The sequence below is a fragment of the Pseudomonas sp. RW409 genome (assembly GCF_003184125.1).
In the GTDB taxonomy this organism is placed as follows: domain Bacteria; phylum Pseudomonadota; class Gammaproteobacteria; order Pseudomonadales; family Pseudomonadaceae; genus Aquipseudomonas; species Aquipseudomonas chlororaphis_I.
Genome location: NZ_QHHP01000041.1, coordinates 1,195,734 through 1,253,404 on the forward strand (window position 1 = coordinate 1,195,734; position 57,671 = coordinate 1,253,404).

A 57,671-nucleotide genomic window follows, 5' to 3' on the forward strand; every position below is an offset into this window, starting at 1 on the left:
GACGGATGTAGTCGAGCAGCGAGGTCTTACCGTGGTCAACGTGACCCATTACGGTCACTACCGGCGCACGAGGAACCGCTTCACCTTCGAACTTCAGGGACTCGGCCAGGGAATCTTCCAGGGCGGTGTCGCTGATCAGGGTCACTTTGTGGCCCAGCTCTTCAGCAACCAGCTGGGCAGTTTCCTGGTCCAGTACCTGGTTGATGGTGGCCGGGGTGCCCAGCTTGAACATGAACTTGATGATTTCGGCAGCCTTGACCGACATCTGCTGGGCGAGATCGCCAACAGTGATGGTTTCGCCGATCTTCACTTCACGAATGACAGGGCCAGTCGGGCTCTGGAAGCCGTGAGCGTTACGCTTCTTCAGCTTGGCCTTGCCGCGACCACCACGACGGAAGCCATCGCTTTCTTCGTCGGTAGTACGTGGGGCAACGCGTGGAGCCGGAGCCTTTTCCTTGACGGAAGCACGATGCGGAGCGTTTTTACGCTCGCCATCGCCACCACGACGGTTGTCGTCGTTACGGCTCTTGTCCGGACGACGCTGCTCGTCCTTCTTGCGTACTTCAGCGACCGGCGCTGGAGCGACAACAGGGACGTCTTCAACAATCGGCTCGGCAACCACTGCAGGTGCAGCGACCGCTTCAACGGCAGCAGGTTGCGCAGCAGCAGGCTGGCGACGCGCTTCTTCTTCGGCGCGACGCTTGGCTTCTTCTTCAGCCTTCTGACGTGCAGCATTTTCTACTGCGCGACGTTCTTCCAGTTCACGCTGGCGCTCGGCTTCAATTTCTTCCGGGCTGCGTTGTACGAAGACTTTCTTCTTGCGTACTTCAACGCTGATACTTTTGCTGCCGGCAACACGCAGGGTGCTGGTGGTTTTACGCTGCAAAGTGATCTTGCGCGGTTCTTCCACTTTCGCCTTGTGGCTGCTCTTCAAGTGAGTCAGCAACGATTGCTTCTCACTGTCGGTCACATGTTCCTCGGCGGCGGTGTGCGGCAGACCTGCCTCACGCATCTGCTGCAACAGGCGCTCTACCGGTGTTTTGACCTCATCGGCCAGTTGTTTCACCGTGACTTGCGTCATGCACTTCTCTCCTCAGGCCGCGCCTATTACTCGAACCAATGGGCTCGGGCGGCCATGATCAACTTGCCGGCACGATCATCGTCAATGCCGTCGATGTCGAGCAGGTCGTCAATAGACTGCTCGGCCAGGTCTTCGCGGGTAATTACGCCGCGCACCGCCAGTTCCATCGCCAAATCCTTGTCCATACCCTCAAGCGAGAGCAGGTCTTCGGCCGGATGGGCGTCTGCCAGCTTTTCCTCAGTAGCGATGGCTTTAGTCAACAAGCGATCCTTGGCACGAGCGCGAAGCTCGTTGACGATGTCTTCGTCAAAGCCGTCGATGTTGAGCATTTCTTCCAACGGTACGTAGGCAATCTCTTCCAGGCTGGTGAAGCCTTCATCAACCAGCACCTGTGCCAGCTCTTCATCGACTTCCAACTCTTCGATGAAGTTGCGCAGGATGTCGCCGGTTTCAGCTTGCTGCTTAGCCTGGATGTCCGATTCGGTCATCACGTTCAGGGTCCAGCCAGTCAACTGGCTAGCCAGACGCACGTTCTGACCACCGCGACCGATGGCCTGAGCCAGATTGTCTGCGCCAACGGCGATGTCCATGGCATGGGCATCTTCGTCGACGATAATTGCCGCGACTTCGGCCGGCGACATGGCGTTGATCACGAACTGCGCCGGGTTGTCGTCCCACAGGACGATATCCACACGCTCACCGCCCAACTCACCGGAAACGGCCTGGACGCGCGAACCGCGCATACCAATGCACGCACCCTGAGGGTCAATGCGCTTGTCTTTGGAACGGACCGCGATCTTGGCGCGCGAACCCGGATCACGGGAAGCGGCCATGACTTCGATCAGGCCTTCGGCGATTTCCGGCACTTCGATACGGAACAGCTCGATCAACATTTCCGGCGCGGTACGCGACAGGATCAGCTGCGGGCCGCGGTTCTCGGTGCGGATTTCCTTGAGCAGCGCGCGAAGACGCACGCCAACCCGGAAAGTCTCGCGGGAGATGATGTCTTCACGGGCCAACAGCGCTTCGGCGTTGTTACCCAGGTCGACGATCACGTTGTCGCGGGTCACTTTTTTCACGGTGCCGGAGATGATTTCACCCAGGCGCTCGCGATAAGCGTCAACGACTTGAGCGCGCTCGGCTTCGCGGACTTTCTGCACGATGACCTGTTTGGCGGTCTGCGCAGCAATGCGGCCGAACTCGATCGATTCGATCTTTTCTTCGACGACATCACCGACCTTGGCGCCCGGATGGGTTTCCTGGACCTTGCTCGGCCAGGTTTCCACGGCCGGATCGTCCAGATCGGCTTCCTCGACTACCGTCCAGCGACGGAAAGTCTCGTAAGCACCGGTGTGGCGATTGATTTCCACACGCAGATCGACTTCGTCCTCGAAACGCTTTTTGGTAGCAGTGGCCAGAGCCAGCTCCAGCGCTTCAAAAATTACGCTTGCCGGTACACCCTTTTCATTGGATACCGACTCAACAACCAGCAGTACTTCTTTGCTCATCGTACGCCTCGCCTTTCGCAAGCCATTGGATCCGCGGGATCCGCGTCTCAGTCAAAACTGGGAATTATGTGGGCCTTGTCGATCATGTCGATCGGCAACAGGAACTCATGGTCTTCCACCTGCACCACGACGTCCTGCTCCTCCACCCCGCGGAGAAGGCCCTGAAAATTACGCCGACCTTCAAAAGGCGAGCGCAGCTTGATCTTCACTTGTTCACCGACATACTTGGCAAACTGTTCAAGGGTGAACAGCGGGCGTTCCATGCCAGGAGAGGAAACTTCAAGGGTGTATTCAACGGAGATCGGATCTTCGACATCCAGAACGCCGCTGATCTGACGGCTGACGATGGCACAGTCGTCCACCAGCACACCGCCTTCTTTATCGATATAAACGCGCAACAGTGAGTGGCGACCTTGAGCCGAAAACTCGATACCCCAGCATTCATAGCCAAGGGCCACGACCACCGGGGCCAACAAGGCCTGCAACTGTTCTAGCTTGCTCGACACCTGAACCCCCTCGTGCATGCTTGTGCAAATAAAAAATGGGCGAAGCGCCCATCCCGGAAACGCCGTTGAATAGCGGCGTTATAAAGTGTCCAGCTAACAAAAAGCCCCTGAAAAGGGGCTCCGCTAAAACTGGTTGCGGGGGCCGGATTTGAACCGACGACCTTCGGGTTATGAGCCCGACGAGCTACCAGACTGCTCCACCCCGCGACAAAGCTGGGGCGGAAGTATACGACCGATCCCTTTTTGGGTCAATGTAACCTTCCACCTACAAGAAAGCCCGCAACAGCGGGCTCTCCTGATAATTGGTACCGAGAAGGGGACTCGAACCCCTACACCCTATGGGCACAACCACCTCAAGGTTGCGTGTCTACCAATTCCACCACCTCGGCATAGACTACGTTACTGCGTGAAACTCTTCTTACTTCTGCTCTTGAGCTGGAGGTACGTCAGTCGCATTGGTTGCCGACTTTTGCTCTTGGAGCACCGGGACATCATCAGAAGCCGGTTTTTGCTTTGGCGCTTCAAGCACCGCTGGATCTGGCAAACCTACTTGAGTCAGCTCGTGAGCTTTCTCTTTAGCAAAGTAACCTAACCCCAAGCTGGTTATGAAAAAACCTGCGGCAAGTATAGCAGTAAACTTACTAAGAAAGGTAGAGGAACCTTGGCTTCCGAACACAGTATTTGAAGCACCTGCTCCGAAAGACGCGCCAGCGTCCGCACCTTTACCCTGCTGCAGCAATACCAGAGCTACTACGCCCAGCGCACCCAGCAGATGAAAAACGACTACGACTGTTTCCAGCATTTTTTCAGTTTCCCGCGGCGCGACAGATCGCACCGAACTCATCTGCATTCAGGGAAGCTCCACCAATGAGCCCCCCATCGATATCCGGCATGCCGAACAGTTCGACCGCATTGGCCGCCTTCACGCTGCCGCCGTATAGAAGCCGCACACCTCGTGCCACTTCAGAATTCTCTGCCGCCAACTGCGCCCGAATGGCTGCGTGCACATCCTGAGCCTGTTGCGGCGAAGCAGTCAGCCCGGTACCAATGGCCCAGACCGGCTCGTAAGCGATAACGGCATTGGCAAACGCACCAACACCCAACTCTTCGATGATGCTGCCCAGCTGACGCCCGACAACCTCAAGAGTCTTCCCGGCCTCGCGCTGCTCGAGGGTCTCCCCTACACACAAGACCGGTGTCAAACCACAAGCCTGTGCCGCTGCGAATTTGCGATTCAGCGTACCGTCACGCTCACCCATCATCAGGCGACGCTCGGAGTGCCCAACCAGCACCAGGGAACAACCTGCATCCACCAGCTGACTCGGAGCAATTTCTCCTGTCAGCGCACCTTGCATGGGCTCCACCGCAGAGTTCTGCGCGCCGACCGAAATCGACTTGCCTTTCAAGCCATCAATCACTTGATTGATATACAAGCAAGGCGGGAATACCGCGACATCAACACCGCCAGGCAAGGCCAGATGACGCAGGCCATTGATCAGCTCAGCGACGCTGGCGCGGGTACCGTGCATTTTCCAGTTACCAGCTACCATAGGGCGACGCATGCTGTACCTCGTCGGTCAAAGTGGGCGCAGATGTTACCCAACCGCATCAACACTGGCAAGCCGAAATCAGGCAGAAACTTCCGCAACCAGTTTTGCCAGCTCGTCAGCATAGCCACGGACCTGGGCTTCATCGTCGCCCTCAACCATGACGCGAACCAAAGGCTCGGTGCCCGACTTGCGCAGCAACACCCGGCCACGCCCAGCCATCGCGGTAGTGACGCGCGCGCATGCCTCTTTCACTGCCGGATGCTCGACGGGATTGGTTCCGCCACCAAAACGCACATTGACCAGGATCTGCGGACACTTGCGCAGCGCCTGACGCGACTGCGCCAGCCCTTCATCACGTCGTTTCAGCGCCATCAACACCTGCAGGGCGGCAATGATCGCATCACCGGTGGTGGTGTGCTGGAAGCACACGATATGGCCAGAGTTTTCACCGCCTACCAGCCACTGGCGCTCAAGCAGCTCGGCAATAACATAGCGGTCACCAACGTTGGCACGCACGAATGGGATCCCCAGGTCAGCCAAGGCCAGCTCGAGACCCAGATTGCTCATCAAGGTACCGACCACGCCACCCTGCAGCTTGTTACGCGCGTGCAGGTCCCGGGCGATGATAAACAACAGTTCGTCGCCGTCGACGATGGCACCTGTATGGTCGACCATCAGTACCCGGTCGCCATCACCATCAAAGGCGATACCCAGATCAGCGTGCTCGGCCAATACCGCAGCCTGCAATTGCCCCATATGGGTGGAGCCGCAATTGTCGTTGATGTTCAGGCCGTTAGGCTGCGCAGAGAGCACCACCACCTCGGCACCCAATTCACGGAAGACGCTTGGCGCTACCTTGTAGGTTGCGCCATGGGCACAATCGACCACGATCTTCAGCCCAGCAAAGCTGGTACTGGATGGAACGCTGCTCTTACAAAACTCGATATAACGGCCCGAGGCATCATTGATGCGGGAGACCTTGCCCAGCTTGCTCGACTCCACCACGGTCATCGGCGCATCCAGCAACTCCTCGATCATCAGCTCGACTTCATCCGGAAGCTTGGTACCCTCACCCGAGAAGAACTTGATGCCGTTGTCATCGTGAGGATTATGCGACGCGCTGATCACGATCCCCGCCTCGGCATGGAAAGTGCGGGTCAGGTAGGCGATAGCAGGGGTGGGCATCGGGCCCAGCAGCATTACATCCGCACCGGCAGCGGACAGGCCCGCCTCAAGCGCAGACTCGAACATGTAACCGGAAATGCGTGTGTCTTTGCCCACCAACACGCGGCAGGCGCCCATGCTGCGGAAAGCCATACCCGCGGCCCAGCCCAGCTTGAGCATGAAATCGGGAGTAATAGGGTACACACCCACACGACCGCGAATGCCGTCGGTGCCAAAGTATTTCTTGCTCATAAGTGCTCCATCATTCTTATTCGGCTGATTCCACAGCTGTAATCATCCGCACGACATCCAGCGTCTCGGCCACATCATGGACCCGCAGGATCTTTGCGCCTTTAGACATTGCCAGAGCGGCAAGAGCCAACCCGCCATACAGGCGTTCTCCGACAGGACGGTTCAATGCCTGACCTATCATGCTCTTTCGTGAAACTCCGACCAGCAGAGGTCGACCAAGGGCATGCAGGGCGTCCATATGCTTGAACAGGCTCAAGTTGTGCTGCAGGGTCTTCGCGAAACCAAAACCTGGATCCAGAATGATCCGTTCCGGCCCAATACCCACTGCAGCACACTGAGCCATACGCTCAGCCAGGAACTCACCCACTTCCTTGGTTACATCCCGATACTGCGGATTGTCCTGCATATCGCCTGGCTCACCGAGCATATGCATGAGGCAAACCGGTAAGCCTGTGGCCGCCGCCGCATCCAGTGCGCCATCCCGTCGCAACGAACGGACATCATTGATCAACCCCGCACCTAGGCGCGCAGTTTCGCGCATGACCGCAGGCGTGGAGGTATCGACCGAAATAATGACATCCAGTTCACGATGGATGCGCTCGACGATAGGCGCTACGCGCTCTAGCTCTTCAAGCGGCGATACCGCCCGCGCACCAGGACGAGTGGACTCGCCCCCCACATCGATGAGCGTCGCGCCCGCCTGCATCATGCCCTCGGCATGGCGCAAGGCAGCATCCAGCTGGCTGAAGCGGCCACCATCGGAAAAGGAATCGGGAGTTACATTCAGAATGCCCATGACATGCGTATGGGCCAAATCAAGAACCCGGTTGCCGCAAGGCAACCGGGTCGAGGACGACATAGAAGTCATTTCAAACCTTAGTGGTCAGCAGCCGGGCCGCCGATCGGTGTTTCTGGACGTTCATTCTGCACCACCGGAGGTGTGGTACCCGAACCGCCCTCCCAATCGCGAGGCTCGCGAGGGGTACGACCAGCCATGATGTCGTCGATCTGCTCGGCATCGATGGTTTCATACTTCATCAAGGCATCGGCCATCGCATCCAGCTTGTCGCGGTTATCCGTGAGGATCTGCTTAGCAGTGCCATAGCACTGGTCGATGATGCTACGAACTTCGGAGTCGATCAGCTTGGCGGTTTCCGCAGACAGGCTTGCATGCTGGCTGCCAGCACTGCGCCCCAGAAAGACCTCGCCCTCCTCTTCGGCGTACATCAACGGGCCCAGTTTTTCGGACAACCCCCACTTGGTCACCATGTTCCGCGCAATCTGACTGGCGCGCATGATGTCGTTGGAAGCACCGGTAGTTACACCGTCAAAGCCCAATGTCATTTCTTCAGCGATACGACCGCCGTACAGCGAGCAGATCTGACTGATCAGCGCTCGCTTGGACAGGCTGTAGCGATCCTCTTCCGGCAGGAACATGGTCACGCCCAGAGCCCGACCGCGCGGGATGATCGAAACCTTGTAGACCGGATCGTGCTCAGGCACTACGCGACCGACGATGGCATGGCCAGCTTCGTGATAAGCAGTGTTCTGCTTTTCCTTCTCGGACATGACCATGGACTTGCGCTCCGCGCCCATCATGATCTTGTCTTTTGCCAGCTCGAACTCTTTCATCTCGACGATGCGCTTGCCACTACGGGCAGCGAAGAGCGACGCCTCGTTCACCAGGTTGGCCAGGTCAGCACCAGAGAAGCCAGGTGTACCACGAGCGATCACCGCCGGTGCGACATCCTCACCCATTGGCACTTTACGCATGTGAACTTTCAGGATCTGCTCACGACCACGAATATCCGGCAGACCGACCACGACCTGACGGTCGAAGCGACCAGGGCGCAGCAACGCCGGGTCCAGTACATCAGGACGGTTGGTGGCGGCAATGACAATGATGCCGTCGTTCATTTCAAAGCCATCCATCTCGACCAGCAACTGGTTGAGAGTCTGTTCGCGCTCATCATGACCACCACCCATGCCGGCACCACGATGGCGACCGACAGCATCGATTTCGTCGATGAAGATGATGCACGGAGCATGTTTCTTGGCCTGCTCGAACATATCGCGAACGCGGCTGGCACCTACACCAACGAACATTTCGACGAAGTCGGAACCGGAAATGGTGAAGAACGGAACCTTGGCTTCACCGGCGATAGCCTTGGCCAACAAGGTCTTACCGGTACCCGGCGGGCCAACCATCAGCACCCCACGAGGAATACGGCCACCCAGACGCTGGAACTTGCCTGGATCGCGGAGGAATTCAACCAACTCGCCCACTTCTTCCTTGGCCTCGTCGCAACCTGCGACATCCGCCAGGGTAGTTTTCACCTGGTCTTCGGACAACAGGCGCGCCTTGCTCTTGCCAAAGCTCATCGGCCCGCCCTTGCCACCGGCACCGCCCTGCATCTGCCGCATGAAGAACATGAAGACGGCGATGATCACCAGAATCGGGAAGCTGGCGACCAGCAATTGGGTCCAGATGCTTTGCTGCTCAGGCTGCTTGCCTTCGACGACCACATGGTTATCCACCAGGTCACCGATCAGGCCGTTGTCCTGAATCGCGGGACGAATAGTCTTGAAGCTATCGCCATCGTTGCGCTTGCCGGTAATCACATAACCATCAACGGCTACGCGCTCGACCTTGCCATCCTTAACTTGCTGGATAAAGTCGGAATAGTTGAGGGTCTGCGGCTCGTTAGGGCTGGAGAAGTTGTTCATCACCGTCACCAGGACAGCCGCGATGATCAACCACAGGATCAGATTCTTTGCCATATCGTTCAATTAACTACCCTCTGAAGCAAGCTCCGCTGCTGGCGCGCGCTTCGCATGATATTCACCGACCTAACTTACTACATTACCTACAGCTCTGGCAGGCGCTGTCTGTAACCCTTTGTGAAACCCAGATTACACAATATTCGCTTAAGCCCCCGGGGCGAAATACGAAAAAACTATCAACCCGGTCAAAACCAACCTTTACTCGATACGCCCGCGAAAGCCACGTCCCAGCAGATATTGCTCGCGAGAACGATCACGGGAAGAACTCGGTTTGCGCATCACCACCTTGTCGAACATCTTGCGAACGCTCTTGTGGTATTCGTCGAAACCTTCTCCCTGGAAAATCTTTATCAGGAAGTCACCACCGGGACGAAGAACCCGCCCCGCCAAATCAAGTGCCAACTCGCACAGAAACATCGCCCGCGGCATATCTACGGCAGGCGTACCACTCATATTGGGGGCCATATCGGAAATCACAAGGTCCACCTGGGAATTTCCGACTGCCTCGAGGATTTGAGCCAACACTGTGTCTTCGGTGAAGTCGCCCTGAATAAAGGTGACATCAGGGATGCTGTCCATTTCCAGGATGTCGGAAGCGATCAGCCTCCCCTGTCCACCGATCAGACGACTGGTCACCTGCGACCAGCCTCCTGGCGCCGCGCCCAGGTCGATTACGCTCATGCCCGGCCGAATCAAACGATCCTTTTCCTGGATTTCCAGCAATTTGTAGCTGGCACGCGAACGGTACCCATCTTTTTGCGCCATTTTGACGAATGGGTCGTTGAAGTGCTCTTTCAGCCAGTTATGGCTTGTTTTGGAACGGGCCACGGGCCACCTCAAAAAATAAAACGGGTCGTGATTAACTGGGCGGTCCCGGACGCGCTCGGGTAAACTGGCCGCCGCTTTTTACAAGATCAGACGCAGGGGTCAGATTATGCCGCTCACTCAAGAGCAGAAGAAACAGTACAAATCCATTGGCCACCATCTGAAACCAGTATTGACTGTGGCTGACAACGGTTTGACCGAAGGTGTGTTGGCCGAACTTGAACGCGCCTTGAGCGATCATGAGCTGATCAAGATCAAGCTCAACATCCTCGAACGCGAGTCCCGCCTGGAAGCCATTGCAGAACTGTGCAAGGCCGGCAAAGCGGATCTGGTGCAGGTCATCGGCAAAATGGCGTTGATTTATCGCAAGAACGCCAAGGTAAACAAGCAACTGTCCAACGTCCATCGCTTCCACTGACGTCGACAGGGGTCAAGGGCGTGCTTCGCGCGCCCTGCCACTCCATCCAGGCACCGGTTGCAATACCAGCACCAGGCCGGAAAAACCCAAGACAAGATAGCTGAACAGTTGCCAGCGCTCGACATCCGACAGCCCGAAGCGCACCACGAAATACATCGTGCACGCACATAGCGCCATCAACAGCAACTGCCCTCGCATATCCCGCCACAGGCTCGCCAGCCCTTCAGCACGTACCAATACCAGCATCTGAAGAACGATGCATACCGCTGAAAAACCAACCAGCAGCGCACTCAGCACATTGCCGATCTCTTCGATCAGCAGCGGCGCCAGGCCAATCTGGCCCAGCACCGGCAATAAGCCGACATGCAATAACCACACACCACCAACCCACAACATCTGGGTCAGTTGCCAAAGCATGGCGCCTGCATTCAGCAGGCGCCCTCGTTCAGATGTGGCGGACTTCGACAATCTCGTACTCGATCACGCCGCTAGGCGTTTTAACGGCAACCACATCACCCTCTTCCTTGGCGATCAAGGCACGGGCAATGGGCGAACCTACAGAGATCTTTCCGAGCTTGATATCAGCCTCATCCTCACCAACGATCTGGTAAGTGACGCTTTCATCGGTTTCGACGTTGGCGATTTCGACGGTAGTGCCGAAAATCACCTTGCCTGTATGGGGAATGCTCGTCACATCGATGACAACCGAGTTTTGCAGGCGGCCTTCAATGTCACGGATCCGCGCTTCAACCATTCCCTGCTCCTCACGGGCAGCATGGTATTCAGCGTTTTCCTTGAGATCACCGAGCTCACGGGCCTCACCGATGGCCTGGCTCAAGCGTGGCCGCTCGACCTTGCTGAGGAACGTCAACTCTTCTTCCAGGGCCTTGGAGCCCTGGACGGTCATTGGGTATTTATTCATGCCTTCAATCCTGCATGTAGATCCTGCAAGCGGCGCACAGTCTTTTCCGGGCCGAACTTGAGCGCTTCACAGATGGCCTCGCCCGCAGCAATGGTAGTGGTGCAGTAGATCTTGTGCTGCAAGGCGTTACGACGAATGGAATAAGAGTCGGCGATCGACTGACGACCTTCGGTGGTGTTGATGATCAGCGTGACTTCGTCATTCTTGATCATGTCGACCACGTGCGGACGACCTTCAGTCACCTTGTTCACGCGACGCACCTTCAGGCCTGCCGCCTCGATCAGCTTGGCAGTACCGGCAGTGGCGACCACTTCGAAGCCCAAGTTGATCAGATCGCGAGCCACGCCTGCAACCAGTGGCTTGTCATCGTCGCGCACGCTGATGAATGCGGTACCACCGGTCGGCAGCACTTCGCTGGCGCCCATCTGGGCCTTGGCAAAGGCTTCGCCGAAGGTGTCACCAACGCCCATCACTTCGCCGGTCGACTTCATCTCTGGGCCGAGGATCGGGTCGACACCCGGGAACTTGGCGAACGGGAACACCGCTTCCTTGACGCTGTAGAAGTTAGGAATGATTTCCTTGGTGAAGCCCAGTTCTTTCAGGGTCTTACCCGCCATGACGCGCGCGGCGATCATTGCCAGGGAGACACCGATGCACTTGGAAACGAACGGCACGGTACGGGAAGCACGCGGGTTCACCTCGATGACGTAGATCTGCTCGCCCTGCAGGGCCAGCTGTACGTTCATCAGGCCGACCACGCCCAGCTCCAGCGCCATCTTCTTGACCTGTTCGCGCATCTCGTCCTGAATGTGCGCAGGCAGCGAGTATGGCGGCAGCGAGCAAGCAGAGTCACCGGAGTGCACGCCAGCCTGTTCGATGTGCTGCATGATCGCGCCGATCACCACATCCTTGCCGTCGCAGACCGCATCCACATCCATCTCGATGGCGCAGTTGAGGAAGTGGTCCAGCAGCACCGGACTATCATTGGACACTTGCACCGCTTCACGCAGGTAGCGCTTGAGCTCTTCTTCTTCGTAAACGATTTCCATCGCCCGGCCGCCCAGTACATAGGACGGACGCACCACCAGCGGGTAGCCGATCTTGGCCGCGGCACGAATCGCTTCGTCTTCGCTGCGCACAGTGGCGTTTGGTGGTTGACGCAGGTTCAGGCGCTCGACCATCTGCTGGAAGCGCTCACGGTCTTCGGCACGGTCGATGGCGTCAGGGCTGGTACCGATGATCGGCACGCCGGCCGCTTCCAGGGCACGCGCCAACTTCAACGGAGTCTGGCCACCGTACTGGACGATCACGCCTTTTGGCTTCTCGACGCGGACGATTTCCAGCACGTCTTCCAGGGTCACCGGCTCGAAGTACAGGCGATCGGAAGTGTCGTAGTCGGTGGAAACGGTTTCCGGGTTGCAGTTGACCATGATGGTTTCATAACCATCGTCACGCAGCGCCAGTGCCGCGTGCACGCAGCAGTAGTCGAACTCGATGCCCTGGCCGATGCGGTTCGGACCGCCGCCCAGGATCATGATCTTGTCGCGCCCCGAAGGCGCTGCCTCGCACTCTTCCTCGTAGGTCGAGTACAGGTAGGCGGTATCGGTGGCGAACTCGGCGGCGCAGGTGTCGACGCGCTTGTAGACCGGGAACACTTCCAGCTTGTGGCGGTGGGTACGCAGGTTCTTCTCGGTCACGCCCAGCAGCTTGGCCAGACGCTGGTCGGAGAAGCCTTTGCGCTTGAGGCGGAACATCAGGTCGCGGTCGATGGCCGACAGGCCCAGAGTCTTGACCTTCTCCTCTTCCTTGATCAGATCTTCGATCTGCACCAGGAACCAAGGGTCGATCATGTTCATGCCGAAGATCTGCTCGACGGTCATGCCGGCACGGAAGGCGTCAGCCACGTACCAGATGCGCTCGGCGCCCGGCACGGTCAGTTCGCGCTTGAGCACGTTCATGCTTTCCGGGTTGCTCAGGTCGAGCTTCGGATCCAGACCGCAGACCCCCACTTCCAGGCCGCGCAGTGCTTTCTGCAGGGACTCCTGGAAGGTCCGGCCAATGGCCATTACTTCACCCACCGACTTCATCTGAGTGGTCAGGCGAGCGTCAGCCTTGGCGAACTTCTCGAAGGCGAAGCGTGGCAGCTTGGTCACGACGTAATCGATGGACGGCTCGAAGGACGCCGGGGTCTTGCCGCCGGTGATGTCGTTCGACAGTTCGTCCAGGGTGTAACCCACAGCCAGCTTGGCCGCGACCTTGGCAATCGGGAAGCCGGTGGCTTTCGAAGCCAGGGCCGAAGAACGGGATACCCGTGGGTTCATCTCGATCACCACCATGCGGCCAGTGTTCGGGCAGATGCCGAACTGGACGTTGGAGCCGCCGGTTTCCACGCCGATCTCGCGCAGTACCGCCAGGGAGGCGTTACGCAGGATCTGGTATTCCTTGTCGGTCAGGGTCTGTGCTGGAGCCACGGTGATCGAGTCACCGGTGTGCACGCCCATCGGGTCGAAGTTCTCGATCGAGCAAACGATGATGCAGTTGTCCTTTTTATCGCGGACCACCTCCATCTCGTACTCTTTCCAGCCGATCAGCGATTCGTCGATCAGCAGTTCCTTGGTCGGCGACAGGTCCAGGCCGCGGGCGCAGATCTCTTCGAACTCTTCACGGTTGTAGGCGATACCGCCACCGGTGCCGCCCATGGTGAAGGACGGACGGATGATGCACGGGAAGCCCAGCTTTTCGAGAACCGCATTGGCCTCGTCCATGCTGTGGGCGATACCGGAGCGCGGGCACTCCAGGCCGATCGCCTTCATCGCGGTGTCGAAGCGCGAACGGTCTTCAGCCTTGTCGATGGTGTCGGCATTGGCGCCGATCATTTCCACGCCGAACTTCTCCAGAACGCCTTCGCGCTCCAGGTCCAGGGCGCAGTTCAGCGCAGTCTGGCCACCCATGGTCGGCAGCAGAGCGTCCGGACGCTCTTTCTCGATGATCTTGGCAACGGTCTGCCACTTGATCGGCTCGATGTAGGTGGCGTCGGCCATGGCCGGGTCGGTCATGATGGTCGCCGGGTTGGAGTTCACCAGGATGACCCGGTAACCCTCTTCGCGCAGGGCCTTGCAGGCCTGGGCGCCGGAGTAGTCGAATTCGCAGGCCTGGCCGATCACGATCGGGCCAGCGCCGAGAATCAGGATGCTTTTAATGTCTGTACGTTTTGGCATGGGTTGTCACTCAAATCCGCAGGTCAGTCGGCAAGCCGTCTTGATCAAATCTCTGAAGCGCTGAAGGGGCCGCCGAGGCCGGGGCCACCTTCAGGGGCGAGCACTCAGCGTCGCTTGGCCATCTCGTTGATGAAACGATCGAACAGCGGCGCCACATCGTTCGGGCCCGGGCTCGCTTCAGGGTGGCCCTGGAAGCTGAATGCGCTCTTGTCGGTCAGCTCGATACCTTGCAGGGTGCCGTCGAACAGCGACTTGTGGATCGCCCGCACGTTGCCCGGCAGGGTGGCTTCGTCCACCGCAAAACCGTGGTTCTGGCTGGTGATCATCACCACACCGCTGTCCAGGTCCTGGACCGGGTGGTTGGCGCCGTGGTGGCCGTGGCCCATCTTCACTGTCTTGGCGCCGGCGGCCAGTGCCAGCAGTTGGTGGCCCAGACAGATACCGAAGACCGGAATCTCGGTCTCCAGCACGTCCTTGATCGCCTGGATGGCGTAATCGCAAGGCTCGGGGTCGCCAGGGCCGTTGGACAGGAACACACCGTCAGGCTTGAGCGCCAGAGCTTCGCTGGCCGGGGTTTGCGCAGGCACCACGGTCACGCGGCAACCGCGTTCGACCAGCATGCGCAGGATGTTCAGCTTGACGCCGTAGTCGTAGGCAACCACGTGGTAAGGCAGCTCGGAAGCTTCGATGGTCGGATGACTGTCGGTCTTCAGGTTCCAGACACTGGAGCGCCACTCGTAGCTTTCCTTGGTACTGACGACCTTCGCCAGATCCATGCCTTTCAGGCCCGGGAAGCCGCGTGCAGCGGCAATCGCCGCTTCGTCGGAGATATTGTCGCCGGCCATGATGCAGCCGTTCTGCGCACCTTTCTCGCGCAGGATGCGCGTCAGGCGACGGGTGTCGATACCGGCGATCGCCACAACGTTGTTGGCTTTCAGGTAGTCGGACAGGGACAGGGTGTTACGCCAGTTGCTCGCAACCAGAGGCAGGTCGCGAATCACCAGACCGGCCGACCAGACACGATCGGACTCGGCGTCTTCCGGCGTGGTGCCAGTATTGCCGATATGCGGGTAAGTCAGGGTAACGATCTGTTGGGCGTAGGAAGGATCGGTAAGGATTTCCTGATAGCCGGTCATTGCGGTGTTAAACACCACCTCACCAACGGTCTGACCGTCGGCTCCAATGGCTTCGCCGCGAAAAATGCTGCCATCAGCAAGGGCGAGTATGGCTGGCTTAGTCAAGAAGACCTCCCGTAAATAAAGCCTGAAAGGGCGATCGCAGGTTGTAAAAAAGCGGAGTGACGTATGGACACGTCACCCCGCTTCTTCACCGAATTATTCTGCGCGCTTTTAGTGGACACACTAAAGCTGTAGCTTACAGAAAAAGGCTTTTTTGGTCCACCGCTAAAGAGCCTTAAAGGCAGAGGAATGCGACAGAACATCGCTTAGCGGGTAAAAACAGGGCTCAAGCGCGAAGCCTGGCCCTGTTTTGGATGCATCTCAACGCAGATCCAGCACATCCTGCATGTCATAAAGACCCGCCGGACGACCGTCCAGCCACAACGCAGCACGTACCGCACCCTTGGCGAAAGTCATGCGGCTGGAGGCCTTGTGGGTGATCTCCAGGCGCTCGCCCTCGGCGGCGAACAACACGGTGTGATCACCAACCACATCACCACCACGAACCGTGGCGAAACCAATGGTTTCACGCTCGCGGGCACCGGTATGGCCTTCACGGCCATACATCGCGACCTTCTGCAGGTCACGCCCCAGCGCATCGGCAATCACCTCACCCATGCGCAAGGCAGTACCCGAAGGCGCGTCAATCTTGTGCCGGTGATGCGCCTCGATGATTTCGATGTCCGCATCATCGCCCAGCACACGGGCCGCCATGTCGAGCAGCTTCAGCGACAAGTTGACGCCAACGCTGAAGTTGGCGGCGAACACGATCGGAATATCCTTGCCCGCCTCGGCCAGCACCTGCTTTTCCTTGGCGCCCAGCCCCGTGGTACCGATCACCATGGCTTTGCCCGCCTTGCGGCAGAACGCCAGGTTCTTCAGCATCACTTCCGGAAGCGTGAAATCGATCAACACATCGAATTCATCGGCGACCTTTTCCAGGCTGTCGGACATCGGCACACCGATGCGCCCCAGCGATGCCAGCTCGCCAGCATCGGCACCGACCAACGAACTGCCAGGCCGTACGATGGCTGCGGTAAGCCCGGAGAGCGGCGAGCGTTGCTGCACAGCCTCCACCAGGTTCTTGCCCATGCGCCCTGCGGCGCCCATTACAGCTATACGTCGCATGCCGCGCTCCTTACAGGTCGCCAAAGAAGCGCTTCACGCCTTCGAACCAGCCAGTGGTTTTTGGCGAGTGGGTATTATCGTCCGCCAGGGAACCACGCAGCTCTTCGAGCAGCTCACGCTGACGACGACTCAGGTTCACCGGTGTTTCCACCGCAACGCGGCACATCAAGTCGCCAGCGCCACCGCCACGAACCGGAGCCACGCCCTTGCCACGCACGCGGAACTGCTTGCCGGTCTGAGTCCCCTCAGGGATCTTCAGCTTGACCCGGCCATCCAGCGTCGGGATTTCCAACTCGCCACCCAGCGCCGCATCAACGAAGCTGATAGGCACTTCGCAGAACAGGTGCTTGCCGTCGCGCTGGAAGATCGAGTGCTCACGCACATTGATCACCACATACAGGTCGCCCGTAGGGCCACCCTGGGTACCCGCCTCCCCTTCGCCGGACAGACGAATGCGATCGCCGGTATCGACACCCGCCGGCACCTTCACCGACAGCGTCTTGTACTCTTCGACACGGCCTTCGCCGTGACAGGAATCGCACGGGTCGGAAATGATCTTGCCCTGACCATGGCAGCGCGGGCAGGTCTGCTGCACCGAGAAGAAGCCCTGCTGCATACGCACCTGGCCAATACCGCCACAGGTCGGACAGGTAACGGGCGAGGAGCCTTTCTTGGCACCCGAGCCATCGCAAGGCTTGCAGTTGACCAGCGTCGGAACGCGGATATTCACGGTGGTACCGCGCACCGCCTCTTCCAGGTTCAGCTCCAGGGTGTAGCGCAAGTCGCTGCCACGCTGAGCGCCGCCACGGGAGCCGCCACGACCGCCACCAAAGAAATCACTGAAGACATCGCCAAAGATGTCGGAGAAGTTCTGGCCACCGAAACCGGCGCCACCACCGCCCATGCTCGGATCGACACCGGCATGACCGTACTGGTCATAAGCCGCGCGCTTGCTCGAGTCAGACAATACTTCGTAGGCCTCGTTGGCCTCCTTGAACATATCTTCCGACGCTTTGTCGCCGGGATTACGGTCCGGGTGATGCTTCATCGCCAGACGGCGGTAAGCCTTTTTCAGGTCGGCTTCGCTCGAGCCTCGCTCCACACCCAATACTTCGTAATAGTCACGCTTTGCCATAAGTCTTCGCACTCTTAAGGACGTTCGACAACGCTCTCCTGAGCCTCGTCAAACTCGTTGAGCCCCAATACAGGCCCGGACCCAACTCACGTCAATTCAACGATCCTGGTCTTGGATAGACGACCAACAGACTGGCCGACAATTGCGGTAATCCCGAACGGAAAGCAGGAGCATTTCCGACCGTACCGCCAGCGCGCGAAAAGAGCCGCACGCCGTAAAAAATTCGCTTGCTCCAGACACGCCAACGCGGGAGCAAGCTCCCGCGCGGCGACATCCTACCAGTCACCGCACAAAGGCAGTCAACCGGCCGACCGACAAGCAGTCTTACTTGTGGTCTTTTACTTCTTCGAACTCGGCGTCGACGACGTCATCGGCTTTCTCGGCCGACTCAGCCTGCGAAGCTGCGCCTTCTGCCGGCTGAGCCTGCTCGGCGTACATCTTCTGGGCAACCGGAGCCGACACTTTCGACAGCTCTTCGACCTTGGCGTCGATGGCAGCCTTGTCGTCGCCTTTGATAGCGGCTTCAAGGGCAACCACGGCAGCTTCGATCGCGGTCTTCTCTTCAGCGGTCACTTTGTCGCCCGCATCAGCGATCATCTTGCGAGTCGAGTGAACCAGGGCATCGCCTTGGTTACGCGCGCTGGCCAGCTCTTCGAACTTGCGGTCTTCTTCGGCGTTGACTTCAGCATCACGAACCATCTGCTGAATTTCTTCCTCGGACAGACCGGAGTTGGCCTTGATCACGATCGACTGGGTCTTGCCGGTCGCCTTGTCTTTCGCACCTACGTGCAGGATGCCGTTGGCGTCGATGTCGAAGGTCACTTCGATTTGCGGCACGCCACGTGGAGCTGGCGGGATCTCGGCCAGGTCGAACTTGCCCAGGGACTTGTTCTGCGCGGCTTGCTTACGCTCGCCCTGCAGCACGTGAATGGTCACTGCGCCCTGGTTGTCGTCGGCAGTCGAGAACACTTGCGATTTCTTGGTAGGAATCGTGGTGTTTTTCTCGATCAGCGCGGTCATCACGCCACCCATGGTTTCGATACCCAGGGTCAGCGGGCTGACGTCCAGCAGCAGCACGTCTTTCACGTCACCGGCCAGTACCGCGCCCTGGATGGCAGCACCCATGGCAACAGCTTCGTCCGGGTTCACGTCCTTGCGTGCTTCCTTACCGAAGAAATCGGTCACCAGCTTCTGCACCAGCGGCATACGGGTCTGACCGCCGACCAGGATCACGTCGTCGATCTTGCTGACGTCGATACCAGCGTCTTTCATGGCGATGCGGCAAGGCTCGATGGTGCGCTGAACCAGGTCTTCAACCAGCGATTCCAGCTTGGCGCGGGATATCTTCACGTTCAGGTGCTTAGGACCGGTGGCGTCTGCAGTGATGTACGGCAGGTTGACGTCGGTCTGCTGGCTCGAAGACAGCTCGATCTTGGCCTTTTCAGCAGCTTCTTTCAGGCGCTGCATGGCCAGCGGGTCACCCTTGAGGTTCATGCCGCTTTCTTTCTTGAACTCGTCCACGAGGTAGTCGATCAGACGGATGTCGAAGTCTTCACCACCGAGGAAGGTGTCACCGTTGGTTGCCAGTACTTCGAACTGGTGCTCGCCATCGACTTCAGCGATTTCGATCACGGAAACGTCGAAGGTACCGCCACCCAGGTCATAAACGATCACGGTGTGATCGCCCTTGGCCTTGTCCATGCCGTAAGCCAGAGCGGCCGCGGTTGGTTCGTTGATGATACGTTTTACGTCCAGGCCCGCGATGCGGCCGGCGTCTTTGGTCGCCTGGCGCTGGCTGTCGTTGAAGTAGGCCGGAACGGTGATCACCGCTTCGGTCACAGCTTCGCCGAGATAGTCTTCGGCGGTCTTCTTCATTTTCTTGAGGATTTCAGCCGAGATCTGTGGCGGAGCCATTTTCTGGCCGTTCACTTCAACCCAGGCGTCGTTGTTGTCAGCCTTGACGATCTTGTAAGGGACCATCTGGATGTCTTTCTGCACGACTTCTTCGTCGAAACGACGACCGATCAGACGCTTCACCGCGTACAGGGTGTTATGCGGATTGGTCACTGCCTGACGCTTGGCCGACTGGCCAACCAGAATTTCGCCATCGTTGGCGTAAGCGATGATGGACGGCGTGGTACGCGCGCCTTCAGCGTTTTCGATAACTTTTACGTTGCCGTTTTCAAGAATGGAGACGCAGGAGTTGGTAGTCCCCAGGTCGATACCGATAATTTTGCCCATGTTAACTCTCCCGAAACTTTAGATTTTGTTGCCGCAGCAGTGGTGGCCGACTGCGGTAGCACTTAAACGCTTGGCCTATAAATGGGGGCCCTGTGCGCGATTTCAAGCCTTCTCGTCAATCGAAGGCGAAACCGGTGCAGGCGCCTTGCTGACCACGACCATGGCCGGGCGCAGCAGGCGGCCGTTGAGCTGATAGCCCTTCTGGAACACCTTGAGAACGCTGTTCGGCTCGACGTCGGCACTTTCCTGCATGGCCATCGCCTGGTGCTGTTCAGCGTTGAACGGTTCGCCATGCGGGTCGATCGCTTCCAGTTGATAACGCTTCAGGGTGTCCTGGAACATCTTCAGAGTCAGCTCGATACCTTCACGCATCGGACGAATGCTCTCGTCGTCCGGGCTGGACAACTCAAGACCGCGCTCGAGGCTGTCGATCACCGGCAGCAGGTCGCCAGCAAAACGCTCGAGGGCGAATTTGTGAGCTTTTTCTACATCCTGCTCGGCACGGCGGCGGACGTTCTGCAGATCGGCCGCAACACGCAGTGCCTGATCCTGAGCGCCAGCCAACTGCTCTTCGAGCACTTGCACACGAGCCGCCAGATCTTCGCCCGAAGCCTCAGGGGCATGATTGGCGTCGGGGTTTTGCGTATCCAGCGTCTGTTCGTCAGCCATAAAATTCTCCTTTCAATATCGTCCGTGAGCTCAACTCACGCTTCTGCCCCGGTATATGGGGCCGCATTTTTCAGGTTCAAGGGCTGCGCCCTCGGCAAAAATCATTGCGCGAGGCAAAACGCCGCTCACCAACCATTCCCACACGCGATAAAAAAATCCACCAAACAAGCGAATCGAGCTAAGGCCGGGCATTGTCAGCCGAAAACAAAACACTGTATAAATAACCAGACCTAAAGCTTGGGAGCGGCCTTTATGCTGGTGCACCTGTCCGTACACAACTACGCCATCGTTGAACATCTCGATCTGGAACTGGATCGCGGGATGAGCGTCATCACGGGTGAAACCGGCGCCGGCAAGTCGATCATGCTCGACGCCCTGGGGCTGACCCTGGGTGATCGCGCCGACAGCGGCGTGGTACGCCCAGGCGCCGACAAGGCCGACATTCTCGCCACCTTCGACCTGGAAGACATCCCCGAGGCACGCACCTGGCTCGCCGAACGCGACCTGGACAACGACAGCCCGTGCATACTGCGCCGGGTCATCACCGCCGAAGGCCGTTCCCGCGGCTATATCAACGGTTCTCCCTGCCCGCTAGGCGACCTCAAGGCCCTCGGCGAACTGCTGATCGATATCCACAGCCAGCATGAACACCAGTCGCTGCTGAAAACCGACACCCACCGCCGCCTGCTTGACGAGTACGCCGGCGCCACCGACCTGGCCCGCCAGGTATCGCTGGCCGCCCAGCGCTGGCGCCAGACCCGCCAGGAGCTGGAGCGCCTGTCCAACTCCGGGGACGAGCAGCGGGCTCGCCACCAGCTCCTCAGCTATCAGCTGGAGGAACTGGAGAACCTTGCCCTCGGCGAAAACGAACTTGAGCAACTGGAGCTCGAACATAAAAACCTGACCAATGCCGAAAGCCTGCTGGGCATCTGCCGGCAGGTCGTCGAGCATTGCAGCGAAAGCGATTCGGGTAACGTCCTCAGCGCCCTGACAGTGAGCCTCAATCGCCTGTCGAGCATCGGCAACACCTCCGGCGCCCTGGCGGAAGCCACCAACCTGCTGGCCAGCGCGCAAATCCAGGTCGAAGAGGCCGTCGGCGAACTGAATCGCTTCGTCGACCATTTCGATGCGGACCCGGCGCGCCTGCAACAACTGGAGGAGCGGCTGGACGCCATCTATACCCTGGCTCGCAAGCACCGGATCCAGCCCACCGAGGTGTCGGCCATGCAGCAGAAACTGCTGGAGGAAATCGAGACCCTGGATGCCAACGACGAGTCCATCGAGCGCCTGGGCGACGAACTGAAATCCTTTGCCCGGCATTATCACGAAAAGGCCAGGGAGCTGAGCGAGCTGCGCCAGCAGGCGGCAACCAGCCTGGCCAGCACCGTCGAACAGGAAATCCAGCGCCTGGGCATGCCCGGGGGCCGATTCACCATTGAACTGCACGCCAACAGCAGCGACGAGTTGCAGCCCAATGGCCTCGAACAGGTCGAGCTGCTGGTCAGCGCCAACCCCGGCCAGCCGCTCAAGGCCCTGGCCAAAGTGGCATCCGGGGGCGAGCTGTCGCGGATCAGCCTGGCGATCCAGGTGATTACCGCGCAGACCTCTCGCGTCCCGACCCTGGTATTCGACGAGGTGGACGTCGGCATCGGCGGCCCGACCGCGGAAATCGTCGGTCAGCTGCTACGCCGCCTCGGCGAGCGCGGCCAGGTCTTGACGGTCACCCACTTGCCGCAGGTGGCAGCCCAGGGCCATCAACATCTTTTTGTGCACAAGGTGCGCGGCAGCGATGCGACTCACACCGCGGTGTCCAAACTGGGCAAGACCGAGCGGATCGAAGAGGTAGCGCGCATGCTGGGTGGCATCGACCTGACCAAGGAGTCGCTGGCCCACGCGAAAAAAATGGTGGTGACCGCCAAGGCCTGAGTCACTGCCACTTTAATAAAGAGCAGAAAGCACGAAGGCGACCCTTGGGTCGCCTTCGATCGTTTCGCGGACAACATCCGCGCGACATGCTTATTTCTTCGTGCGTACGTACAGCACCAAGTTGTGATCCACCAACTCGAAGCCATGCTTCTCGACAATCGCCTTCTGAAGCTTCTCGATTTCTTCGTCGAAGAATTCGATCACTTCACCGGAATCCACGTTGACCATGTGGTCGTGGTGACCGCCGTCAGCCAGTTCGAATACAGCATGACCACCATCAAAATTGTGGCGTACCACAAGGCCCGCTGCTTCAAACTGGGTCAGAACACGGTAAACCGTGGCCAGACCGACATCCTCGCCAGCTTCCATCAGCGCCTTGTAAACATCCTCGGCACTCATGTGTCGCTGCTCGGCGGAATCGAGCATTTGTAGAATTTTGACCCGTGGCAGAGTCACTTTAAGGCCGGCTTTACGTAGTTCGCTATTTTCAACCATGGTCAGCTTTCTCGCGGATGCTGCTTCGCAGCTCCTCTTAATGCGGGTATGATCGGGGTTTACGTTGTCCCAGCCAAGATAGTGGAAGTCGCCCACCGATGCAAAACACCAAGCTCTTGCTAACCAGTTTCACCTTCGTGGGACTGCTCGCACTCGCCGGTTGTTCATTCCCCGGGGTTTACAAAATCGACATCCAGCAGGGCAATGTCGTCACGCAGGACATGATAGACCAGTTACGCCCGGGAATGACCCGCCGGCAAGTACGGTTTATCATGGGCAACCCTCTGTTGACCGACACGTTCCACGCCGATCGCTGGGATTATCTGTACAGCCTGCAGCCAGGTGGCGGTGAACGCCAGCAGGAGCGCGTCAGCGTTATCTTCAACGGTAACGACCAACTGGTCAGCCTTTCCGGTGACTTCATGCCTGGCGTAAGCCGTGACGAAGCCATCCTGGGCAAGGACAGCGGCACTACCGTGACCGCCCCGGGCGAAAACGCCGAGCAGCCAAAACCGGAAAAGCCGGCTAAGCCTGGCTCTCTGCTCGATCAGATCCAGAAGGACGTCGACAACGTCGAAACCGTTCCGGTGCCGACACCAGAACCTCTGGACACCTCGCCGCAATAATTTGTGGTGGAATAAAAAAGCCCGGCGAGTCCGGGCTTTTTGTTGTCTGTCGATTCGTTCAGGACTCTGAAGTACGAGCCCGGGCCTGCGCCGCCTTTGCCGCGCGCAGACGTCGAACTTCTTTAGGATCGGCCAGCAACGGACGGTAGATTTCGATGCGATCGTCCGCCCGAACCGGCTGAGTTCCAGGGTCCGCAACCGCTTTGCCAAAGATCCCCAGCGGGCAACTGTCCAGGTCCAGCTCTGGAAATTGCGCACCTATCCCGGAGCTTTTCACTGCCGCACGGACAGTAGTCCCCGTCGGCACCGCAACACTGAGCAATACCTGCCGGTCGACCGCGGCATACACCACCTCGACCTCGATCATTGGCTCAAGCATGCAACTGCTTGGCCCGCTGACAGAACGCATCGACCAGGGTATTGGCCGCCTGGTTGAACAGCGGTCCCAAGGTCGCGCGAACCAGTGGACCGGCGTAGTCGAACGACAAATCCAGGCTGATCTTGCAGGCCTTGTCACCCAACGGCTTGAAAACCCACACGCCGTGCAACTGGTTGAACGGCCCTTCTTCCAGGTTCATCTCGATCGACTGGCCCGGCACCAGGGTATTACGCGTCACGAAATGCTGGCTGAGCCCACCCTTGGCAACCGCCAGGCTGGCGCGCATCTGCACCTCGCTGCTCTCCAGCACCTCGGCCGACGAGCACCAGGGTAGAAACTCCGGGTAGCGCGCCACGTCATTGACCAGGTCGTACAAAAACTGCGCCGGATAAGGCAGCAGGGCCGAGCGTTGAATATGTGTCGTCATGTCAGCGTCATTTCCACAACTGGGCGGCAAACACTATAAGAATGCCGATGGGCGCCACATAGCGCATCAAAAACAGGGTCAGGGCAAAAAGCAGCGGGCTGCGAATCGACAGCTCATCACGAACCGCCTCGCGCCCCATCACCCAACCCGCAAACACCACAAAGCAGAGGCCACCCAAGGGCAACATGATCCGCGAGGTGAAGAAATCGATCACCCCGAAGAAATCCAGACCACCCGCCGCCCCCCATTGGTAGAGGTGGAAAGCCCCGCCTTCGTTCACGAAAAACTTGGCCTGCTGCCAGATATTGAAGGAAAACACCGTTCCCAATCCGACGAACCAGCAGGTAAACGCCAGCCAGAATGTCACCCAGCCGCGGCGGATTCGGGTCCGCTCCACCAGGTAAGCCACCATCGGCTCCAACAGCGAAATCGCCGAGCTCCAGGCGGCAATGGCCACCAGGACAAAAAACACCACGCCCATCAACTGGCCGAACGCCACATTACCAAAGGCAAAAGGCAAACTGACAAACATCAGCCCCGGACCTTCACTCGGGTTCAGCCCGGCGGCAAACACGATCGGGAACAGCGCCAGCCCCGCCAGCAGTGAAACGAAGGTATCCAGCAGCGCCACGCCGACAATAGTGCCGGAAATGGACGAATGCTTCGGCATGTAAGCGCCGTAGATCATGATGGAACCGACACCGACGCTCAGGGAAAAGAACGCATGCCCCATGGCCGGCAACAGGCCGTCGAGCAGCTTGTCGGTGCTGAAGTCGAACATGAAATGCACGCCTTCCATGAAATGCCCAGTGGTCATGCTGTAACCCAGCAGGATCACCAGCATCACGAACAGCAGCGGCATCATGATCCGCAGGCTGCGCTCAAGACCGGCCACCACACCCTTGGCGATGACGGCCGCCGACAACAACATGAACAGCGTGTGCCACAGCGTCAGCCGCCAGGGGTCGGCGATCACATTGCCGAAATAGGCGCCGACCTGATCCGCCGTCACACCCTGGAAATCGCCACGACCCATATCGATGATGTAGCCCAGCGACCAACCACCGACCACGCTGTAAAAGGAAAGAATCAACAAGGCAGTGATCATTCCGGCGAACGCGCCCCAGGACCACTTGGCCGAATGCCCGGCTTCCAGGGCCAGCGCCTTCAAGGCATTGGCCGGGCTTTGCCGGGCGCGACGGCCGATCAGGGTTTCCGCCAGCATCACCGGCACGCCGATCAGTGCGATGCAGGCCAGAAATACCAGGACAAAGGCGCCACCACCGTAGACGCCGACCATGTAAGGGAATTTCCAGATACTGCCCAGGCCCACGGCAGAACCAGTCGCAGCGAGTATGAAAACCCAGCGACTGGCCCAGCCGCCGTGGACAGAAACCTTGTCCGTCGACATCAAAAACGCGCCCAACCGAGAAAAAAGAGCGCGCATTGTCCGGGATTCACTCAACCTGCTCAAGCACGCTGCTTCACCGTAGCCGACACGCGTGCAACTGCCTATAATGCCGCCCCTATGGCTAAACAGAAGAAACACCCAACAGGGACCATCGCGCAAAATAAAAAGGCGCGTCACGATTACTTCATCGAGCATCGGTTCGAGGCTGGCATGGTCCTGGCCGGCTGGGAAGTAAAGAGTCTGCGTGCAGGCAAGGCACAACTGGTCGACAGTTACGTGCTGCTCAAGGACGGCGAGGCCTGGCTGCTGGGCAGCCACTTCACGCCGCTGACCACCGCCAGCACCCATGTGATCGCCGACCCCGTGCGCTCGCGCAAACTGCTGCTCAACAAGCGCGAGCTGGAGAAGCTGTTCGCATCCGTGCAGCAGAAGGGTTATGCCTGCGTGTGCCTGTCGCTCTACTGGAGCAAGCACATGGTCAAGTGCGAGATCGCACTCGGCAAGGGCAAGAAGGAATACGACAAGCGTCACACCGAACGCGAGCGCGACTCCGATCGTGAGTTGCATCGCGCGGTGCGCAACAAGGGCAAGGAAGAGTAACGCCCTTCTGCCTTGATGCCATGATCGCGAGCCAGCTCGTTCCTACCAGGAGCGAGCTGGCCGGCGATGAATCCTTCCAGACTAAATCCCCTTGCGCCGCTCGGCCCGGGCCACGCGCTGCACTTCCTGACGCACCTCCTCCAATACTTCCTGCACATACAGAATGTGCCGGCTGGAGACTTCGCGCGCCTGCTCGGCACGCCCTTCGATAATCGCCTGGTACAGATCGCGGTGCTGGCTGATCAGCATGTCGCGGGTTTCGGTGCGCTGCTTGTACATGCCGCCAATGTTGGTCACCACGTTGCGCTTGAGCAGATCGAACAGCCCCCGAATGGTGTGCAGCAATACGGCGTTGTGGCTGGCCTCGGCAATTGCCAGGTGAAATTGCGCGTCCGCCGCGCCCTCCTCCGCCCGGCTCGCATCACCTGCCCGGGAATAGCAGTCCTGCAATTCCTCGAAGGCCGCCGTGAGCCGTTCACGATCCACGTCGGTGGCACGCAACGCGGCGTAATAGGCGCATGAAGCTTCCAGGGTGTGGCGAAACTCCAGCAAGTCACGCTGGGCTTCAGGGTTGCTTTCCAGCAACTGCAGCAGCGGATCGCTGAAGGTCGAGCCCAGCGACTCCACCACATAGTTGCCGCCGCCCTGGCGACTGACCAGCAAGCCCTTGGCCGTGAGTTTCTGGATCGCCTCGCGCAACGAAGGCCGCGAGACACCGAACTGCTCCGCCAACGCACGCTCTGCCGGCAGGCGCTCACCGGACTTCAGCGTGCCCTCGAGGATCATCCCCTCGAGCCGCTCGACAATGTCGTCAGACAAACGGCGCTGACGAATCTGATCAAACCCCATAACTCACTCTCCACGATCCCGACCGCGCGCCGGGCTCTCTATTCTGGCCTATCGGGGCTGCGCCAGCACCTATCAGAACGCACGTCGGCAAGCGGATCAGAAGTCATCTGCACCGCACCTTCGACAAAAGTTTTAGGGCGGCAAATTGACACACCGCTCACAAGGCTTTTACCCTAGCCAACAGCGATTGTAAATTGGTCTTACCAATTAACCAAATACGCTGACCAGTGCCTGACCAACAACAATTAGGGGCCACCCCATATGCAAACCTGGCAACAGCTCTACAGCCCGCTCGGCAGCCTCGGCCTGTCCGCCCTCGCCGCCGTCATCCCGATCGTCTTCTTCTTCCTGGCTCTGGCCGTGTTCCGTCTCAAAGGACACGTCGCCGGCAGCATTACCCTGGCACTGTCGATTCTGGTGGCGATCTTCGCCTTCCAGATGCCTGCCGATATGGCCCTCGCCGCCGCCGGCTATGGATTTGCCTACGGTCTGTGGCCCATCGCCTGGATCATCGTCGCCGCCGTCTTCCTCTACAAACTGACGGTCAAGAGCGGCCAGTTCGAGGTCATCCGCAGCTCGGTGCTGTCGATCACCGACGACCAGCGCCTGCAGGTGCTGCTGATCGGTTTCTGCTTCGGGGCCTTCCTCGAAGGCGCCGCCGGTTTCGGCGCTCCCGTCGCCATTACCGCCGCGCTGCTGGTCGGCCTGGGGTTCAACCCACTGTACGCCGCCGGCCTGTGCCTGATCGCCAACACCGCGCCGGTGGCCTTTGGCGCTCTGGGCATTCCGATCATCGTGGCGGGCCAGGTGACCGGCATCGACGCGTTCAAAATCGGTGCCATGACCGGTCGCCAGCTGCCGCTGCTGTCGCTGTTCGTACCGTTCTGGCTGGTGTTCATGATGGATGGCCTGCGCGGTGTCAAAGAGACCTGGCCCGCGGCGCTGGTGGCCGGCCTGAGCTTTGCCGTGACCCAGTACTTCACCTCGAACTTCATCGGCCCGGAGCTGCCGGACATCACCTCGGCCCTGGCCAGCCTGATTGCCCTGACCCTGTTCCTCAAGGTCTGGCAACCCAAGCGTTCGTTCGCCGCGGCCACCGCCAGCGTCGGCGCCGCTGCCGTGCGCAACGGCGGTTTCGGCCAGCCGCGCACCACCCAGCCTTCGCCGTACAGCTTCGGTGAAATCTTCAAGGCCTGGTCGCCGTTCCTGATCCTCACCGTGCTGGTCACTATCTGGACCCTCAAGCCGTTCAAGGCGATGTTCGCTGCCGGCGGCTCGATGTACAGCTGGGTATTCAACTTCGCGATTCCGCACCTGGATCAACTGGTGATCAAGAGCGCGCCGATCGTCGCCACCCCGACTGCGATTCCGGCGGTGTTCAAGCTCGACCCGATTTCCGCGACCGGCACGGCGATTTTCTTCTCCGCGCTGATCTCGATGCTGGTGCTGAAGATCAATTTCAAAACTGGTCTGACCACTTTGAAAGAGACCTTCTACGAACTGCGCTGGCCGATCCTCTCCATCGGCATGGTGCTGGCCTTCGCCTTTGTCACCAACTACTCCGGCATGTCCTCGACCATGGCCCTGGTGCTGGCCGGTACCGGTGCGGCGTTCCCGTTCTTCTCGCCATTCCTCGGCTGGCTGGGGGTGTTCCTGACCGGTTCGGATACGTCGTCCAACGCCCTGTTCAGCTCGCTGCAAGCCACCACCGCGCACCAGATCGGCGTCAACGACACCCTGCTGGTGGCGGCCAACACCAGCGGCGGCGTGACCGGCAAGATGATCTCGCCGCAATCGATCGCCGTGGCCTGCGCCGCCACCGGCCTGGTGGGCAAGGAATCGGACCTGTTCCGCTTTACCCTCAAGCACAGCCTATTCTTTGCCACCATCGTCGGCCTGATCACCCTGGCCCAGGCCTACTGGTTCACCGGCATGCTGGTGCACTGATAGCGACACCGAAAGAACCGACGCCGGCCCACACGTGCGGCGCCTGCAACTCACATCCCGGTCTGCAAGGCTGCTGAAAGCTTGGCTCTCTATATTCAGCAGCCGCGGCAGACGGATAACCGGGACCACCCGGAGACACGCCTGATGAGCGAGCTTTTTTACAACGCCGTGCCTAACGTGACCCGTGTCGCACCGCCCTTGGCCGAACCGCGCCAGTACCCCAGCGAGAAACCGTCGCGGGTCTACCTGTTCGGCACCTGTGTGGTCGACCTGTTCTACCCCGAAGCGGGGATGGATGCGATTCACCTGCTCGAGCGCGAAGGCATTCGCGTGGAGTACCCGCAAGGGCAAAGCTGCTGCGGACAACCGGCCTACACCTCGGGTTACACCGAGCAGGCGCGCACCGTGGCCCGCTCGCAACTGGCGCTGTTCGCCGGCGACTATCCGGTGGTGGTGCCGTCGGGTTCCTGTGCGGGGATGATTCGCGAGCACTACGCGGACTTGTTCAAGGATGAGCCGCAGACCTTGAAGCAGGTGCAGGCCCTGGCCGAGCGCACCTACGAGCTGGCGGAGTTCCTGTTGCACGTGTGCAAGGTGCAGCTCAAGGACAGTGGCGAGCCGATCAAGGTGGCTCTGCACACCTCCTGCTCGGCACGGCGCGAGATGAACACCCACCTGCACGGTCGTGAGCTGCTGGCACAACTGGGCAACGTGGAGCGGGTAGAACACGACCACGAAAGCGAATGCTGTGGCTTTGGCGGGACTTTCAGCGTCCGAATGCCGGACATCTCCGGCGCGATGGTCGCGGACAAGACCCGCGCGCTGAAGGAATCCGGCGCCCACCAGGTACTGAGCGCCGACTGCGGCTGCTTGATGAACATCAACGGTTCGCTGGAGAAACAACGGGAAGCGCTGCGCGGCCAACACCTGGCCAGCTTCCTCTGGCAGCGTACCGGAGGTGCCGCATGAGCGCCCCCGAGCTGATTCCGACCCTGACCGTGTCGGACGATTTTCGCACCCGGGCCCACCAGGCCCTCGGTGACCAACAACTGCGGAACAACTTTCGCAGTGCCATGGATTCCCTCATGGCCAAACGTGCGGCCTCGTTCAGCGATGCCCACGAACGCGAACACCTGCGGGCCCTGGGCAATGCGATCAAGGCCCGTGCGTTATCCAAGCTGCCCGACCTGCTCGAGCAGCTTGAACAGAACCTGACCCGCAACGGTGTGACAGTGCACTGGGCGGAAACGGTGGACGAGGCCAATGGCATCGTCCTCTCGATCATCCGGGCTCACGAGGCGCGGCAAGTGATCAAGGGCAAATCGATGGTCAGCGAAGAGATGGAGATGAACCATGTCCTCGCTGAACAAGGCATTGAATGCCTTGAGTCGGACATGGGCGAGTTCATCGTCCAGCTCGACTTTGAGAAGCCTTCACACATAATCATGCCGGCGATCCACAAGAACGCCGGTCAGGTCGCGTCCTTGTTCCACGACAAACTTGGCGTGGAGTACACCAAGGACGTTGACCACCTCATTCAGATCGGTCGCAGGGTCCTGCGGCAGAAGTTCTTCGAAGCAGACATCGGCGTCTCCGGCGTCAACTTCGCCGTGGCCGAGACCGGCACCCTGCTGCTGGTGGAAAACGAAGGCAACGGCCGCATGTCCACCACCGTGCCGCCCGTGCACATCGCCGTCACCGGCATCGAGAAAGTCGTCGAGAACCTGCGCGACGTGGTGCCGCTGCTGTCGCTGCTGACCCGCTCGGCGCTGGGCCAGCCGATCACCACCTACGTCAACATGATCTCCGGCCCGCGCCAGGAGCATGAACTCGACGGCCCGCAGCAAGTGCACCTGGTGCTGCTCGACAACGGCCGCAGCCAGGCCTTCGCCGACAGCGAATTGCGCCAGACCCTGAACTGCATCCGCTGCGGCGCCTGCATGAACCATTGCCCGGTCTACACCCGTATCGGCGGCCACGCCTACGGCGAGGTCTACCCCGGCCCCATCGGCAAGATCATTACCCCGCACATGGTCGGCCTGGCCAAGGTGCCGGACCATCCGAGCGCGTCTTCGCTGTGCGGCGCCTGCGGCGAAGTGTGTCCGGTGAAGATCCCGATCCCGAGCCTGCTGCGCCGCCTGCGCGAAGAGAACGTCAAGGCTCCGGACAGCCCCCACCAGGTGATGCGCGGCCAGGGCAGCAAATACTCGCGCAAGGAACGTTTCATCTGGAACGCCTGGGCCCGGCTCAACAGTTCGCCGACCCTGTATCGCCTGTTCAGCCTGGCGGCCACCCGCCTGCGCGCGCTGACCCCGAGCAACGTCGGCCCCTGGACGCAAAACCATAGTGCACCGAAACCCGCCGCCCGGTCGTTGCACGACCTGGCCCGCGAGCATCTGGCCAAACAGGGAGAACGTCGATGAGCGCCAAACAGAACATCCTCGGCAAGCTGCGCAACAGCCTGACCGGTACCACGCCGATTGTGGATAACTTCGATGAGGCGCTGGTCACCGAGCCTTATACCTACAGCCCGGAACAGCGCATCCCGCAGTTGCGTAAGCAGATGGAAGCGGTGCACACCGAAATCCACCAGACCACCGGCCAGGATTGGCCAGCGCTGCTCGCCCGCCTGCTGGGCGAGCGCCAGTTGCCGAGCCTGCTGATCGCCCCGACCACGCCCCACGGCCAGCGCGTCAGCCAATACTGGGCCGAGCATCCCGGGCTGCCGACGTTGAAGGCCTACGATCGGCCGGTCGAGGAGTGGAAAGCCGAGCTGTTCAACGACACCCCGGCCAGCCTCACCACCACCCTCGGCGCCATCGCCGCCACCGGCAGCCTGATCCTCTGGCCGACCCGCGAAGAACCGCGGCTGATGAGCCTGGTGCCGCCGGTGCATTTCGCCCTGCTCAAGGCCAGCGAGATCCGCGACAACTTCTATCAGGTCCAGCAGGAATACGCCTGGGCCCAGGGCATGCCGACCAACGCGCTGCTGGTGTCCGGCCCGTCGAAGACCGCCGATATCGAGCAGGTCCTGGCGTACGGCGCCCACGGTCCGAAAGACCTGATGGTGCTGATTCTGGAGGACCAATGAGTCTACCGGCGGCTTTTCTGCGTGATGCGCAACAACTGATTCCCCAGGAGCGGCGTTTCGACGATCCGCTCTCCACCCTGGCCTTCGGCACCGACGCGAGTTTTTATCGGCTGATTCCGCAACTGGTGATCCGCGTCGAGTCCGAAGACGAAGTGGTGGCCCTGCTCAAGCTGGCCCAGCGCGACCGGGTGCCGGTGACCTTCCGCGCCGCCGGCACCAGCCTGTCGGGACAGGCCATCAGCGACTCGGTGCTGCTGGTGCTCGGCGACAATTGGAATGCCCGCGAGATCCGCGACCAGGGCCAGCAGATCCGCCTGCAACCGGGGGTAATCGGCGCCCAGGCCAACGCCTGGCTGGCACCGTTCGGGCGCAAGATCGGCCCCGACCCAGCCTCGATCAACGCCTGCAAGATCGGCGGCATCGTCGCTAACAATGCCAGCGGCATGTGCTGCGGCACCGCGCAAAACACCTACCACACCCTGGCCGGCCTGCGCCTGGTGCTGGCCGACGGCACCCGCCTGGACACCGAAAATGCCGCCAGCGTCGCGGCCTTTCGCAGCAGCCACGGCGAGCTGCTGGAGCGCCTGGCCAGCCTGGGCCGCGAGACCCGCGCCAACAGCCAACTGGCGGCGAAGATCCGCCACAAGTACCGCCTGAAAAACACCACCGGCCTGTCCCTCAACGCCCTGGTGGATTTCGATGAGCCGCTGGACATCCTCAGCCACCTGCTGGTGGGCTCCGAGGGCACCCTCGGCTTTATCAGCGCGGTGACCTACGACACGGTGATCGATCACCCGCACAAAGCCTCGGCGCTGATCGTCTTCCCGGATGTGGAAACCTGCTGCAACGCGGTGACCGCGCTGAAAAGCCAGCCGGTGTCCGCCGTGGAACTGCTGGACCGCCGCAGCCTGCGCTCGGTGCAGGACAAACCTGGAATGCCGGCGTTCGTCCAACAGCTGTCCGCCAATGCCTGTGCGCTGCTGATCGAATCCCGTGCTGCTTCATCCGCGCTGCTGCAGGAACAACTGGCGCAGATCATGGCGTCCCTCGCCCCTTTCCCGGTGGAGAAGCAGGTCGACTTCACCGAAGACCCGAAGGAAAACGCCAAGCTCTGGGCGATCCGCAAGGACACCTTCCCCGCCGTCGGCGCGGTGCGCAAGACCGGCACCACGGTGATCATCGAAGACGTGACCTTCCCGGTGGAACAGCTGGCCATCGGCGTCAATCGCCTGATCGCGCTGTTCGACAAGCACAGCTACGACGAAGCGATCCTGTTCGGCCATGCGCTGGAGGGCAATCTGCATTTCGTCTTCACCCAGGGCTTCAACAGCGCCGAGGAAGTGGCGCGCTACCAGGCCTTCATGGATGACGTGGCGCAGCTGGTGGCGGTGGAATTCGGCGGCTCGCTCAAGGCCGAGCACGGCACCGGGCGCAATATGGCGCCCTTCGTCGAGCTGGAATGGGGCAGCGATGCCTACCAGTTGATGTGGCAACTCAAGCGCCTGCTCGACCCCAACGGCATCCTCAACCCGGACGTGGTGCTCAGCGAAGACCCGCAGATCCACCTCAAGCACCTCAAGCCGCTGCCGGCGGCCGACGAGATTGTGGATAAGTGCATCGAGTGCGGTTTCTGCGAGCCAGTGTGCCCGTCCAAGGGGCTGACCCTGAGCCCGCGCCAGCGCATCGTGATCTGGCGCGATATCCAGGCCCGCAAACGCGCCGGCGTCGACACCAGGGAACTGGAAGCGGCCTATCAATACCAGGGCATCGACACCTGCGCCGCCACCGGCCTGTGCGCCCAACGCTGCCCGGTGGGCATCAACACCGGCGAGCTGGTGAAGAAACTGCGCAGCCAGCATGCCAGCCACGTCAAGGCGGCCGATTGGCTTGGCTCGCATTTCGCCGCCACCTTGCAAGGCGCGCGTTTCACCCTGCATGTGGCCAACGGTGCGCGGATGCTGTTGGGGGCGCCACGCCTGGCCAGGGTTTCGGCGGCGCTGAGCAAACTGTCCAAGGGCCAGGTGCCGCAATGGACCAGCGCCATGCCCCAGCCGGAACGCGCCATTCGGTTCAGCCCGGCGATCAGCGACCCGCGGCCACGGGTGGTCTATCTGGCGGCCTGTGTGTCGCGGGTGATGGGCCCGGCGGCCGGGGACAAGGAGCAAAGCTCGCTCTACGACAAGACCCGCGGCCTGCTGGAAAAAGCCGGTTACCAGGTGGTGATCCCGGACAATGTCGACAGCCTGTGCTGCGGCCAGCCGTTCGCCTCCAAGGGCTACGCGGAACAGGCCGAGCACAAGCGCCAGGAACTGATCGGCGCCCTGCTCCACGCCAGCCGCGGCGGCCTCGACCCGATCTACTGCGACACCAGCCCCTGCACCCTGCGCCTGGTGCAGGACCTGGGCGACGTGCGCCTGGACCTGTACGACCCGGTGCGCTTCATCCGCACTCACCTGATGGACAAGCTCGAGTTCACCCCTCAGGAAGCGCCGGTCGCCGTACACGTCACCTGCAGCACCCAGCACCTGGGCGAGAGCCAGGCGCTGATCGATCTGGCGCGGCGTTGCAGCAATAACGTGGTGATCCCGGAAGGCATCCATTGCTGTGGTTTCGCCGGCGACAAGGGCTTCACCACCCCACAGCTCAACGCCCACGCCCTGCGCAGCCTCAAGGACGCGGTGCAGCATTGCAGCGAAGGCATCTCCACCAGCCGCACCTGTGAAATCGGCCTGAGCCAGCATGGCGGGATCGACTACCACGGGCTGGTGTACCTGGTGGATCGGGTGACCCGGGCTAGAACGGTTTGATCGGCATGTACCAACTGTAGGAGCGAGCTTGCTCGCGATGGACTTGAGAGCGCTGCATTTACCCAGTAAATACGCGCTACCGTTAACGACCATCGCGAGCAAGCTTCGCTCCTACACAGGCATTAGGTGTTGCCCGCATGTTCAGTGGTCATGACGCCGGTCAGAAAAATAGAACCCTGCCCCACCACCGCAGTCCACAGATCGAGCTTCCCAAAACGGGAGTTTCCCGAGAACTCGGCAATCCGTGCTGATGGCCAGCAACGCCTGGCCCTTCAGTTCAAGGAGACGCATATGAAACGTTCTGTACTGTCAGGCCTGTTCGTCACCGCTTCGCTCCTGGCCTCCCCCAGCTTCGCCGGGAACCAGGAAGACCTGTGCCAGATGAACCTGCAAACCATCCGCGACGCCCGGACCAGCATCCAGGCCGCGGACCTGCAGGCCAACATCGACGCCACCGTGCAACAAGCCCAGGCGGCCCAGGCGAAAAACACCGAGGAAGGCACCAAGGAATGCATCGCCCTGACCACCCGCGCGATCCAGAGCATCCAGAACAGTGCCAAGGGTGAAGGCGGCGGCTAACCGGTCCCGCCTTCGGGATGGCCTTGCGGGCCATTTTGGCGTAGACTGTACAAACCTGCTGGTAATGCACAGCAGGTTCGGGGCCGTTTAGGATTCGACGCCGGTTGCGAAACTTTAGGTGCATGCCGAGTTGGTAACAGAACTCGTAAATCCACTGTTGCAACTTCCTATAGTTGCCAATGACGAAACCTACGGGGAATACGCTCTCGCTGCGTAAGCGGCGCTAGCCTTCCTTCTGGTACCTTCGGGTCCAGCAATCATCAGGGGATGTCTGTAAACCCGAAATGATTGTCATACAGAACAGAATCGCCGTGCAGTACGTTGTGGACGAAGCGGCTAAAACTTACACAACTCGCCCAAAGCACCCTGCCCGTCGGGTCGCTGAGGGTTAACTCAATAGACACGGCTACGCATGTAGTACCGACAGCGGAGTACTGGCGGACGGGGGTTCAAATCCCCCCGGCTCCACCACTTCATCATCTAAAGACGTCCACGGACGTCTTTTTTTGTGCCTGAAATCCAGTAAATACGGGGGTTTCATGGCTATTGGGGGCTTTCTAGGTTTTTAGAGTTCCAGGCAATTTGGTATTCCCAATGGTATTCCCGGCTACCCGGCGCTAATCTTGGGAATACCAAAAGGTGTCATGGAGTACTTCTCATGTGCGCTCAAACCACCCGCCTCTCCGACCGCCAGCTCAAGGCGGTCAAACCGAAAGAGAAGGATTACGTCCTCACGGATGGCGACGGCCTCCAACTGCGAGTCAGGGTCAATCGCTCGATGCAGTGGAATTTCAACTACCGGCATCCCATCACCAAGAATCGAATCAACATGGCACTCGGCTCTTATCCCGAGGTTTCTCTTGCGCAAGCGAGGAAGAAAACTGTTGAGGCCAGAGAGCTGCTTGCACAGGGCATCGACCCAAAAGCTCAGCGCAATGAGCTGCAGGAAGCCAAACGAGCGGAAACGGAACACACCTTCGAGAACGTGGCCACCGCCTGGTTCGAGCTGAAGAAGGATTCCGTCACGCCGGCGTATGCCGAAGACATTTGGCGCTCCCTCACACTGCATGTTTTTCCGAGCATGAAATCAACGCCTCTCTCCGAAGTCAGCGCCCCAATGGTCATCAAGCTCCTTCGTCCGATTGAGGCCAAAGGCAGCCTCGAGACAGTTAAGCGAGTGAGCCAGCGCCTTAACGAGATCATGACCTACGGGGTCAATTCCGGAATGATCTTTGCCAACCCTCTCAGCGGCATTCGAGCGGTATTCAAGAAACCTAAGAAAGAGAACATGGCTGCGCTACCACCAGATGAGCTTCCGGAGCTCATGATGGAAATCGCGAACGCCAGCATCAAGCGGACGACCCGCTGCCTGATCGAATGGCAGCTACACACTATGACCCGCCCTGCCGAAGCGGCGACTACCCGATGGGCAGACATCGACTTCGAAAAGCGCATCTGGACCATCCCTCCGGAGCGAATGAAAAAGCGTCGTCCGCACACAATTCCGCTGACCGAACATGCACTCTCGTTATTGGAGACGCTTAAGCCCCATAGCGGCCACAGGGAATATGTGTTCCCGTCAGATAGAAATCCGCGCACCCACGCGAATAGCCAGACAGCCAACATGGCATTGAAACGAATGGGCTTTCAGGACCGCTTAGTCAGCCACGGCATGCGCTCCATGGCCAGCACAATTCTGAATGAGCATGGGTGGGATCCGGAGCTAATCGAAGTCGCGCTGGCGCATGTCGATAAAGACGAAGTTCGAAGCGCCTACAACCGGGCGGATTACATCGAACGCCGGCGTCCGATGATGGCCTGGTGGAGTGAACATATCCAGAAGGCAGCCACCGGCAGCCTGTCGGCATCCGCCATCAATCAAACCAGGGACCGTAACGTCGTGCCGATACGCTGAGCAGGCGACAATTCGTGCCGTGCAGCAGGGCGACTGAAGTGGCGACTGTCGCTAAATCAGCCGCATGCCTGCGCTTCTTCGGCCAAGCCCCTAAGTATGGGAAGGCTCCGCATTCCCATACTTAGGGGCTCACGCTTAAAGATCTATCAGACAACCACGAGTTGCGCCTTTCTGCGGCGGATCAGCCCTGCTGTTAACTCATAGTAATAGATGGTCGCTGGTGCTGAGCTACGCAGGTAGTGCTCTAAAAACCATCTGGTGTGCTTTTCCTTCCAGGACCAAGGGGTCGCACAACTCCAGCGTTCACGAATCGCCTCGTGCATCCGTTCTGCCTGCCTGATATGCCGCTGCCGCGTGGCATGCGCACCTTTGAGCACGGGGCTCAGAAACAACGCCATATCGAACTCGGACTTCATCGACGACCTCCGATGTAGGCACTCACCACGTCGATGCGGTTATGCCCCAACTCGTGGCTGATCTGCTGACGTGCACGCTGATCGAGTGCTCGATCCTCTCGCTGACCACGACCGCCATTGATGGGCGCGGAGAAGCCGGTCAGTTGTTCATAGCGCTCACAGGCGTAAGCCGCCCGCAGTTCATGAAAGCCTTTCAATCCATGCTCATGCATGATGTCCCGCGCCGGTCGTACGATTGTCTGTAAGAAATCTTTGTAGCTTTCATCAGGTGTTAACAGATTCCGACTGCCCTTGGGTGAGGCCTCGCTGGCCCTGTCGAGGGCGCCACGAACTTGATCAGTGACCGCAATCCAACGCGGTGCCGATGCGCCTGATCGACCGCCTTTGGTGCCGTCCTGGATATTGATCTTGCCCAGTTGCCGAGCCTCAAGTTGCAGCCGGGGCAAGTCCGCCAAGATCGCTTCACGCAGGCGCATGCCGGTCTCCCGAGCGAGGAGCACGATGGCACTCACCCTCAGTTGCTGTCGCTCTGACAGCGCTTGCGCAATCAGCCTGACCTGCACACGGTCTTGGCCTTGTGGCGCCTCACTACGCACGCTTGAGCGCTGCAAGCCAAGCGCCTTACTTGGACTCGGGATTTTGACGTATTGATCACCGCGCAGCGCAGCCATCGTTCGGTTCACGCTGGACAGTCGGTTCTGCGCGGTAGCGATGCCGACGTTGCCCTGATCAACCTGCTCCCGCACGTGGACGGCGTACCGCATTAGGACTTCGCGGTCGATCTGTCGCGCATCATTGAGCCTCGGCCCTTCCTCGGATAGACACCAACGCACGAAAGCCTGCCAGCGATCACTATGGGCTTTGACGGTAGCAAAATGGCCGTCGCCAAACAGGTCTTTCAGTGCTTGCGCTCCGGCATAGCTGAGCTGGCGACCGAAGCCGAAATTGCGCCCTGCTCGCTTACCGACCCGAGCCATTTTTCTGCTCCTGATCGGCTGCTGCGATCTCATGCAAAAGGGCTCGCCAGTGCGCACTTACGATCGCGAACTGAGCCCAATCAGTCGGGCGAAAACACAGCGTGTTGTCGGTGACGTAAAGATGCGCGCCCTGCTCCTCCAACCATTGGATAATGGAGGTCGTCGAGGTGATAGTTCTATGGGGGGTGGCGACACCGGCGACACCGGCGACAACCCCTGCCTTGCCTACCTTTGAGCGTGGCGACAAAGTGGCGACAGTACCGGCGACAAATCGCACTTTCGGCTCCTTTTCGCGTTGAGCCAGATGGTTGCGCAGCGCTTCATCAAGATTGAACATGGCGCACCTCGAAGGTGTGGCCGTCGGAGATCAACCACTGATGATCAATCAACTCGACCAGCAGCTTTGCGGCATGACGACTGCTCTTGCGAGCAAAGCGGGGACCGTTGCGATTCAGATCTCGAATACTGAAGCGCTTCCAATCCTTGACTTGCAGCCAGCGCAACAGCCGGTCCGCCTCTTCTTTTACCCTGCACACCGGCTCCTGCTCGGTCAGGCGCTGGATCTCGGTGAGGTAGTAGCCAACTAAGGCCGAGGCCCGCTGGATATGGTCGACCTCCACGACACTGCTCTCCTCCACAACGGCCAAAATGCCGGCGACGCGCAAAAGGTTGTCGGCGGCCTTCGAACCGCTGGGCCGCACGCTGGCCAGCTCGCCAAACTCACCCAGTTGAGCTTCGATAGCATCATGCAAATCAATCCAGCGACGACGCGCGAGCGGACTGAGGCTCAGCTTTGACAGTTGCAAGGCTCCGTCAGCGGAAAGTGACCAAGGCTGATAAAACAGAGCCGAAAGGCGGTGATGATATCGCTTGAGGACAGCGTCTTTGGACAAGTCGACAGCCTGATAACTGCGTTGTCCGGCCAGGCTGGTGGGCCAGGTCATGAGGCAGCGACCGAGAATGCCTTGCCCCTGCAGCAACGGGTCACTGAGTAACTGCATGGCTAGATACGGTTGCAGCATCAGGTGCAGGCTCAGGCGTCGATCGTAAGCTCGCAAGCTTTCACCCACCATGGACCGCGCGCGATCTAACGGACTGCCGTCCCAGAGTGACGACAAGGTCGTAACCGCTTTCAAACGGTTATCCCGACTCATGGTGCTGCTACCGAGGAATTGTCCCCCCTCGTCACAGAACAGGCCCATGCTCGGCAAGTCATGGCAGAGTCCCTTGATCAGGGCCTCGATAGTCGGATCCGTGGTGATCAGCCTAGGTGCTGAGGGCTCCGCTTCAAGCGGTACGCCGTTTGTGGGGTTGGGATCGCCAGGGTTGATACGCTGCGCCTGTCGCTGCGCGACACGGTACCGGGCGAGTTGTTCGCGATAGCGCTGCCACTGCTCACGCTCCCATTGCCGTGCGGGCAGCAATGCAAAACGATCTGCCGCCGTTTTGCGATCGCCGGATGCGGCCACGGTGATCAGGTACAGCGACAGCGGATAATTTCTCCCATCGAGCTGTAAGCCCGCATGACCTTGAGTAGCCAGCGCCGAAGCAGCCAGCACCGATTGTGCAGCCAATGCCTGGGGCACCCCGATGACCTCAGCCATGCGTTCGACTGCAGGCCCAAGAATCCCACCCAGTGCCTGCACCGGATAAGGCTGGGCCACGGGATTCGACTCAATCAGCGGTCGAGGTAGTTTTGGTAGTTCAAGCTTCGGATCTAACTGCTGCATGGGCCGTCTCCTCGTTCATTGCTGGTTGTCCTCACGTAGTCCCGCCACGGCTGTTGAGTGTTATCAGGGATCAAGGCCCCTGCGGCCTGTGAGGTGTTCACTGACGTGGAACGAACGGCTCCTTACGACCGGGAGCAAGGGCATGACCCCATGAATCTGGCCTCCTTAGACGCATCCGAAGATGCGGGCGGGTAGAGGCTGTGCCGACTGACGAGTTCGGCACCTGGAGATCCTGAGCGGGAGAAGGCAACAACATCGACACCTGGGGCATGCCTGACTGTCAGTCAGGTGCAGCCTTTCCATAGGCTGCAGCACCAGTGCCTGTGCTGTTGCGGAGGGTGACGAATCTGATTTGTCAGGCCGATTGTCACGAGGAGAATTGCGGCAATGCCCTGTACGACGTGGATTGCAGCAGTGATACGAGCGCCCGTCTCTTTCCAGAAGAAAGAGACGGGCGCCGATTGGCGCAGCTAAGTGTGCCGAGAGATGAAGTTGCTGCAGTGCAGCGAGGAAGGTCCATCGTCTGCCGTAACGGGCAGATAAATCGAGTAGACATCCATCACTCTTGGGGGAGTGACCGTGCGAGCCGCCGGACGCTAATCGCACTTCGGGAGAACCACCACCAAGTGGCGTAGCCTTGAAGGTTCTGACTACCTGGGCAGGTGCTGTCAACGACAGCGATCCGTGCGCCAATATTTATACCCACTCGAAAAAGCGGTCAAGCGTCACAGCCAATGCACTGAGAAAGTGGCGACTGTCGCCACTTCTGTCGCCATGCTCCAGACCACTTTATGCGTGGGTTGTCGCCGGCGTCGCCGCTGTCGCCACACCTACATCCATGCCTAACGAAAAGACTCGGACGCACACTGAATAACGTTGCGCTCGATGGAAGTCGCGGAGAATTACTGATGGTGAAAGCAGGCGTGGTGGGAATTAAATTTGAGCATGGGAGAGTGGAACGCGGCAGCTTCGAGAAAAAGCGAGTGAACCCTCCGATCGGCGCGATCAAAGATCGCTTGATCGGAGGGTTTGGCCCGAAAAGCAAATCTCAAACGTCAACTACAGACTCAGGCATCAAAGCGGGTTGATTGGGAAGTGACGGCCTCACGTCGCATGATCAGCGTCTGCTGCAACCGCAGCAGAAAACCTGCTTCAAATGCCTCTTGTGGATCACCTTGACGATGACGTTTTCGGTTCTGAGACAGCGCCCACCATAACGGTAATGATGAGCCTTCAAGCCAAGCCTCTGCGCAACGAACACCCGCTTTTATTACCGGAGCGAACTCATCGCCCCACGGAGTTTGAATCGCGGGAGCGCCTTCAGCGGATGGGACAGAGACATACTCATGGATCTTTTGATGAACGCTTTGAGCTGGAATACCGGTCAAATTTCGGAATGCCTTGTCGTACAAAACGGCGGCGTCATCCAATAGCTCTACTGCCAGCTCAACGTCTTGCGGAAAATGAAGCAGAATACTCTGGGCTCCATTCAGCCGAAGCGTGGCAGCCTGCCGCAGTTTAATCGCTGCATCTTCAGGGGTGAGCGATGACGTATCGATGCTGTTGGGTTTGGGGAGGCCGATTAGAAGCGAAAGATCAAACATCACGGAATCCTCCGAGATAGTTTGCTGCTTGAACCATTTGGCCGGGGTGGCGCACGAGCTTAAAAGGGGGACAGGTCATTTTCCTTATCTCCTCGGACAGTTAAGGAGCCGTCCACCCAGCCGTTCTGACACGAAATGGGTGGCGGACCGTACGGGGGTCAGAAACCGGCGTCCGAGGGAACCGGCCAGGCCGAAGCCTGCCCCGCACGGACCGCCATAGAAAAGCAGCAGCTAAGCCTATGTAAGCACCTAATAGCTGGCTATGGCGCTATGCGCCTCGAACAATTCAGGTTCTGACACCCGTCCACGGGATTGACCGTGGCGGAACAAAGCGTAAATGTGAAGCAGTGATAAAACAAGCATGCAGTATCAATGAGCTATACATCCGAATGAAGCTGCCGGCCAGACGATGACGCCCGACGGTAACTGGTGGCAATCCACCGCTTCAGGTCTGACCTAGGGACGACTACTGCAGAGTCCGACTACGCTGATAGAATCGGCATGGTTGTACATAACGCCCTTATGAGAAATGTTATGAATACAGAATTGACGGAAGAAGAGATGCGCCGGGCGCTATTCGGTGACTCTCAGTCCCCTGCGCCAGCAATTAACACACACGTGCAAGACACCGTACCGGATGTCGTGACGGTACAACCGGTAAACGCAGCGAAGAAAAAGAAAGTCTCAAAAGGCTTCACGCCTAGGCTGAGAGTCACGCTGCGGGTGGGAAATGAATTTGAAGGCAACATGCACGAGATGATACATGAGGCTGACACCCTGAGCTCCCTTGTAGCAGAGCAAGAGGCTACTAAGGCGGCCAGAAAAAAATTCAGATTCGTGCAAGTGGTATCGGTCAAATCAATGTAAGAGGACACTTTCACTAGACATTAAACCGAGTTCAGCTATCGCGAGTCACAAAAGCGACTAGCTCGCTCACATCATCAGCCACAAGCCTATCCTATTCGCCCGCTTTCACACACACCAAATTGAAACTCATTAGCCAAAAAATATATGATAGCTTACTTCACGCCAGCGTTGAAAACTTACCCTCTCAATGCTGAAACTCGCTTTAAGCCCAAAAACATAATAAGCTGACGCTAGAAATCCCCATACTGAGTTGTTCGATATCGCTGAAAAATTTATCGCTATAAATTTTCACCCGATTTCGAAAACCGAAGAAAAACCATAAACAGTCTAATTAACACATTGGAACGAGTCGAGAATCATGGACAGAAACAAATACCTCCTCCTAGAATTGGCCAATCTTGAAGTAGACTCAAAAATCGGAAAAGATAGACACTTTATCGCTGCAGACCGTAAAAACATCAGAAGAATAGCACTTGGTCTTTTTTCAGTAATAGGGACAGCCATTATTGCATCCAAAGCCATAAAAGACGTATTTCAAGCTATCACACCAATTTCTGGCTATGAAGCCTTATTTATTTCAACCATTTCATTATTAGTAGGCGTATCCACGGCAATACTTGGTTTTTTAGGTCTTGAAAAACAAGTATCACAGCACAGGCTGGTGGGAAACATGTACATTGAAGTGTCTCGAAAAGCAAGACGCCTAATAAATCGGCTTCATGAAGGAGAAGACGCAGACATTATAAAAAGCGAGTTTCAAACTATACTAACCGAATACCTTAGCATAAACAAAGAGGGCGAATCGTGTCCTACCTCCAAGAAAGACTCGATCAAGTCACTTGCCCAAAATAGCTCTTCTAGGGGAAAAATCAAAAGCGAGATAAAAAAACAGGATGATCAAGCGATGCAGTTGACATCACCACCTAAAACACACTCTCTAAAAAAGCTTGTAAGCAACGGTTTGAAAATTCGCGCAGCAGAGTTTTTTTGTTATGTGAAATTAATTAGCATTTCAAACCGTGACGTTTACATAGAAACAATCGCAAAAAAATAAACCAATTAAAAGCAAAAGCTCCCGCAACAGGCATTACGGGAGCTAAACATACATAATGGAACAAATTAATTTTTAATCAAAATCGCATACTCTCGTACAGCTTTCGACTTATGCTTTCCTTGTCCCTTATATGAATGCCCCATGCCAAACACATCTATCTTCCTTCCCTCAGTCGATATACGATCAAGAATATTTTCAACTGACGCGACTCCAACACTTGAGTAGCTCCATAGGCAAGACCAACCTTTACTCAAGGACGTCTCGATAATATCAACAATTAAATCCTCGATCAGCCTAGTATTTCTAGTCGCAAATGATGATGCAAACCTACCGGCATCACCTCTCTTAGGCATTGATGCCTTGTCCTGGACAACAGGATAGTCATATCTTACTAGCGTTTCTAAGATGTGATAATAACGACTATATTCATCACGCGTATAAGGTGGATCTAGGTAGACACAGACTGACTCACCGGCGAGATCATTTTCAGCTTCTTTAACGGCATTCTCCCAAGGACCAGGGACCGACTTTACTCCGTAACGAGTTTTAGAGCTTTCCTCTCCCAAACTTGTAAGCCGCACAAAAAACTCGTGCGAAATCGATAACCCTCTACATACGACTAAATCAGACGCAAGCAAACTCAAGCGGGCCTCGTCAACACCATCAAATTTAGGTTGCGCAAAATGACCGCCATATGAATATGCACACGAACTAGTGGCACACAATAGTGCACCTAAAGCCCATGAACGCTCCTCCTCATCCCCCAGCTGATCAATGGCGTAACGTAAACTATCAATTTCAGCTGACTGCCTGACTCCAAAGAAGAGATTCGCATAATACGTGCTGAACAAAAGGTATGGAGCAGTGTGATTATCAATCTGCCGTTCAGCCACCAAATCAGAAATGGTCTGCGCCGTTTCCATTTTGGAATTATTGATCCTAGCGTATTCAGAAATCCATTTATACAACTGACTTTTAACTGAAGGAGTCAATTCGGAAGCTAAAAAGTCATTCTCAATATCTATATTAGCCTTGACGTAATCAGGAAGGCTCTCATAATGAGAGCGAGCCAATATTAAAACCTCATCGGCTACCTTCAGTGCTCGCTGAGCATCGAAGCCTCCCCCTTGTACTTTTGCAAGTAATCTCGAAAACTCCTGCGCATCGGACGCGAGAGTAACCCATTCACGACTAAAATATCCCGATGCTGCCCCTGACCCACACATTAGATCAATGACTACCGTGTCTGAAGCAAGCAGGGTGTGCATAATTTCGGAAAGATATGGAGCAAAAAAAGCTTTGGATCCCATGTAATGTGCAGAACGAGAAAATTGGGTCGTTCTAGAGTTAAGCAAAGATGATGTTCTTTTCTTAGCGCTGCGCACTCGTTCCAGCAAAGAAGGAAATCGACTATTTATATCATAAGCTCCGAGCAACACCTGCCCCCAAACCTCAACATCCTTATTACCAGTATAGGATTGTTGCTCCGATTGAATCCAGTAAGGTAGAAGTTGGAGTAATATTTCTTCTCCCTCTGTATCTCCATCAGCCTGCGCAAGACCGTCACTAATTACAGTCCCTTCTCCTAACAAGAGCTCCTCCGCGCTAGGAAATAAGGAACTTGGGTGAGGATTAATATAAGGATTAAGCTCAGCCTGTAGCGCTAGCGCCTCTACACGATCAAACTGAGCAGAAGAGCAAATAAAACTATCTCTAGCTTCTATTTTCGCCAATACCGACCTAGAAAACCATGTACTAGATTTTCCAGTGTGCTCGTCAATCACTTTAACAAGTGGCCGTCGCTCGGAGGTATCTTGCTTGCTCATTCCTCACCAACCTTTCGTACGTACATCATATCTCCAAACACCGAAGGAGAAGTTATAATCTCAGCATTCGGATAGACTGATAGTAACTCCGAAAACCATATAACCCCCTGGGATTTATGGAAGTTGGCCGCCCATATACCGCCCACTCGTATACGGTCGAAAACCTTAGCTATTATCTCTGCACTCACTGATCTGTAATGCAGCACATAGCAACACACCACTAAATCAAAGCACTCAAGTTGAAGCGCATCCAATTGCTGTTCATTTAATACCTCCAGACCTATCGCACTTGCATAGTCGCGATTTTCTTGAACAAAATCAAACCCAAAAAGATTATCAAGATTCCGGTATACAGCACTAGCGAGTACTGTCCCCGGTCCGCAGCCGAAATCAAGTACGCTCTTAATAGGAAATGCACATAGTTTACGAGCCTCTTCATAAAGAGATTCGTAACAGCCAACATTTACACTCTTATCAATGGTCGCATTATATGTATCACCAGCAATTTCAAAAAACAACAAATGGATCACTTCTTGGCGATGCGCACTTTGTAAGGGTTGAACTACAAAACAGGATTCAAAAATCCTATTATACCCTCTTACCTCCAACTCTAAAAATTGCTCACGTGTAATATCGCCAAAGCATTTCCATAGCGAAAAATTGGCGCTATGATTAACGACTTTAAAGTCCATTGTGAGTAAGGAAGCATTTGGGGGATCATCATGCTTATAACCAACAATAAACGTCGCCATCAGTCGCTAGCCATATCTACAATTTGTTTTGCGACCCGCGTATGAAACTCGTCGCTCCCGATGTGCAAGCTCAGAGCAACGTAATTCAACTCTCCAAGCTTGACTGTATCTGCCCCTAAACCTGCAGTCTCTGCAACTTTTTGAGTTAACTGTTCAGCCAACTGTATTGAACCATACAAACTGTAGGGCAGCCCAATAAACGCCTCGACTGTACGCCAAACGAATACAAAATCGAGCATAACGGAGTTAGACAAGAATCTGGGAGTTGACCAAATTGATATCAAACCAAGAGGGCGAGGTTCTCCCTTATCGTCTGGAACATGAGGAACCACCAAACATGCTCTACGAGTTGAGCGTGGCGCGTGAACTTGCCGCACATACTTAGCCAAGTACTTACAATAAGCTAAAACCTGAGAATCCTTATCCAGCTCTTTTCTTATCACTCCGCCCTCTAACAAAAGGACAGAACTGGCGTACTCGTTCAAATTTTGCTTTTGACGAACAAGGTAGTCTGGAACCTGATCTTCTGAAGGATTAGTCAACTTTAACTTAAACGCTATTAGTTCTCTTTGCTCCTGCCCAGAATCATCTGTCGCCAACCGGACATCATTAGTCTTACGCAGGGTATCTACAATAAGCGGATACGCGACTCTCGCAGTGGTGCAAACGATTCCCTCGCTCTGTTCTAAAGGTACTGCTTTTACCATAGGGCGCTGTAACGAAGGCTCTTCGCTCCGGGCATCACTAGCGACAGTTACTGTACTTCCAGAGAAAGCCTGATAGGAAGTATAAAGACTTTCAAGAAACTCCTCATCGTTCTTTACCACTAAAACATTTTCGTGAAGACGCGTGGCTAGATCCTGAACCACATTAGTAGTAAGGCCAGTAAGGCTAGCGATTTCGTCATTTGTCCATGACTCGGGATCCGTCAACCGTTTATAAATTTCGGTAGTTTCGACATCTTCACCCCATATAATAATTTTTGAAGGTTTATTAGCTTTATCCAATGCAGAAACGACTTGTGCCAGCGCCGCCTGCCAAAAATCGGGAAGCCCGCCACCCGTTTTAGGCCTAACGTCTACACGAACATGATCGATCAGAAAATCTTCCGGTAGCTTTCTGCCGCCGGGAGTTCTCGGAATCTGATCGAAGCCTATTTGTACTCCTACTGCTATACCTTCGAATTTATTTAATTCACCATTAGAAACTAAATTACCAAAATTCAAACAACCGTCTACCTCTGCTTCAACGCCTCCCCAAATCGGTGTCCCATTGAATATGACCTCGCACAACCCAGAACTATCACTCCAGTTGAGCGCCAGTGTGTCATCTGAGACGTCGGACCAAGAATAGTTAACAGCGGCTTGAGATAAGGCATGCAAAATAGCGACTGTAACTGCGCCTTGCGAAATTTCTGACGCAGGACCGGATCGTGTGAGCAGCGAAAGCTCGTCACATTCTTTAGTAAGATTTGCACCAAACCATGTCAAAACCGCCGAAACAGCATCGTTAACTTTAGCCGGATCAGGTGGATTATCTGAGAGACGGCTAACCTCTTTGACTATTAGATTTAGGCGCTCGTCTGCGAAGCAGTTTTCAATCTTATTTCGACTTTTCGAAAGACACAACCCTAACTTCAGATAGTTACTCAACTTTGCTTGATAACTGTATTCATCATCAATGGCCGGCTGTCTTCTTTCAAAATTTATTGTACCGCGTCGCTTTTTCTTCTGAACCGTTCCATCTTTAGTAAGTTCTTCGCAGATGTCTTTTATTGAAGAAAGGTCCCGAGTTATTTCATCCAAGCTTCTAGTAACAACTCCTGCGGTCATACCTATGCGAAAATCCTTAGCTCCGAAACTAAACTCTGCAACACGATTCTTAAGCTCCCAAAGCCGGGAACTTACATCCATTGCCTGATCGCAAGGTAAAACCAACAAAAACTCATCACCACCATCAATTAATGCTAGCCCACCTAAGTCTTTACACAGCTTATGCATCTCTCCATAAACGAGCCTGATCGCTTTATTGCCTTCGCTATGGCTTGATTGATCATTCACATTTTTAAAATTATCTAAATCTATGTAAATTACGGAAAACTCAACAACTCCATGAAGAATAGACATCGGCAAAAGCGATTCCAATAGCATTTCTTCTGCATCGGATGCTTGCATGTTGAGTGCACCATGCTTCCGATATTCCCGCCCCCATACATCAACAAGCGCCGTTATGAGGTGATGAAGCTGTTGTTGAACACTGAGTTCGGTAGCCTGTGCAGAATCACCGACGTAAAGGGCGAGATCCGTTCCGACTCCATCTAGGCTATGTCTGATGGCAGGACTACCAGTACATAGTCCCCACTCATATTCGACATCTAGGACTTTAACCTGCAAACCGATTTTATCTATTCCCAAATGACTTCCTAACGCTTCCAGCCGTTTCTCTAAATCATAAGGCGATATAAAAAAAGACTGAGCATCACTTCTCAATTTGAGTATCGGATCCTTTGCTGCGCGCATTTTACTAATCATGCCTTCCGTGTCCTTCCGAATAATCGTTGGGCGCGCCGAACAATTTCGAGCACCTCAATTGCGGCGTTACCTGCACCTTGATTAGAGTAAAACTTACTTGATGCCCTTGCTGCATCAGATGAGTTTTTCACACTTACACTTATTCCTGCCCATGATAACAGCTCAACATCATTGTCGTTATCGCCAACCGCGAGTACATTTTCGGGCTGAATGCGATATCTATCGCAGAGAACTTTTAATCCAATTGCCTTGGAAGATTTTTCCGGCCGAATTTCTACATATGTAGATCCACTTGCAGTGACCGAAATTCCTGACACGCTGGACAACGCGTTGACTAGAGCTATTTTCTGCTCGCTCAACGTGGCGCTCATCAATGCCGCAACCACTTTGTCACTAGCAAGATTCATCTCCGAAAAAAGCTTTACCGGCATGCCATTGAAGTCCCTTTCTGGCTTGCTCTGAGGCGCCCCTACATAAAAAACACTTTCAATAGATGAAAGATCATTTATCAGCTTTGCTTCAGGGTCTACCGTATATATAAATAACGAAACGCTAGACAGGCCTTGTACTATCTTCAATATTTGAACAATAGAACACTCTGATATCTTTGTATGAGTGACCAAACTTTCGCTTTCCGGCTCAATAACAACGCTACCATTATATAAAATTAACGGAACTCGATTAAACCCGCCTAGCTGCTTAACTGTTGGAGACACGCCGGTGAGAGTTCTGCCTGTAGCGAGAGTCAATCGAACATTTCTACTAGGACCGCTCAGCAACCCAAACAAATGGATGAGGCGTTCGCCCAAGACTTCGCGCGGGCTAGATATAAGCGTTCCATCCAGATCAAAGGCTATGAGTTTTACCCGAGCAAACGGAAGTAGCTCCTGAGGGTTACAAAGAGCGTCGGGTAGGCAGCGAGGATCACTTGTTAATGATAAAGACATGATGCATTTGCTGCCTTGTGCCATTAGTCGACTGATATCCTAAAGCAGGAATTTCATGTACCTTGAGAGTACCCTGCGTGACCAGAGCTCGCTCTAACTCATTTAGGCAAATGTGAGCTCCATCTGCGTATTGCACCACCAACCGTTCCCAACTAACGGAGTTAATAAGATCCAAGAGATAAGGCAACCTCATTGCATTTCTTATTTGGCCGCCCATTGTCGAACGTACAACAGGCTGCCCACATTTACTATTTGAATCAACTGAAACCTCTTTGAACTTAGCAAGAGTTTCAGGAAGATGATAATATCTAGAATAATCTCGTCCATTATAAGGAGGATCAAGATAAAGGACCTCGAATGTCTTATCACTTAGATAACTAAGGGCATCACCTCTTACCGCTACCCCTCTAGGCCCTTCGACAAATCCTAGATACCATTCAAAACTGAATGTTTTCAATGCCTTTCTGTCCCACTTTTTCAAGTATGCATAATAGGTGCCCGCCGTATTCGCAACAGCATCCATACTATTCAACAAGGAAGCGATCAGAAACTTTTCTTCATCAACATCAATAAGCTCAAGAGTTTTCCAAGACTTAATCTCTAACCAAACAGCGCTTATTTTTGCTGCGTTCTCGGCCGTAAAAAAACCACGTACTTCTGCGTACTCTTTTACAAACCAACCCTCATCAGAACAAAGAGAATTTAGATGAATTAACAAACCCTCTTGCGAACTCACGCTTAGAAACTTCCTAACTCTGCTGAAGTTCGGCAGACCATCACAGACTAATCTTACGTGCTGAAATGCATTAGGGAAATGCAGCAAATCGCAGGCTGTGACTAAACACCCTCTTTTTTTGAATTCAGCGCCGATATTACCGAGCCCCCCGAATGCATCCGCAACGGTGGCATTTTTATAGCCATCTAAAGCTATATCAGCAACAACCGGCGCCGTTGAGGCCTTAGACCCGAAATATCTAAACATTCAATAACTCGTTTTTTATAGCCTAATCGCTATAGCACAAAAATTCTGCCATCGTACCATATTCGACGGAAGGCCTACCTGACCCAGACAGGATTCCATCAAGGCTCCCGAGGTAAGTCGGCGGACATTGGTGATCACCGTGGTCCCCTGACCTCCACCTCGCAACCTATCGAGACTCCCTCTAGGTATGGCCTGAAAAAGCCAGCCCTTGAAAAATTCACCCCAGCAATCCTGCGGGTTACAGAGCGACTGCTTTGCAAATTCAGGGCTTTTTCAGATGATCCGTAGGGACGTTGAGTAGCATTTCCGCATCCAGGGACTCTATTTATTCAAACCGTAATGCGGGATGGTAGCTCATGCCCCGATCGAAACTGAATTTTCAGGTCAGCACATCGCGCTTCGATTTGGCTGTCCTAGGCTGAGGGGGGAGGAATTCAGGCGGACAGCACATCCATGCACTCGGAGCGTTGGGCAAGTCTCTCAGCGGGAAACTGAAACTCTCTGCTGACCTCCGCTCCATTTCTATGAGACATCGTCGCTCCGCCCTAACGAAAGAAAATAAATGCCCGCACAACGCTTAGGTACATTTGAGTTCAGCAGATACAAAGCAACCTGTTACCCCATCTCAGCATCGTTTGCCGCCTAGGAATGCTTTAAAATTCCATCTGCTTGTACAGCCACCTCAATCAGCTCTTAACAGAAAAAACTTAGAAACACACAGAATGACGGGATCCTTAAATATGAATCCAGCGATGGTGAAAATATTTAGAGCGGTATTCCTATCGGTATTCCCACAGGAATTCATATCTGATCAACCTATTTTAAATCAACAACATACTAAGTTGATTCAGATTACCCCGGCCCACCAAATAAGCTAGACAGATCAGGCACTTAGCGATTATCGCAAGTGCCTTTTTTGTGCCTGAATGGATGGTTTGGCTTGGTTGTGCCAGCTTAATGACAGCTTTCATATCTACTCAGGAAATCGCTCACATCCTCACATCCTCACATCCTCACATCCTCAGGATGTGTTTCAAATCGCGTACCAGCAACCTAGAGAGCAGCGGTATCGTCTAATTAATGGCACCTATAGATCCAACTGCGTGCAGAAGCTATAAACTCCCTCCGTCAAGCTAACGGATCGCTAGACGTCACATCTACGATCAAGATCAAATACCGAAAATTCGTTAAGGGAGGCTATATGTCTATAGATTACGAAGGTTGGTGCAGACGAATAGATCTTGATTTTCGCTCAAGGTACCCTTACCTCACCACAAACATATACAAAATAGAAAAAAACAAGTTCGCAATCAAGATAAATCAGAACACCGAAAACAAAGAAGAAATAGTCAAAACATTCAACGATAGCATTCGTTACTTGACAGCCCCCGTACATCTAACATGGGAGACACCAAATAAATACGAATCCAAAATCGAAAGTATCAGCGACAACAAAATACCTTCAAACTTTGAAGGTCTACCTTTTACTATTGCACAATTCTACAACCATCTAGCCTGCGCATTCCCCGACCTATCGGTTAGCTCCATAAGAGAGGATTTTGACCGTAACGTTTCTGTTGTAACGCTCAAAGGAATGCCATCACCAGATAAGGTAAAAGTTTTTTCAGAAAAACTAAAGCTCCTCAAGTCTATGATGGAGTTTGAAATCACAACAGGGGGCACGAGTGAGTCGAAAGGCGGACCTATAGGAGAGGTATTTATAATAGGCCCCGCATCAGCAGCAAAAGCAATGAACTGTGAATTTTTAGAGAGAGATGAAAAACTTTGGTTTGAAAAACTTGAAAGCATTTACGAGGGAAACTATAAAAAAACAGACCTATACTTCATAGATGATAAAAAAACAGCCTGCCTTGTCAATTTTTCAAAATTCAAAAACTGCAACTTGAGAAGTCTGATCCTCCTTTATGACATCGTATACTGTGTTCTACCATTGAAAGAGAACATGACCTCTTTTCTAAAAGAGCAGAACATCTCAAAAAACGACTTACTTCACCTAGTATCACAAAACCGACTAAAAATACTAAATTTACAACCTGAGCCACGCCTCGACTATGGTTTTATAAGCGAAGCTTTTCAAGAGAACAATAACGCGATTGTGAGCAGACGGGCTCTGGCAGCACTTTGTGCAATTGACCTAGTTTCCATAAACAACTCTTACATTTTAAACGACCCAGAAATAGGCGACCTGATATATCCACTCATTACAGAGATCTCGAAAAAAACCGGGCAGAGCATTAGTGATATAGCAGATCACCTACTTTGGCCAAAGCGCGCTTTACGCTCTAGCTTTATTACATTAAACGAATCTGGACCGATGGGAGTAGCGAGATACGGCACAAACAAACTACTTGCAAATAAATTTCCAGATAATTTTCCAGATGATCTTAAGAAAAAACTAGAATTCGAACTCATCGTAAATAGTGATCAAATCCATTTAGCACATGCGCTCGACGCAACATATTTCCCATTCTATACCGAAGAAGGTAATTACTCAGACTATCCTTTTGCACTGGCTATGGGAAACGCCCTAAACCTATACAAAAGCAGCACTTACAGAACACTAAACGAGTTCAGCACACTAAACACAACAAAAGAGCAAGGCAACCCCACACTTAATTTAATATCGATATTCCAAGTAAATGACTTCATTTCAATTCAAGAATATGAAAAAGAAATATCAAGCACAGTTATCCGACAAGGTATGGGATCTCTTTTCTCTGAGCTTTCACTACTAAACACAGAGGAAAGAGCCATACGAGTTGCGCTATACAACAAAGAGCTAGCAGATGTACTTTCCACAAAAAACAAAACCAAACATGCTTTAGACCTAGGCATAGATGTAGCAGGTTGTGCAATCCCATTTTTGTCAACAATAATAAAGTACAGCACTATAACCAAAGATATAATCATAGAAAAAATGCCAATAATGAAAAAAATTTCCGAACACATACACTCTAAATCGCTCCCCGAAAGCAGAAAGAAGAAACACATCTCAATTCTTTCACAAATCAATAGAGTCGCAAAACTCAGAGTGCAAAATTAAACCTTACCCTAGAGAAAATTTCCCTCTCCTAAACTTTGAGTTGGAGAGAACCGATCAACATCTGGTGACTGGATCGCTTATATCAGATTCATGGAGCACTTACTTTATTTCTAGTTAGAGATGCTATTTCTTTCTACACATCCCAACGTCGTTCTGAGTTTTCAGAACATTTCGTACACACAAAGCAGACTCTTCTTACAGCCTTAAAGCCCTTGATGAACTGACGCAATTAAAAACGCTGAGATAACCTTCAATAGTCGCGAATACCAGCGACCGGCTTTGACAGGCCAAAAAAGTGTAACCTTCCGCACCGCCCCAAAAGACGGCATGCTTTCGCACGCGCAGTTCTCTATGGCGGCTGTGCGTGGGGCATCCCTGGATGCGCCGGGTTCCTACACTTCCGGTCTGTCAACCCGCGTACAGCTGCCACCCAATCCTGTTTGACAGCAGGGAGTGGCCGCTTCTTTCGACAGTGTAGGAGCTTGACCATGAAGAAAATCACGCCCAATCCGCCCCGCCCCAGCGCCTCCGATTTTTTCGCAAGCCTCGTGTTTTCAGAACCTTCAAAACTGGACGCCATCAGCAAGCCAATGCTCGACGTTAAGCCCGCGATGCAGGAGGGAGGCCAGCATTCACTCTTTGTCCTGACACCCAACATCGATACGGAAACGCTGTTGGTGCATACCCGCGAGAACCTTGCCTCGCTCAATGCGCTGAGCGACGACCTGATCGCCGGACTCGGAGGCCAGCAGCGCAGCAAAGCTCTGGCAATCCAACAGGTCGTCATGCTGAGCGAGTTGTTGATAAACAGGGCTCTCGAACAGGTTGCCCCGCCTCATTCAATGTCTGCTTATGCAGCCTGAATGGAGAAGACGCCATGGTCCGCTACATGCCCATCACCGGCCTGGACTGTACGATCCCAGCCTTGCTTATCGACACGGAAGCGCCTCTGGACGTGTTGCATGAAAACGCGGCCTATCGCATCCGTTGCGCCACCCAACTGCTAGAGCAACTGGCGACAGACAACACTTTGCAAAGCAATGCCGTCACCGTGAGCGAACTGGCGCAGTTGTTAGTGATCCCCCTGCGCGACGGTTGTGATTTGCTGGATATCATCGGACGACGCTTACAAGCCGAGGCTCTCTCGACGTAAGTAAATAGGGCGGCTTCCGAGCCGCCCGCTTTCATCAAGACAGCCCCCATTTTCTCCCCCCAAACACCTATCGCCCTCAAAAAAGCACCTGCAAATCCACCCCCTCCGCCATCGCCCTGTTCCCCGCATCCCCCGGATGCAAGTGATCGCCCGAATCCATAAGCGGCAACAACCGAATTGGATGCTGTGGATCACGGGTCATCTGGTCGAAGTCGATCACCGCGTCGAATGCCTGGCTGGTGCGTATCCACTGGTTGAGCGCCTGGCGCAGTTGTTCCTTCGGGGTGCTGTGATAGTGCTCGATGATGCTGCCCTGCAGGGCGCCTTCGAAGGGCAGCAGTGTGGTGCCGATGATGCGGAGGTTGTGGCGATGGGCTTGGTCGATCAGTTGCCGGTAGCCGGCGATCAGCTTGTCCAGCGACGGCAGGGGCGCGTTCGGCGCAAAGGCGGTGCCGGGCCAGCTGATGTCGTTGATCCCCAGCATCAGCACCACGCTTTTCACTCCGGGTTTGCTCAGCACGTCGCGCTCGAAACGCGCTGCTGCACTGACGCCCATGCCATCTTCAAGCAGGCGCGCGCCGGAGATGCCGCCGTTGAGCACCGCGACGTTCTCGCTGGCCAGGCGCTGGGCGAGGAAGTCGGGCCAGCGTCGGTTGCTGTCCAGGGTCGAGCCGTTGCCGTCGGTGATGGAGTCGCCGAGTACCACCAGGGCACGACTGTCGAGCGGGGCGTCCACCAGGATGTCGCTGAGGAACAACCGCGCCTCCACCTGTTCCTTGCCTTCCAGCCGCTGCGCATCGACCTGGTTGCCCGGGGCGATAAACGCGGTTTGCTTGCCGTCCCAATGGAAGGTCGCCAAGGGCGTGCGCTGTGGCAGATACAGCGAGACCACTAGATCGCCAAGGGCCGGCACCACCAGTGCTGCCGGGTCACTGGTCCGGGTTTCACCCGGCGCGATGCTGACCTGTTCTTCGCCGCCGAACTTCAGGACCTGCCTGGCGCCCTCCGAGGCAGCGACCCGCGCCGCGCCAATCAGCAACGGTTGCTTGCCGTATTCGTTGGAAATCACCACCCGTACCTGGCTACCACCAACACTGACACGCAGTTTCTGGTGAAGGGTGCTGTCGGCCAGGGCCTCGGGAATCCGCGTGGGCAGTGGCAACTCGTTGCCCCAGGTCGGTTGCGGGCTGGCCATCCAGGTGGTGAGCCAGTTGTCCTGGGCCAGGGCAGGACCTGCGGCCAGCAGGGCCGTGACGATCAGCGGTAGGGAAAATCTTGAGTGCAGGGCTTTCATCCGGGTAGCTCCTTGAGGCAGTAAGGCTGAGGCGAGCCAGATTGCTCCATTCGAAATAACCATGGTAGAAGGCATAACTTCATACAGCCCATTCCGGTATCGAATACTCATGGACAGCCTCAAAGCGATGCACTGCTTCGTCCGCGCCGTCGAACTGGGCAGCCTGTCATCGGCCGCCCGCGAGCTGGGCAGCACGCAACCCACCGTCAGCAAGCTGGTGGCCGCCCTGGAACAGCAGTTGGGCACCCGCCTGCTCACTCGCGGCACCAGCGGGCTGACGCCCACCGAACAAGGCAAGCGTTTCTACGAGCGGGCCAAAGCCGTGCTGGAGGAATACAGCGAAGCGGTGGCCGAAGTACGCGGCCTGACCGAGCGCCCCGAGGGCGTGCTGCGGGTCAATGTGCCGGTGAGCCTGGGGGTGTTGCACCTGAATGCGTTGCTGCTGGCGTTCATGGCGCAATACCCGGACATTGAGGTGGAGCTGATCCTCAATGATCGCTTCGTCGACCTCACCGAGGAAAACGTCGACCTGGCCCTGCGTCTCGGTGGTGACCTGCCGCCAAACGCCATCGCCCGGCGCGTCGCGACGTCGCCGCGCTACCTGGTGGCGGCACCGGAGTACCTGCGCCAGCATGCGCCCTTGAACAGCCCGGCCGACCTGGGCGCGCACAACTTCCTGCGCTTCGCCTGGTTGAGTTCGGGCGACCGCCTGGAGCTGAGCGGCCCTAGCGGTGAGAAGGTCAGCATCACCACCCAAGGGCGCTACCGGACCAACAGTTCATTGGCCATTCGCGACGGCGTACTGCAAGGCGCCGGACTGTGTATCACCCCGGCCTGGCTGGT

The 57,671-nt window shown here is 56.3% G+C and carries 50 protein-coding genes, 2 tRNA genes and 1 other RNA gene (2 of these 53 cut by a window edge); 18 read left to right on the forward strand and 35 right to left on the reverse strand.

What is annotated here, in order from left to right; genetic code table 11:
* The 11 genes from infB to rlmE form a co-directional block, all read right to left on the reverse strand.
* Positions 1 to 1,081: the beginning of a translation initiation factor IF-2 gene (infB, locus tag DK261_RS25900; RefSeq protein WP_009046935.1), read on the reverse strand. Its footprint begins 1,433 nt before the window's first position; only the first 1,081 of its 2,514 coding nucleotides appear in the window; it begins with the start codon at positions 1,079 to 1,081; the stop codon falls past the left edge of the window.
* Positions 1,082 to 1,107: 26 nt separating this feature from the next.
* Complete coding sequence (gene nusA / locus DK261_RS25905; protein ID WP_009046934.1) at positions 1,108 to 2,589, reverse strand: transcription termination factor NusA; 1,482 nt, start codon at positions 2,587 to 2,589, stop codon at positions 1,108 to 1,110.
* A gap of 47 nt (positions 2,590 to 2,636) precedes the next feature.
* Complete coding sequence (gene rimP / locus DK261_RS25910) at positions 2,637 to 3,095, reverse strand: ribosome maturation factor RimP (RefSeq protein WP_007920877.1); 459 nt, start codon at positions 3,093 to 3,095, stop codon at positions 2,637 to 2,639.
* 130 nt (positions 3,096 to 3,225) lie between these two features.
* Positions 3,226 to 3,302: transfer RNA gene (locus DK261_RS25915), tRNA-Met, on the reverse strand.
* A 96-nt stretch (positions 3,303 to 3,398) separates the two neighbouring features.
* Positions 3,399 to 3,484: transfer RNA gene (locus DK261_RS25920), tRNA-Leu, on the reverse strand.
* Positions 3,485 to 3,513: 29 nt separating this feature from the next.
* Positions 3,514 to 3,897 carry a preprotein translocase subunit SecG gene (gene secG / locus DK261_RS25925; RefSeq protein WP_009042126.1) on the reverse strand — a complete coding sequence of 128 codons (384 nt, stop codon included), beginning with the start codon at positions 3,895 to 3,897 and terminating at the stop codon, positions 3,514 to 3,516.
* A 4-nt stretch (positions 3,898 to 3,901) separates the two neighbouring features.
* Entirely contained in the window at positions 3,902 to 4,657 is a 756-nt protein-coding gene (gene tpiA, locus DK261_RS25930) for a triose-phosphate isomerase (RefSeq protein ID WP_009046933.1), read from the reverse strand.
* A 66-nt stretch (positions 4,658 to 4,723) separates the two neighbouring features.
* On the reverse strand, positions 4,724 to 6,061 hold the full coding sequence (glmM, locus tag DK261_RS25935; RefSeq protein WP_038630584.1) for a phosphoglucosamine mutase: 1,338 nt from the start codon (positions 6,059 to 6,061) through the stop codon (positions 4,724 to 4,726).
* Positions 6,062 to 6,077: 16 nt separating this feature from the next.
* Positions 6,078 to 6,929, reverse strand: a complete 852-nt coding sequence (gene folP / locus DK261_RS25940; RefSeq protein ID WP_009046931.1) for a dihydropteroate synthase — start codon at positions 6,927 to 6,929, stop codon at positions 6,078 to 6,080.
* A gap of 8 nt (positions 6,930 to 6,937) precedes the next feature.
* A complete protein-coding gene (ftsH, locus tag DK261_RS25945) occupies positions 6,938 to 8,842 on the reverse strand; it encodes an ATP-dependent zinc metalloprotease FtsH (protein WP_009046930.1) in 1,905 nt (634 codons plus the stop codon).
* A 201-nt stretch (positions 8,843 to 9,043) separates the two neighbouring features.
* Positions 9,044 to 9,673, reverse strand: a complete 630-nt coding sequence (gene rlmE, locus DK261_RS25950) for a 23S rRNA (uridine(2552)-2'-O)-methyltransferase RlmE (protein WP_110176767.1) — start codon at positions 9,671 to 9,673, stop codon at positions 9,044 to 9,046.
* A 106-nt stretch (positions 9,674 to 9,779) separates the two neighbouring features.
* Between rlmE and DK261_RS25955 the strand changes: the two genes are divergently transcribed.
* A complete protein-coding gene (locus DK261_RS25955) occupies positions 9,780 to 10,088 on the forward strand; it encodes a YhbY family RNA-binding protein (protein WP_007920867.1) in 309 nt (102 codons plus the stop codon).
* Positions 10,089 to 10,100: 12 nt separating this feature from the next.
* Here the strand turns inward: DK261_RS25955 and DK261_RS25960 are convergent, their stop codons facing one another.
* The 8 genes from DK261_RS25960 to grpE form a co-directional block, all read right to left on the reverse strand.
* The gene (locus tag DK261_RS25960) at positions 10,101 to 10,505 is read right to left on the reverse strand and encodes a hypothetical protein (RefSeq protein ID WP_016701662.1); all 405 of its coding nucleotides are present in this window, start codon (positions 10,503 to 10,505) and stop codon (positions 10,101 to 10,103) included.
* A 28-nt stretch (positions 10,506 to 10,533) separates the two neighbouring features.
* On the reverse strand, positions 10,534 to 11,010 hold the full coding sequence (gene greA / locus DK261_RS25965) for a transcription elongation factor GreA (protein WP_009042122.1): 477 nt from the start codon (positions 11,008 to 11,010) through the stop codon (positions 10,534 to 10,536).
* A complete protein-coding gene (gene carB / locus DK261_RS25970) occupies positions 11,007 to 14,228 on the reverse strand; it encodes a carbamoyl-phosphate synthase large subunit (RefSeq protein ID WP_007920860.1) in 3,222 nt (1,073 codons plus the stop codon). The genes greA and carB overlap by 4 nt, the downstream gene beginning before the upstream one ends.
* A 104-nt stretch (positions 14,229 to 14,332) precedes the next feature.
* A complete protein-coding gene (gene carA, locus DK261_RS25975) occupies positions 14,333 to 15,469 on the reverse strand; it encodes a glutamine-hydrolyzing carbamoyl-phosphate synthase small subunit (RefSeq protein WP_009046927.1) in 1,137 nt (378 codons plus the stop codon).
* A 258-nt stretch (positions 15,470 to 15,727) separates the two neighbouring features.
* Positions 15,728 to 16,534: a 4-hydroxy-tetrahydrodipicolinate reductase gene (dapB, locus tag DK261_RS25980; protein ID WP_110176769.1), complete on the reverse strand. Its 807-nt coding sequence runs from the start codon at positions 16,532 to 16,534 to the stop codon at positions 15,728 to 15,730.
* Between the two features lie 10 nt (positions 16,535 to 16,544).
* Positions 16,545 to 17,669 (reverse strand): molecular chaperone DnaJ, encoded by a 1,125-nt coding sequence (gene dnaJ, locus DK261_RS25985; protein WP_007920853.1) that lies wholly within the window; start codon positions 17,667 to 17,669, stop codon positions 16,545 to 16,547.
* 324 nt (positions 17,670 to 17,993) lie between these two features.
* Positions 17,994 to 19,910, reverse strand: a complete 1,917-nt coding sequence (gene dnaK, locus DK261_RS25990) for a molecular chaperone DnaK (protein WP_025810034.1) — start codon at positions 19,908 to 19,910, stop codon at positions 17,994 to 17,996.
* 102 nt (positions 19,911 to 20,012) lie between these two features.
* Complete coding sequence (gene grpE / locus DK261_RS25995; RefSeq protein WP_110176771.1) at positions 20,013 to 20,579, reverse strand: nucleotide exchange factor GrpE; 567 nt, start codon at positions 20,577 to 20,579, stop codon at positions 20,013 to 20,015.
* Between the two features lie 252 nt (positions 20,580 to 20,831).
* On the opposite strand from grpE, the gene recN reads away from it, so the two are divergent.
* On the forward strand, positions 20,832 to 22,505 hold the full coding sequence (gene recN, locus DK261_RS26000; RefSeq protein WP_110176774.1) for a DNA repair protein RecN: 1,674 nt from the start codon (positions 20,832 to 20,834) through the stop codon (positions 22,503 to 22,505).
* A 90-nt stretch (positions 22,506 to 22,595) separates the two neighbouring features.
* Here the strand turns inward: recN and fur are convergent, their stop codons facing one another.
* Positions 22,596 to 23,000 carry a ferric iron uptake transcriptional regulator gene (gene fur / locus DK261_RS26005; protein WP_007920840.1) on the reverse strand — a complete coding sequence of 135 codons (405 nt, stop codon included), beginning with the start codon at positions 22,998 to 23,000 and terminating at the stop codon, positions 22,596 to 22,598.
* 98 nt (positions 23,001 to 23,098) lie between these two features.
* Between fur and DK261_RS26010 the strand changes: the two genes are divergently transcribed.
* On the forward strand, positions 23,099 to 23,626 hold the full coding sequence (locus DK261_RS26010; protein WP_009046923.1) for an outer membrane protein assembly factor BamE: 528 nt from the start codon (positions 23,099 to 23,101) through the stop codon (positions 23,624 to 23,626).
* Between the two features lie 58 nt (positions 23,627 to 23,684).
* On the opposite strand, the gene DK261_RS26015 is transcribed toward DK261_RS26010, so the two are convergent.
* From DK261_RS26015 to DK261_RS26025, 3 genes are read right to left on the reverse strand one after another with little or no spacing between them, the layout of a single operon-like run.
* Positions 23,685 to 24,005 carry an RnfH family protein gene (locus DK261_RS26015; protein ID WP_172833384.1) on the reverse strand — a complete coding sequence of 107 codons (321 nt, stop codon included), beginning with the start codon at positions 24,003 to 24,005 and terminating at the stop codon, positions 23,685 to 23,687.
* Positions 23,998 to 24,432, reverse strand: a complete 435-nt coding sequence (locus DK261_RS26020) for a type II toxin-antitoxin system RatA family toxin (RefSeq protein WP_009046921.1) — start codon at positions 24,430 to 24,432, stop codon at positions 23,998 to 24,000. Before DK261_RS26020 ends, DK261_RS26015 begins: the two co-directional genes overlap by 8 nt.
* 7 nt (positions 24,433 to 24,439) lie before the next feature.
* A complete protein-coding gene (locus DK261_RS26025; protein WP_110176776.1) occupies positions 24,440 to 25,843 on the reverse strand; it encodes a sodium-dependent transporter in 1,404 nt (467 codons plus the stop codon).
* A gap of 117 nt (positions 25,844 to 25,960) precedes the next feature.
* Between DK261_RS26025 and smpB the strand changes: the two genes are divergently transcribed.
* The gene (smpB, locus tag DK261_RS26030; RefSeq protein ID WP_009046919.1) at positions 25,961 to 26,443 is read left to right on the forward strand and encodes an SsrA-binding protein SmpB; all 483 of its coding nucleotides are present in this window, start codon (positions 25,961 to 25,963) and stop codon (positions 26,441 to 26,443) included.
* Positions 26,444 to 26,524: 81 nt separating this feature from the next.
* Here the strand turns inward: smpB and DK261_RS26035 are convergent, their stop codons facing one another.
* Positions 26,525 to 27,292 carry an FCD domain-containing protein gene (locus tag DK261_RS26035; protein WP_009046918.1) on the reverse strand — a complete coding sequence of 256 codons (768 nt, stop codon included), beginning with the start codon at positions 27,290 to 27,292 and terminating at the stop codon, positions 26,525 to 26,527.
* A 261-nt stretch (positions 27,293 to 27,553) separates the two neighbouring features.
* Here DK261_RS26035 and DK261_RS26040 point away from each other — a divergent pair, with 261 nt between their 5' ends.
* From DK261_RS26040 to DK261_RS26075, 8 genes are all read left to right on the forward strand, one after another.
* Positions 27,554 to 29,239, forward strand: a complete 1,686-nt coding sequence (locus DK261_RS26040) for a lactate permease LctP family transporter (protein ID WP_028681632.1) — start codon at positions 27,554 to 27,556, stop codon at positions 29,237 to 29,239.
* A gap of 144 nt (positions 29,240 to 29,383) precedes the next feature.
* Positions 29,384 to 30,208 carry a (Fe-S)-binding protein gene (locus tag DK261_RS26045; protein WP_110176778.1) on the forward strand — a complete coding sequence of 275 codons (825 nt, stop codon included), beginning with the start codon at positions 29,384 to 29,386 and terminating at the stop codon, positions 30,206 to 30,208.
* Positions 30,205 to 31,662 (forward strand): LutB/LldF family L-lactate oxidation iron-sulfur protein, encoded by a 1,458-nt coding sequence (locus DK261_RS26050; RefSeq protein ID WP_028681630.1) that lies wholly within the window; start codon positions 30,205 to 30,207, stop codon positions 31,660 to 31,662. The genes DK261_RS26045 and DK261_RS26050 overlap by 4 nt, the downstream gene beginning before the upstream one ends.
* Positions 31,659 to 32,330: a lactate utilization protein gene (locus DK261_RS26055; protein WP_110176780.1), complete on the forward strand. Its 672-nt coding sequence runs from the start codon at positions 31,659 to 31,661 to the stop codon at positions 32,328 to 32,330. Before DK261_RS26050 ends, DK261_RS26055 begins: the two co-directional genes overlap by 4 nt.
* A complete protein-coding gene (locus DK261_RS26060; RefSeq protein ID WP_110176782.1) occupies positions 32,327 to 35,137 on the forward strand; it encodes an FAD-binding and (Fe-S)-binding domain-containing protein in 2,811 nt (936 codons plus the stop codon). Before DK261_RS26055 ends, DK261_RS26060 begins: the two co-directional genes overlap by 4 nt.
* Positions 35,138 to 35,428: 291 nt before the next feature.
* Positions 35,429 to 35,716: a hypothetical protein gene (locus DK261_RS26065; protein ID WP_053268187.1), complete on the forward strand. Its 288-nt coding sequence runs from the start codon at positions 35,429 to 35,431 to the stop codon at positions 35,714 to 35,716.
* Positions 35,717 to 35,795: 79 nt separating this feature from the next.
* Positions 35,796 to 36,187: a transfer-messenger RNA gene (gene ssrA / locus DK261_RS26070) on the forward strand.
* 187 nt (positions 36,188 to 36,374) lie between these two features.
* Positions 36,375 to 37,631, forward strand: coding sequence for an integrase domain-containing protein (locus tag DK261_RS26075; RefSeq protein WP_110176784.1), 1,257 nt, complete (start codon positions 36,375 to 36,377; stop codon positions 37,629 to 37,631).
* Between the two features lie 146 nt (positions 37,632 to 37,777).
* On the opposite strand, the gene DK261_RS26080 is transcribed toward DK261_RS26075, so the two are convergent.
* The 5 genes from DK261_RS26080 to DK261_RS26100 form a co-directional block, all read right to left on the reverse strand.
* Positions 37,778 to 38,047 (reverse strand): hypothetical protein, encoded by a 270-nt coding sequence (locus DK261_RS26080; RefSeq protein ID WP_110176786.1) that lies wholly within the window; start codon positions 38,045 to 38,047, stop codon positions 37,778 to 37,780.
* Positions 38,044 to 39,024, reverse strand: coding sequence for an integrase domain-containing protein (locus DK261_RS26085; RefSeq protein ID WP_110176788.1), 981 nt, complete (start codon positions 39,022 to 39,024; stop codon positions 38,044 to 38,046). The genes DK261_RS26080 and DK261_RS26085 overlap by 4 nt, the downstream gene beginning before the upstream one ends.
* Positions 39,008 to 39,361: a hypothetical protein gene (locus DK261_RS26090; RefSeq protein ID WP_110176790.1), complete on the reverse strand. Its 354-nt coding sequence runs from the start codon at positions 39,359 to 39,361 to the stop codon at positions 39,008 to 39,010. The genes DK261_RS26085 and DK261_RS26090 overlap by 17 nt, the downstream gene beginning before the upstream one ends.
* Positions 39,348 to 40,754 (reverse strand): YfjI family protein, encoded by a 1,407-nt coding sequence (locus DK261_RS26095; RefSeq protein ID WP_110176792.1) that lies wholly within the window; start codon positions 40,752 to 40,754, stop codon positions 39,348 to 39,350. Before DK261_RS26095 ends, DK261_RS26090 begins: the two co-directional genes overlap by 14 nt.
* Positions 40,755 to 41,821: 1,067 nt before the next feature.
* Positions 41,822 to 42,358, reverse strand: coding sequence for a LasR-specific antiactivator QslA (locus tag DK261_RS26100; protein ID WP_110176794.1), 537 nt, complete (start codon positions 42,356 to 42,358; stop codon positions 41,822 to 41,824).
* A gap of 534 nt (positions 42,359 to 42,892) precedes the next feature.
* On the opposite strand from DK261_RS26100, the gene DK261_RS26105 reads away from it, so the two are divergent.
* Positions 42,893 to 43,225, forward strand: coding sequence for a hypothetical protein (locus DK261_RS26105; RefSeq protein ID WP_110176796.1), 333 nt, complete (start codon positions 42,893 to 42,895; stop codon positions 43,223 to 43,225).
* A 358-nt stretch (positions 43,226 to 43,583) separates the two neighbouring features.
* Positions 43,584 to 44,279 (forward strand): SLATT domain-containing protein, encoded by a 696-nt coding sequence (locus tag DK261_RS26110; RefSeq protein ID WP_110176798.1) that lies wholly within the window; start codon positions 43,584 to 43,586, stop codon positions 44,277 to 44,279.
* A 65-nt stretch (positions 44,280 to 44,344) separates the two neighbouring features.
* Here DK261_RS26110 and DK261_RS26115 read toward each other — a convergent pair whose 3' ends face one another.
* The 5 genes from DK261_RS26115 to DK261_RS26135 are packed head-to-tail and all read right to left on the reverse strand — an operon-like array spanning position 44,345 to position 51,317.
* Positions 44,345 to 46,105, reverse strand: coding sequence for a DNA adenine methylase (locus tag DK261_RS26115; RefSeq protein WP_177411729.1), 1,761 nt, complete (start codon positions 46,103 to 46,105; stop codon positions 44,345 to 44,347).
* The gene (locus DK261_RS26120; protein ID WP_110176800.1) at positions 46,102 to 46,857 is read right to left on the reverse strand and encodes a class I SAM-dependent methyltransferase; all 756 of its coding nucleotides are present in this window, start codon (positions 46,855 to 46,857) and stop codon (positions 46,102 to 46,104) included. The genes DK261_RS26115 and DK261_RS26120 overlap by 4 nt, the downstream gene beginning before the upstream one ends.
* Positions 46,857 to 49,388, reverse strand: a complete 2,532-nt coding sequence (locus DK261_RS26125) for a diguanylate cyclase (protein WP_110176802.1) — start codon at positions 49,386 to 49,388, stop codon at positions 46,857 to 46,859. The genes DK261_RS26120 and DK261_RS26125 overlap by 1 nt, the downstream gene beginning before the upstream one ends.
* Positions 49,385 to 50,335 carry an HAD-IIB family hydrolase gene (locus DK261_RS26130; protein WP_146218553.1) on the reverse strand — a complete coding sequence of 317 codons (951 nt, stop codon included), beginning with the start codon at positions 50,333 to 50,335 and terminating at the stop codon, positions 49,385 to 49,387. Before DK261_RS26130 ends, DK261_RS26125 begins: the two co-directional genes overlap by 4 nt.
* Positions 50,313 to 51,317: a DNA adenine methylase gene (locus DK261_RS26135; RefSeq protein ID WP_110176805.1), complete on the reverse strand. Its 1,005-nt coding sequence runs from the start codon at positions 51,315 to 51,317 to the stop codon at positions 50,313 to 50,315. Before DK261_RS26135 ends, DK261_RS26130 begins: the two co-directional genes overlap by 23 nt.
* A gap of 1,201 nt (positions 51,318 to 52,518) precedes the next feature.
* Between DK261_RS26135 and DK261_RS32970 the strand changes: the two genes are divergently transcribed.
* The 3 genes from DK261_RS32970 (at position 52,519) to DK261_RS26145 (ending at position 55,534) form a co-directional block, all read left to right on the forward strand.
* A complete protein-coding gene (locus DK261_RS32970) occupies positions 52,519 to 54,381 on the forward strand; it encodes a hypothetical protein (RefSeq protein ID WP_146218554.1) in 1,863 nt (620 codons plus the stop codon).
* A 488-nt stretch (positions 54,382 to 54,869) separates the two neighbouring features.
* Entirely contained in the window at positions 54,870 to 55,244 is a 375-nt protein-coding gene (locus DK261_RS26140) for a DUF6124 family protein (protein ID WP_110176807.1), read from the forward strand.
* 14 nt (positions 55,245 to 55,258) lie between these two features.
* Positions 55,259 to 55,534 (forward strand): hypothetical protein, encoded by a 276-nt coding sequence (locus DK261_RS26145; RefSeq protein WP_110176810.1) that lies wholly within the window; start codon positions 55,259 to 55,261, stop codon positions 55,532 to 55,534.
* Positions 55,535 to 55,610: 76 nt separating this feature from the next.
* Here the strand turns inward: DK261_RS26145 and DK261_RS26150 are convergent, their stop codons facing one another.
* Positions 55,611 to 56,828: an SGNH/GDSL hydrolase family protein gene (locus tag DK261_RS26150; RefSeq protein ID WP_110176812.1), complete on the reverse strand. Its 1,218-nt coding sequence runs from the start codon at positions 56,826 to 56,828 to the stop codon at positions 55,611 to 55,613.
* 109 nt (positions 56,829 to 56,937) lie between these two features.
* Between DK261_RS26150 and DK261_RS26155 the strand changes: the two genes are divergently transcribed.
* On the forward strand, positions 56,938 to 57,671 hold the 5' portion of the coding sequence (locus DK261_RS26155; protein ID WP_110176814.1) for a LysR family transcriptional regulator. Its footprint extends 172 nt past the window's final position; only the first 734 of its 906 coding nucleotides appear in the window; its start codon is at positions 56,938 to 56,940; its stop codon lies beyond the right edge, outside the window.

Coding starts and splice junctions, on each gene's coding strand:
- nusA (WP_009046934.1), bottom strand. CDS start 2,589: ATGAGCAAAGAAGTACTGCTGGTTGTTGAGTCGGTATCCAATGAAAAG.
- secG (WP_009042126.1), bottom strand. CDS start 3,897: ATGCTGGAAACAGTCGTAGTCGTTTTTCATCTGCTGGGTGCGCTGGGC.
- tpiA (WP_009046933.1), bottom strand. CDS start 4,657: ATGCGTCGCCCTATGGTAGCTGGTAACTGGAAAATGCACGGTACCCGC.
- glmM (WP_038630584.1), bottom strand. CDS start 6,061: ATGAGCAAGAAATACTTTGGCACCGACGGCATTCGCGGTCGTGTGGGT.
- folP (WP_009046931.1), bottom strand. CDS start 6,929: ATGACTTCTATGTCGTCCTCGACCCGGTTGCCTTGCGGCAACCGGGTT.
- ftsH (WP_009046930.1), bottom strand. CDS start 8,842: ATGGCAAAGAATCTGATCCTGTGGTTGATCATCGCGGCTGTCCTGGTG.
- DK261_RS25955 (WP_007920867.1), top strand. CDS start 9,780: ATGCCGCTCACTCAAGAGCAGAAGAAACAGTACAAATCCATTGGCCAC.
- DK261_RS25960 (WP_016701662.1), bottom strand. CDS start 10,505: ATGCTTTGGCAACTGACCCAGATGTTGTGGGTTGGTGGTGTGTGGTTA.
- greA (WP_009042122.1), bottom strand. CDS start 11,010: ATGAATAAATACCCAATGACCGTCCAGGGCTCCAAGGCCCTGGAAGAA.
- carB (WP_007920860.1), bottom strand. CDS start 14,228: ATGCCAAAACGTACAGACATTAAAAGCATCCTGATTCTCGGCGCTGGC.
- dapB (WP_110176769.1), bottom strand. CDS start 16,534: ATGCGACGTATAGCTGTAATGGGCGCCGCAGGGCGCATGGGCAAGAAC.
- dnaJ (WP_007920853.1), bottom strand. CDS start 17,669: ATGGCAAAGCGTGACTATTACGAAGTATTGGGTGTGGAGCGAGGCTCG.
- dnaK (WP_025810034.1), bottom strand. CDS start 19,910: ATGGGCAAAATTATCGGTATCGACCTGGGGACTACCAACTCCTGCGTC.
- grpE (WP_110176771.1), bottom strand. CDS start 20,579: ATGGCTGACGAACAGACGCTGGATACGCAAAACCCCGACGCCAATCAT.
- recN (WP_110176774.1), top strand. CDS start 20,832: ATGCTGGTGCACCTGTCCGTACACAACTACGCCATCGTTGAACATCTC.
- fur (WP_007920840.1), bottom strand. CDS start 23,000: ATGGTTGAAAATAGCGAACTACGTAAAGCCGGCCTTAAAGTGACTCTG.
- DK261_RS26010 (WP_009046923.1), top strand. CDS start 23,099: ATGCAAAACACCAAGCTCTTGCTAACCAGTTTCACCTTCGTGGGACTG.
- DK261_RS26015 (WP_172833384.1), bottom strand. CDS start 24,005: ATGCTTGAGCCAATGATCGAGGTCGAGGTGGTGTATGCCGCGGTCGAC.
- DK261_RS26020 (WP_009046921.1), bottom strand. CDS start 24,432: ATGACGACACATATTCAACGCTCGGCCCTGCTGCCTTATCCGGCGCAG.
- DK261_RS26025 (WP_110176776.1), bottom strand. CDS start 25,843: ATGTCGACGGACAAGGTTTCTGTCCACGGCGGCTGGGCCAGTCGCTGG.
- smpB (WP_009046919.1), top strand. CDS start 25,961: ATGGCTAAACAGAAGAAACACCCAACAGGGACCATCGCGCAAAATAAA.
- DK261_RS26035 (WP_009046918.1), bottom strand. CDS start 27,292: ATGGGGTTTGATCAGATTCGTCAGCGCCGTTTGTCTGACGACATTGTC.
- DK261_RS26040 (WP_028681632.1), top strand. CDS start 27,554: ATGCAAACCTGGCAACAGCTCTACAGCCCGCTCGGCAGCCTCGGCCTG.
- DK261_RS26045 (WP_110176778.1), top strand. CDS start 29,384: ATGAGCGAGCTTTTTTACAACGCCGTGCCTAACGTGACCCGTGTCGCA.
- DK261_RS26050 (WP_028681630.1), top strand. CDS start 30,205: ATGAGCGCCCCCGAGCTGATTCCGACCCTGACCGTGTCGGACGATTTT.
- DK261_RS26055 (WP_110176780.1), top strand. CDS start 31,659: ATGAGCGCCAAACAGAACATCCTCGGCAAGCTGCGCAACAGCCTGACC.
- DK261_RS26060 (WP_110176782.1), top strand. CDS start 32,327: ATGAGTCTACCGGCGGCTTTTCTGCGTGATGCGCAACAACTGATTCCC.
- DK261_RS26065 (WP_053268187.1), top strand. CDS start 35,429: ATGAAACGTTCTGTACTGTCAGGCCTGTTCGTCACCGCTTCGCTCCTG.
- DK261_RS26075 (WP_110176784.1), top strand. CDS start 36,375: ATGTGCGCTCAAACCACCCGCCTCTCCGACCGCCAGCTCAAGGCGGTC.
- DK261_RS26080 (WP_110176786.1), bottom strand. CDS start 38,047: ATGAAGTCCGAGTTCGATATGGCGTTGTTTCTGAGCCCCGTGCTCAAA.
- DK261_RS26085 (WP_110176788.1), bottom strand. CDS start 39,024: ATGGCTCGGGTCGGTAAGCGAGCAGGGCGCAATTTCGGCTTCGGTCGC.
- DK261_RS26090 (WP_110176790.1), bottom strand. CDS start 39,361: ATGTTCAATCTTGATGAAGCGCTGCGCAACCATCTGGCTCAACGCGAA.
- DK261_RS26095 (WP_110176792.1), bottom strand. CDS start 40,754: ATGCAGCAGTTAGATCCGAAGCTTGAACTACCAAAACTACCTCGACCG.
- DK261_RS26100 (WP_110176794.1), bottom strand. CDS start 42,358: ATGTTTGATCTTTCGCTTCTAATCGGCCTCCCCAAACCCAACAGCATC.
- DK261_RS26105 (WP_110176796.1), top strand. CDS start 42,893: ATGAATACAGAATTGACGGAAGAAGAGATGCGCCGGGCGCTATTCGGT.
- DK261_RS26110 (WP_110176798.1), top strand. CDS start 43,584: ATGGACAGAAACAAATACCTCCTCCTAGAATTGGCCAATCTTGAAGTA.
- DK261_RS26115 (WP_177411729.1), bottom strand. CDS start 46,105: ATGAGCAAGCAAGATACCTCCGAGCGACGGCCACTTGTTAAAGTGATT.
- DK261_RS26120 (WP_110176800.1), bottom strand. CDS start 46,857: ATGGCGACGTTTATTGTTGGTTATAAGCATGATGATCCCCCAAATGCT.
- DK261_RS26125 (WP_110176802.1), bottom strand. CDS start 49,388: ATGATTAGTAAAATGCGCGCAGCAAAGGATCCGATACTCAAATTGAGA.
- DK261_RS26130 (WP_146218553.1), bottom strand. CDS start 50,335: ATGTCTTTATCATTAACAAGTGATCCTCGCTGCCTACCCGACGCTCTT.
- DK261_RS26135 (WP_110176805.1), bottom strand. CDS start 51,317: ATGTTTAGATATTTCGGGTCTAAGGCCTCAACGGCGCCGGTTGTTGCT.
- DK261_RS32970 (WP_146218554.1), top strand. CDS start 52,519: ATGTCTATAGATTACGAAGGTTGGTGCAGACGAATAGATCTTGATTTT.
- DK261_RS26140 (WP_110176807.1), top strand. CDS start 54,870: ATGAAGAAAATCACGCCCAATCCGCCCCGCCCCAGCGCCTCCGATTTT.
- DK261_RS26145 (WP_110176810.1), top strand. CDS start 55,259: ATGGTCCGCTACATGCCCATCACCGGCCTGGACTGTACGATCCCAGCC.
- DK261_RS26150 (WP_110176812.1), bottom strand. CDS start 56,828: ATGAAAGCCCTGCACTCAAGATTTTCCCTACCGCTGATCGTCACGGCC.